Origin of the sequence: Fulvivirga sp. (assembly GCF_040218215.1) — a bacterium.
Classification (GTDB): Bacteria; Bacteroidota; Bacteroidia; order Cytophagales; family Cyclobacteriaceae; genus Fulvivirga.
This window is the reverse complement of record NZ_JAVJQL010000022.1, coordinates 1-57,671: the sequence shown is the minus strand read 5'-3', so window position 1 is coordinate 57,671 and position 57,671 is coordinate 1. Positions and strand designations below refer to the sequence as shown.

At 39.4% G+C, this 57,671-nt stretch carries 47 protein-coding genes (1 of these 47 running past the window's edge); 32 read left to right on the top strand and 15 right to left on the bottom strand.

Annotated features, from left to right (window positions below):
• Together RIB54_RS15490 and RIB54_RS15485 are read right to left on the bottom strand one after the other, a co-directional pair.
• Positions 1 to 1,423, bottom strand: the 5' portion of a protein-coding gene (locus RIB54_RS15490) for a DNA topoisomerase IV subunit B (RefSeq protein WP_350067968.1). It extends 479 nt beyond the left edge of the window; only the first 1,423 of its 1,902 coding nucleotides appear in the window; its start codon is at positions 1,421 to 1,423; the stop codon falls past the left edge of the window.
• Positions 1,424 to 1,592: 169 nt separating this feature from the next.
• A complete protein-coding gene (locus RIB54_RS15485) occupies positions 1,593 to 2,030 on the bottom strand; it encodes a hypothetical protein (protein WP_350067970.1) in 438 nt (145 codons plus the stop codon).
• Positions 2,031 to 2,215: 185 nt separating this feature from the next.
• Here RIB54_RS15485 and RIB54_RS15480 point away from each other — a divergent pair, with 185 nt between their 5' ends.
• The 3 genes from RIB54_RS15480 to RIB54_RS15470 are packed head-to-tail and all read left to right on the top strand — an operon-like array spanning position 2,216 to position 4,268.
• On the top strand, positions 2,216 to 3,430 hold the full coding sequence (locus RIB54_RS15480; RefSeq protein WP_350101740.1) for a sterol desaturase family protein: 1,215 nt from the start codon (positions 2,216 to 2,218) through the stop codon (positions 3,428 to 3,430).
• Complete coding sequence (locus RIB54_RS15475) at positions 3,427 to 3,801, top strand: hypothetical protein (RefSeq protein ID WP_350101739.1); 375 nt, start codon at positions 3,427 to 3,429, stop codon at positions 3,799 to 3,801. Before RIB54_RS15480 ends, RIB54_RS15475 begins: the two co-directional genes overlap by 4 nt.
• Positions 3,802 to 3,854: 53 nt before the next feature.
• Entirely contained in the window at positions 3,855 to 4,268 is a 414-nt protein-coding gene (locus RIB54_RS15470; RefSeq protein WP_350067976.1) for an arsenate reductase family protein, read from the top strand.
• A gap of 1 nt (position 4,269) precedes the next feature.
• Here RIB54_RS15470 and RIB54_RS15465 read toward each other — a convergent pair whose 3' ends face one another.
• Both RIB54_RS15465 and RIB54_RS15460 read right to left on the bottom strand, forming a co-directional pair.
• Positions 4,270 to 4,659 carry a hypothetical protein gene (locus RIB54_RS15465; protein ID WP_350101738.1) on the bottom strand — a complete coding sequence of 130 codons (390 nt, stop codon included), beginning with the start codon at positions 4,657 to 4,659 and terminating at the stop codon, positions 4,270 to 4,272.
• Entirely contained in the window at positions 4,659 to 5,483 is an 825-nt protein-coding gene (locus RIB54_RS15460; RefSeq protein ID WP_350101737.1) for a CvfB family protein, read from the bottom strand. The genes RIB54_RS15465 and RIB54_RS15460 overlap by 1 nt, the downstream gene beginning before the upstream one ends.
• Before the next feature lie 88 nt (positions 5,484 to 5,571).
• On the opposite strand from RIB54_RS15460, the gene RIB54_RS15455 reads away from it, so the two are divergent.
• The 3 genes from RIB54_RS15455 (at position 5,572) to RIB54_RS15445 (ending at position 8,989) form a co-directional block, all read left to right on the top strand.
• Positions 5,572 to 6,462, top strand: coding sequence for a 3-hydroxybutyryl-CoA dehydrogenase (locus RIB54_RS15455; RefSeq protein WP_350068317.1), 891 nt, complete (start codon positions 5,572 to 5,574; stop codon positions 6,460 to 6,462).
• Positions 6,463 to 6,621: 159 nt separating this feature from the next.
• Positions 6,622 to 7,254, top strand: a complete 633-nt coding sequence (locus tag RIB54_RS15450; protein ID WP_350101736.1) for a TlpA family protein disulfide reductase — start codon at positions 6,622 to 6,624, stop codon at positions 7,252 to 7,254.
• Between the two features lie 4 nt (positions 7,255 to 7,258).
• Positions 7,259 to 8,989 (top strand): GAF and PAS domain-containing protein, encoded by a 1,731-nt coding sequence (locus RIB54_RS15445; protein WP_350101735.1) that lies wholly within the window; start codon positions 7,259 to 7,261, stop codon positions 8,987 to 8,989.
• On the opposite strand, the gene RIB54_RS15440 is transcribed toward RIB54_RS15445, so the two are convergent.
• The 4 genes from RIB54_RS15440 to RIB54_RS15425 all read right to left on the bottom strand — a co-directional run bounded on the left by RIB54_RS15440 (position 8,990) and on the right by RIB54_RS15425 (position 12,180).
• Positions 8,990 to 9,583: a tetratricopeptide repeat protein gene (locus RIB54_RS15440; RefSeq protein ID WP_350101734.1), complete on the bottom strand. Its 594-nt coding sequence runs from the start codon at positions 9,581 to 9,583 to the stop codon at positions 8,990 to 8,992.
• A gap of 100 nt (positions 9,584 to 9,683) precedes the next feature.
• The gene (locus RIB54_RS15435) at positions 9,684 to 10,430 is read right to left on the bottom strand and encodes an alpha/beta hydrolase (protein ID WP_350101733.1); all 747 of its coding nucleotides are present in this window, start codon (positions 10,428 to 10,430) and stop codon (positions 9,684 to 9,686) included.
• Positions 10,431 to 10,502: 72 nt separating this feature from the next.
• Positions 10,503 to 11,321 carry a DUF3108 domain-containing protein gene (locus tag RIB54_RS15430; protein ID WP_350101732.1) on the bottom strand — a complete coding sequence of 273 codons (819 nt, stop codon included), beginning with the start codon at positions 11,319 to 11,321 and terminating at the stop codon, positions 10,503 to 10,505.
• Positions 11,322 to 11,367: 46 nt separating this feature from the next.
• On the bottom strand, positions 11,368 to 12,180 hold the full coding sequence (locus RIB54_RS15425; RefSeq protein WP_350101731.1) for a 2,3,4,5-tetrahydropyridine-2,6-dicarboxylate N-succinyltransferase: 813 nt from the start codon (positions 12,178 to 12,180) through the stop codon (positions 11,368 to 11,370).
• A gap of 35 nt (positions 12,181 to 12,215) precedes the next feature.
• Here RIB54_RS15425 and RIB54_RS15420 point away from each other — a divergent pair, with 35 nt between their 5' ends.
• The 6 genes from RIB54_RS15420 to RIB54_RS15395 all read left to right on the top strand — a co-directional run bounded on the left by RIB54_RS15420 (position 12,216) and on the right by RIB54_RS15395 (position 18,125).
• Complete coding sequence (locus tag RIB54_RS15420) at positions 12,216 to 13,319, top strand: glycosyltransferase family protein (RefSeq protein ID WP_350101730.1); 1,104 nt, start codon at positions 12,216 to 12,218, stop codon at positions 13,317 to 13,319.
• A gap of 266 nt (positions 13,320 to 13,585) precedes the next feature.
• Complete coding sequence (locus RIB54_RS15415) at positions 13,586 to 14,242, top strand: metal-dependent transcriptional regulator (RefSeq protein WP_350064737.1); 657 nt, start codon at positions 13,586 to 13,588, stop codon at positions 14,240 to 14,242.
• Positions 14,227 to 15,147 carry a metal ABC transporter solute-binding protein, Zn/Mn family gene (locus RIB54_RS15410; protein WP_350101729.1) on the top strand — a complete coding sequence of 307 codons (921 nt, stop codon included), beginning with the start codon at positions 14,227 to 14,229 and terminating at the stop codon, positions 15,145 to 15,147. The genes RIB54_RS15415 and RIB54_RS15410 overlap by 16 nt, the downstream gene beginning before the upstream one ends.
• 8 nt (positions 15,148 to 15,155) lie before the next feature.
• Positions 15,156 to 15,959 carry a metal ABC transporter ATP-binding protein gene (locus RIB54_RS15405; RefSeq protein WP_350101728.1) on the top strand — a complete coding sequence of 268 codons (804 nt, stop codon included), beginning with the start codon at positions 15,156 to 15,158 and terminating at the stop codon, positions 15,957 to 15,959.
• Entirely contained in the window at positions 15,959 to 17,248 is a 1,290-nt protein-coding gene (locus RIB54_RS15400; protein ID WP_350101727.1) for a metal ABC transporter permease, read from the top strand. Before RIB54_RS15405 ends, RIB54_RS15400 begins: the two co-directional genes overlap by 1 nt.
• Positions 17,241 to 18,125 (top strand): metal ABC transporter permease, encoded by an 885-nt coding sequence (locus tag RIB54_RS15395; protein ID WP_350101726.1) that lies wholly within the window; start codon positions 17,241 to 17,243, stop codon positions 18,123 to 18,125. Before RIB54_RS15400 ends, RIB54_RS15395 begins: the two co-directional genes overlap by 8 nt.
• A 30-nt stretch (positions 18,126 to 18,155) precedes the next feature.
• Here the strand turns inward: RIB54_RS15395 and RIB54_RS15390 are convergent, their stop codons facing one another.
• Positions 18,156 to 19,961: an OmpA family protein gene (locus RIB54_RS15390; RefSeq protein ID WP_350101725.1), complete on the bottom strand. Its 1,806-nt coding sequence runs from the start codon at positions 19,959 to 19,961 to the stop codon at positions 18,156 to 18,158.
• Between the two features lie 134 nt (positions 19,962 to 20,095).
• Here RIB54_RS15390 and RIB54_RS15385 point away from each other — a divergent pair, with 134 nt between their 5' ends.
• Positions 20,096 to 21,559, top strand: a complete 1,464-nt coding sequence (locus tag RIB54_RS15385) for a GAF domain-containing protein (RefSeq protein WP_350101724.1) — start codon at positions 20,096 to 20,098, stop codon at positions 21,557 to 21,559.
• On the opposite strand, the gene RIB54_RS15380 is transcribed toward RIB54_RS15385, so the two are convergent.
• The 3 genes from RIB54_RS15380 to RIB54_RS15370 form a co-directional block, all read right to left on the bottom strand.
• Positions 21,549 to 22,211, bottom strand: a complete 663-nt coding sequence (locus tag RIB54_RS15380) for a hypothetical protein (RefSeq protein ID WP_350064723.1) — start codon at positions 22,209 to 22,211, stop codon at positions 21,549 to 21,551. The genes RIB54_RS15385 and RIB54_RS15380 overlap by 11 nt on opposite strands.
• A 98-nt stretch (positions 22,212 to 22,309) precedes the next feature.
• Positions 22,310 to 23,191, bottom strand: coding sequence for a LytTR family DNA-binding domain-containing protein (locus tag RIB54_RS15375; RefSeq protein WP_350101723.1), 882 nt, complete (start codon positions 23,189 to 23,191; stop codon positions 22,310 to 22,312).
• A gap of 269 nt (positions 23,192 to 23,460) precedes the next feature.
• A complete protein-coding gene (locus RIB54_RS15370) occupies positions 23,461 to 26,805 on the bottom strand; it encodes a T9SS type A sorting domain-containing protein (protein WP_350064720.1) in 3,345 nt (1,114 codons plus the stop codon).
• A gap of 321 nt (positions 26,806 to 27,126) precedes the next feature.
• Here RIB54_RS15370 and mnmE point away from each other — a divergent pair, with 321 nt between their 5' ends.
• The 16 genes from mnmE to RIB54_RS15290 all read left to right on the top strand — a co-directional run bounded on the left by mnmE (position 27,127) and on the right by RIB54_RS15290 (position 53,746).
• Positions 27,127 to 28,530, top strand: a complete 1,404-nt coding sequence (gene mnmE / locus RIB54_RS15365) for a tRNA uridine-5-carboxymethylaminomethyl(34) synthesis GTPase MnmE (protein ID WP_350101722.1) — start codon at positions 27,127 to 27,129, stop codon at positions 28,528 to 28,530.
• Positions 28,531 to 28,748: 218 nt separating this feature from the next.
• Positions 28,749 to 29,093, top strand: coding sequence for a helix-turn-helix domain-containing protein (locus RIB54_RS15360; protein ID WP_350101721.1), 345 nt, complete (start codon positions 28,749 to 28,751; stop codon positions 29,091 to 29,093).
• Positions 29,090 to 30,184 (top strand): phage integrase SAM-like domain-containing protein, encoded by a 1,095-nt coding sequence (locus RIB54_RS15355; protein ID WP_350101720.1) that lies wholly within the window; start codon positions 29,090 to 29,092, stop codon positions 30,182 to 30,184. Before RIB54_RS15360 ends, RIB54_RS15355 begins: the two co-directional genes overlap by 4 nt.
• Positions 30,181 to 31,188 carry a hypothetical protein gene (locus RIB54_RS15350; RefSeq protein ID WP_350101719.1) on the top strand — a complete coding sequence of 336 codons (1,008 nt, stop codon included), beginning with the start codon at positions 30,181 to 30,183 and terminating at the stop codon, positions 31,186 to 31,188. The genes RIB54_RS15355 and RIB54_RS15350 overlap by 4 nt, the downstream gene beginning before the upstream one ends.
• Positions 31,189 to 31,419: 231 nt before the next feature.
• Complete coding sequence (locus RIB54_RS15345) at positions 31,420 to 31,719, top strand: helix-turn-helix domain-containing protein (RefSeq protein ID WP_350101718.1); 300 nt, start codon at positions 31,420 to 31,422, stop codon at positions 31,717 to 31,719.
• The gene (locus tag RIB54_RS15340; protein WP_350101717.1) at positions 31,716 to 32,018 is read left to right on the top strand and encodes a helix-turn-helix domain-containing protein; all 303 of its coding nucleotides are present in this window, start codon (positions 31,716 to 31,718) and stop codon (positions 32,016 to 32,018) included. Before RIB54_RS15345 ends, RIB54_RS15340 begins: the two co-directional genes overlap by 4 nt.
• Positions 32,005 to 32,925 (top strand): BT4734/BF3469 family protein, encoded by a 921-nt coding sequence (locus tag RIB54_RS15335; protein WP_350101716.1) that lies wholly within the window; start codon positions 32,005 to 32,007, stop codon positions 32,923 to 32,925. Before RIB54_RS15340 ends, RIB54_RS15335 begins: the two co-directional genes overlap by 14 nt.
• Positions 32,925 to 34,718, top strand: a complete 1,794-nt coding sequence (locus RIB54_RS15330) for a DUF3987 domain-containing protein (RefSeq protein ID WP_350101715.1) — start codon at positions 32,925 to 32,927, stop codon at positions 34,716 to 34,718. The genes RIB54_RS15335 and RIB54_RS15330 overlap by 1 nt, the downstream gene beginning before the upstream one ends.
• A gap of 158 nt (positions 34,719 to 34,876) precedes the next feature.
• Positions 34,877 to 35,158, top strand: coding sequence for a helix-turn-helix domain-containing protein (locus RIB54_RS15325; RefSeq protein WP_350101714.1), 282 nt, complete (start codon positions 34,877 to 34,879; stop codon positions 35,156 to 35,158).
• An 11-nt stretch (positions 35,159 to 35,169) separates the two neighbouring features.
• Positions 35,170 to 37,995: a type I restriction-modification system subunit M gene (locus tag RIB54_RS15320; RefSeq protein WP_350101713.1), complete on the top strand. Its 2,826-nt coding sequence runs from the start codon at positions 35,170 to 35,172 to the stop codon at positions 37,993 to 37,995.
• Complete coding sequence (locus RIB54_RS15315) at positions 37,986 to 39,161, top strand: restriction endonuclease subunit S (RefSeq protein ID WP_350101712.1); 1,176 nt, start codon at positions 37,986 to 37,988, stop codon at positions 39,159 to 39,161. Before RIB54_RS15320 ends, RIB54_RS15315 begins: the two co-directional genes overlap by 10 nt.
• Positions 39,158 to 42,205: a type I restriction endonuclease subunit R gene (locus RIB54_RS15310; RefSeq protein ID WP_350101711.1), complete on the top strand. Its 3,048-nt coding sequence runs from the start codon at positions 39,158 to 39,160 to the stop codon at positions 42,203 to 42,205. The genes RIB54_RS15315 and RIB54_RS15310 overlap by 4 nt, the downstream gene beginning before the upstream one ends.
• Entirely contained in the window at positions 42,195 to 42,923 is a 729-nt protein-coding gene (locus RIB54_RS15305) for a M48 family metallopeptidase (protein WP_350101710.1), read from the top strand. Before RIB54_RS15310 ends, RIB54_RS15305 begins: the two co-directional genes overlap by 11 nt.
• Positions 42,924 to 42,971: 48 nt before the next feature.
• Positions 42,972 to 45,014 (top strand): Piwi domain-containing protein, encoded by a 2,043-nt coding sequence (locus RIB54_RS15300; RefSeq protein ID WP_350101709.1) that lies wholly within the window; start codon positions 42,972 to 42,974, stop codon positions 45,012 to 45,014.
• A 14-nt stretch (positions 45,015 to 45,028) separates the two neighbouring features.
• Positions 45,029 to 48,832: an AAA family ATPase gene (locus RIB54_RS15295; protein ID WP_350101708.1), complete on the top strand. Its 3,804-nt coding sequence runs from the start codon at positions 45,029 to 45,031 to the stop codon at positions 48,830 to 48,832.
• An 18-nt stretch (positions 48,833 to 48,850) separates the two neighbouring features.
• Positions 48,851 to 53,746 carry an AAA domain-containing protein gene (locus RIB54_RS15290; RefSeq protein ID WP_350101707.1) on the top strand — a complete coding sequence of 1,632 codons (4,896 nt, stop codon included), beginning with the start codon at positions 48,851 to 48,853 and terminating at the stop codon, positions 53,744 to 53,746.
• Between the two features lie 360 nt (positions 53,747 to 54,106).
• On the opposite strand, the gene RIB54_RS15285 is transcribed toward RIB54_RS15290, so the two are convergent.
• Together RIB54_RS15285 and RIB54_RS15280 are read right to left on the bottom strand one after the other, a co-directional pair.
• Positions 54,107 to 54,247 carry a hypothetical protein gene (locus RIB54_RS15285; RefSeq protein WP_350101706.1) on the bottom strand — a complete coding sequence of 47 codons (141 nt, stop codon included), beginning with the start codon at positions 54,245 to 54,247 and terminating at the stop codon, positions 54,107 to 54,109.
• A 502-nt stretch (positions 54,248 to 54,749) separates the two neighbouring features.
• Positions 54,750 to 54,998, bottom strand: a complete 249-nt coding sequence (locus RIB54_RS15280; protein ID WP_350101705.1) for a hypothetical protein — start codon at positions 54,996 to 54,998, stop codon at positions 54,750 to 54,752.
• Positions 54,999 to 55,017: 19 nt separating this feature from the next.
• Here RIB54_RS15280 and RIB54_RS15275 point away from each other — a divergent pair, with 19 nt between their 5' ends.
• Both RIB54_RS15275 and RIB54_RS15270 read left to right on the top strand, forming a co-directional pair.
• Positions 55,018 to 55,452 carry a DUF6943 family protein gene (locus RIB54_RS15275; protein ID WP_350101704.1) on the top strand — a complete coding sequence of 145 codons (435 nt, stop codon included), beginning with the start codon at positions 55,018 to 55,020 and terminating at the stop codon, positions 55,450 to 55,452.
• Positions 55,453 to 55,629: 177 nt separating this feature from the next.
• Entirely contained in the window at positions 55,630 to 56,271 is a 642-nt protein-coding gene (locus tag RIB54_RS15270; protein ID WP_350101703.1) for a DUF6266 family protein, read from the top strand.
• A gap of 305 nt (positions 56,272 to 56,576) precedes the next feature.
• Here the strand turns inward: RIB54_RS15270 and RIB54_RS15265 are convergent, their stop codons facing one another.
• Positions 56,577 to 56,891: an HNH endonuclease gene (locus RIB54_RS15265; RefSeq protein WP_350101702.1), complete on the bottom strand. Its 315-nt coding sequence runs from the start codon at positions 56,889 to 56,891 to the stop codon at positions 56,577 to 56,579.
• Between the two features lie 74 nt (positions 56,892 to 56,965).
• Between RIB54_RS15265 and RIB54_RS15260 the strand changes: the two genes are divergently transcribed.
• Positions 56,966 to 57,421, top strand: a complete 456-nt coding sequence (locus RIB54_RS15260) for a GIY-YIG nuclease family protein (RefSeq protein WP_350101701.1) — start codon at positions 56,966 to 56,968, stop codon at positions 57,419 to 57,421.
• Positions 57,422 to 57,671: the final 250 nt, after the last annotated feature.

Genomic DNA, 57,671 nt, shown 5'->3' with positions numbered 1-57,671 from the left:
AGCGCAAGCCTTCGATACCGTCTTCAATATTCAGGGCATGTTGAAGCAGGTTAAATTCTTCATTTTCATAAACCACCTTTTTAGTAAGGTTGAAGCAGTTTAAGGGCTTACCTCTCAAACTAAACACAGCCTGTGTTTGCACATCGCGTGATTTTGTGATTGATCCACTTGCAGAATCACCCTCCGTGATAAAGATCATGGTATCATCTACTCTATCACTCTTTTTATCATCATAATGCAACCTGCAGTCACGTAATTTTTTGTTGTGAAGATTTGCCTTTTTAGCCCTTTCGTTCGCCAGTTTCTTAATACCGGCTATCTCCTTGCGCTCACGCTCTGATTGCAATATTCTTTTCAATAATGCATCAGCAACCTGACCATTTCTATGCAGGTAATTGTCCAGCTCAGTTTTTAGAAAGTCATTGATAAATGTTCGCATTGTAGGGCCATCTGGCCCCACATTCTGAGATCCCAATTTTGTCTTTGTCTGAGACTCAAAAACTGGTTCCTGAACCCTAACGGCTACAGCACCCACTATACTTGCCCTGATATCTGAAGCGTCAAAATCCTTTTTATAAAAGTCCCGAACTGTTCTCACAACAGCCTCCCTGAAAGCTGCCAGGTGAGTTCCCCCCTGTGTTGTGTACTGTCCGTTAACAAATGAATAATACTCCTCTCCATATTGGTTACAATGGGAGATTGCAACTTCAATATCTTCTCCTCTCAGGTGAATAATTGGATATCTAAGAGATTCTACATCAGTTTTTCTCTCGAGCAAGTCCCTTAGTCCATTTTCAGAATGGAACTTATTTCCATTGAAGTTTATAGTAAGACCAGCGTTTAGAAATACATAATTCCAAATTAGGTCATTGAGGTAGTCTGGAATAAAGTGATAGTTTTTAAATATGGTTTCATCAGGTTCAAAAGTGGTGAGCGTGCCATTTCTGCCACTTGATTTGATGATTTTCGCGTCATTGGTTACCTCACCTCTAACAAATTCTGCTACCTTGGTTTCTCCCTCACGAAATGACTGCACCTTAAAGTAAGTTGAGAGTGCATTCACCGCCTTGGTACCAACTCCATTAAGTCCTACCGATTTTTGGAAAGCCCCGGAATCATACTTGCCTCCTGTATTAATTTTAGATACACAATCGATAACTTTTCCTAATGGAATACCACGGCCGTAATCCCTGATCTCTACTCTGTGATCGGTGATCTTCACATCGATGGTTTTACCATAACCCATCATGTGTTCATCTATACAGTTATCGATAATCTCTTTAACCAAAACATAGATACCGTCATCCTGAGCAGACCCATCTCCCAGCTTACCAATATACATACCAGGCCTCAGCCTGATGTGCTCTTTCCAGTCAAGGGATTTGATACTATCTTCGGTATACTCTACGTGATCAACAGCCATAATTAGAAATTCATTTACTTAGGTTAACGAGCGAAGAAACACGAATTTTCAGACTAATTCAAGGGAATGACGGAAATGAAAACTCGTAATTTTACTATTAAAAATAACTGTGGAAGACCTTAAATATCAGATAATTAGAAGTTTAAAGTCTAAGAAATAAAATAAAGGTTTAAGCTTTATTTTTTAAATTTAGTATAAAAAATGGCAAAGCAACCACCCACCCTACTACCAGGCCTAAAGTGATGTAGATGTAATAACCAAAATTTGAAAAATCGAAGTTCTCACCACTATTGATTAATTGAATAAAAGTTAAAGAACTCATAAAGAAGAAGTTCAATACGGCAGCAAAACTCATGAGCCACCCCACCAGAAATTCTGCCACAGGCATTTCACTTTTTCTAAACTTACGCGCTATACTATAAATAGAAAAGTTACAGATAGTGATAAAGGCGAGGCTCACGTTGAAAACCGTTTCTCTTGAAATGGCATTCTGTCCATCAAAAAGTGATAAGCTACTTCCTATCGGAATAGCCGCATAAGTATAAAGTAAAGTAGCTAGTGTAGCTAACAAAGTAAAGAACCAGAAGGCTTTGATGATTTTATTCATAGTCAACTTTAAATTGGCCGCAATTTAGGACTATAGTACGTTAGAAAAAAAGTGTTGTGAAAAGTAATTGTTATACCTCACAAATATCAACTTCTGATAAGGATTGCATAATCCTAACCTTGACCTATAACAAATGAACAATTTTAGCTAATTTTACTAATTAGTATGCATGCAGAACGCTTTATATGAACATTAACCCAATCATATTATCTATTCCCATCTACTTCCTGCTTATAGGAGTTGAGTTAGTAGTTCAGTGGATTACAAAAAAAGAACTTTACAGACTTAGTGATGCGCTTACCAACATTTCATGTGGCATCACCCAACAGCTTAGCGGTATCTTTCTAAAAGTTTTAGGGGTAGGTGCTTACGTTTTAGTTTATGAATATTTTGCATTGTTTGAAGTGCCTTCTACCTGGTATACCTTTATTATTTTATTCGTTGGTGCTGATTTCTTCTATTACTGGGCACATAGAATGAGTCATGAGATCAATCTATTTTGGGGAGGGCATGTGGTTCATCACCAAAGTGAAGATTATAATTTCTCAGTAGCACTAAGGCAGGGTTCATTTCAAATCATCTGGACATTCTTCTTTTACTTTCCGTTAGCCATTATTGGGTTTAAGCCGGTTGACTTCGTTTTTGTATCAGCGTTAGTTACGGTTTACCAATTTTGGATTCACACCGAGACCATTGGAAAAATGGGCTGGTTTGAAATCATCTTTAACACTCCTTCTCATCATAGGGTGCATCATGGTAGAAACCCTAAATATATTGATAAAAACCACGCAGGTGTATTTATTATTTGGGATAAAATGTTTGGTACTTTTCAGAAAGAAGAAGAAAAGCCAACCTATGGAATAACCAAACCTATCAATAGCTGGAACCCTGTTTGGGTAAACTTTGATCACTACTACCAGATGCTGAAACAGTTGAAAGAAATAAACGGATTTAAGAACAAAATTAAGTTCCTTTTCTATAAACCAGGCTGGTTGCCTAAAGAGTTAGGTGGCTATCAATCTGCCCCTGAAGTTGACAAATCAAATTACAAGAAATTTGACACTCCTGTGAACAGCATTTTAAGCTACTATGTGTTATTCCAGTATATAATGATATTAGGAGCTACAGCACTGTTCCTCTTTAACTATACCAAATTGGAGTTACCCTATCAGATTGCTACTGTTTTGGGCATAATCCTGACCATTGTAAATGCAGGGGCGCTACTTGAAAGAAAGTCCTGGGCTAAGCGATCTGAAATAATTAGGGTACTATTGGTTGTAGGAGTGGCTGCTTACGCCATCATCTTTTTCAATTTCAGTTATTTATTTTTAATTCCTGTTGTAGTTTATTTCCTCATTTCAATGCTTGCCATGCCATACTCTACTAAATTAGCGGTATGAAATTCATACTTGCAGCACTTACAGTCTGCATGCTCTTTACAGCATGTAATAAATCAATTGATATAAAAAACTTTGATGAATTGGCATGGCAAGATGACAAAGGAGCTTGCAAAAATACACGCATTAATATGCTGGAAGCTCTAGAAAGCGGCAAAGAGCAGCTAAAAGGCCTTAATCAGGATGAGATTGTAGCTGTATTAGGCAGGCCTGATGAAAACGAACTTTACAAGCGCAGCCAGAAGTTTTTTATCTACCATATTACTCCTAAAACTTGTGATGGTCAGGAGTTTAAGCAATACACTTATCTAAGTATAAGATTCAACGCAACAGGCTTGGCCAAAGAGGTAATCGTTTACGAAACGAAATTCTAATTTAAAATTTCATATTTTTTGTCTATCTTATTGTTTCAATCAAACAATGAAACATGAGTAGCATACAATTCCACCCCAATGAGTTATTGTTGATTTACAATGACCCTAATACCACCACTGGGAAACAGACAAGGGCTTATGCCAAGTCAGTGTCCAACAATGTTAATGAAGTAAATATTTCAAATGACAATTTTACTACAACACTGTGGAAAGAGGTGATTAATATGCTAAATCTTCATCCTTTGGAGATTATGGACAGGTCATGTGCTGATTATAAAGAGAAGATTGAGGGCAATAATTTCACAATGACTGGCATGCTTGAGGTATTGGCTCATAATCCAACATTATTAAAAGCACCAATTGCCGTATATCAGAACAAGGCTGTATTCTGCCTAAAGCCAACGGACTTATTAAAATTTGAGAGTAACTCTGCAAGCAAAGTACCCCCACATTTAAGAAGGGAATAATTTACCGGGCTTGGTCTGGGCCGAATATTTGAAGTCCAACAAAAATTGAGTCCTGCTGCCGAAGCAATTGATAGACATAATTATGTTTAGAAATAGGCGAAGCAACAAATTGCTCGAACTGCGCCTGTTCCTTATTGTCAACAAAAACAATAAACCTATTTAATCCCGGCTCTGTAACCTTAAGCTTTTGTTGCTCACCATCCTTAAACACAACGGTAGAATCTGTACTCAACTCACCAACTCTCTTAATTTGAATGCTTTGCATCAAAATGCCCTTGGGCCTTACTATTACCTCGTCCCTAAAGATGTAGTTACGAATATCTTGCTTAAAACTGTAAGCGATTATTAGTACCAAACTCACAAATCCTAAAAGCCATGCTACTACTTTCATCACTTAAGTTCAATACCATTCTCTTTAATTTCAATGAGTTGCTGTTTGTATAGCCCACCAATAGCTTTTTTAAAGGCCTTTTTACTCATTTTTGTTTTAAGAATGATTTCCTCGGGAGAAGACTTGTCATGTAGACCTATAAAACCATCATTGTTCTTCAGAAGTTTAAGTATTTTCTCCCCGTTAATATCTATAGCCTCTACCCCAACCTGACCTAACCTTAAGTCAATTTTACCATCCTCCCTTAATTTTTTAACATAGCCCCTAAGTTTATCTCCTATCCTTACAGGTTGAAAAACCTCATTTTTATAAAGTAGCCCTGAGTACTCTTGGTCGACCACAGCAGAAAAGCCGAGCTCTGTCTCACCATAAACCAGTATTTCTACTTCCTGCCCTTCTTCTAACTTGGTATAATCGTTATCTAAAAAGGCATTGATTTTTCCAACACCAATCAGTCGATCTGTTTTGTAATCAAGGCAAATCCTAACAACATGAATTTCCCCTATGCGATAAGGCTGAGGCTGTTCCTTTGTGGGCACAAGTAAGTCCTTTTCCAAACCCCAATCCATATAAGCCCCATGTGGTGCGCTATCCCTTACCTCAAGTGCCACAAAGTCATTCAATTTGCCATAGGGCTGTAAAGTTGTGGCTATTAACCTGTCTTCAGAATCTTTATATAAAAATACATTTATGGTATTACCTATTTTAACTTCCTCAGGAAGGTATTTTGTAGGTAGTAATATTTCACCTCTTTCTGAGGCCAAATAGACACCAAAGTCTACTTCCTTTACAATTTCCAGTTCGTGAAATTCACCTATTTGCATGGCTGCAATTTAGCAACAAATACTGTCTCGGGGGGTATTTTTTTTTATATTTGCCAGCCTATTCTAACGTTTGAAAAACACGATTTTAATGAAAAACATAGCAGTAATTGGTTCAGGAACTATGGGTAATGGTATTGCTCATGTGTTTGCACAAAAGGGATATAATGTATCTTTAATTGATATATCAGCTCCAGCTTTAGAAAAAGCCATGGCCACCATTAGCAAAAACCTCGATAGACAGGTCAGCAAGGAGGTTATCAGTGAAGCTGATAAAACAAATACACTAAATAACATCAAGACACATACAGTACTGGCAGATGGAGTAAAAGGTGTTGACTTGGTTGTAGAAGCGGCTACTGAGAACATTGATCTTAAGTTGAAAATTTTTAAAGATCTGGATGCCACCTGCGATGCCAATACCATCTTAGCTACTAATACCTCTTCTATTTCTATTACTAAGATTGCAGCTGTAACTAACAGAGCTGATAAAGTGATAGGCATGCACTTTATGAACCCAGTACCAGTAATGAAGTTGGTAGAGGTTATCAGAGGTTATAATACAAGCGATGCAATTACGTCTCAAATAATGGATATGTCTAAAAACTTAGGCAAGGTGCCTGTTGAAGTAAACGACTACCCCGGCTTTATTGCTAACAGAATTTTAATGCCAATGATCAACGAGGCCATATACTCACTGTATGAAGGCGTTGCTGGAGTTGAAGAAATTGATACGGTGATGAAATTGGGAATGGCTCACCCGATGGGTCCATTGCAACTGGCAGATTTTATAGGTCTGGATGTTTGTTTGTCCATACTTAATGTTCTGCATGACGGCTTTGGAAATCCTAAATATGCTCCTTGCCCGCTGCTGGTAAACATGGTAGAAGCAGGTCATAAAGGTGTAAAATCAGGAAGTGGTTTTTATTCCTGGGGACACGGTACTAAAGACTTAATAGTGGCCGATCGATTTAATAAATAATTTAAAAAAGCAACCTGCGATTTTATATTACTTTACCAAGCAAAATCTATACTTTAATGATATTAAAATAATTATGGTATTATACTGATTTTCAGATATTTAGTTGAACAATTTGCCCATTAATTGTATTATAGTAGATACTATTAATGATGCAATATTTTGAAAATAAAGATTCTAACATTCTCTGTCCTATCAACAGTAATAATTCTTTTGATAGGACTTATTTTTTGGAAACAGGAATACAAATTTACTTTACCTACCCCAAAGCCTCGCAATTATGTAGAGGTACATCAGGGTGACCGCGTTGACATACAGTATTCAGCAGCCCAACCCACCTACTATCATTTTTATAATTACGACTGTCCTTGTTCCAGATTTAATATCAAGGAGTTTCAGTCACTGGTTAATAAGTATAAAAATGAAGTTAAATTCTATGCTGTTATCGAAACTGAAGATATTTCTTCTGATGATGTTAATGACTTTCTTGAGAAATACGACCTGGGAATTGAAGTTATTAAAGATTCCGAAGGTCATCTTGCTCAAGCTCTGGGTGTTTATAGCACTCCACAAGCCGTCTTAATCAAAGACCATAAAGTATATTATAAAGGCAACTATAATAAAGCAAGATTTTGCCTTTCGAAAAACACCAAGTTTGCGGCTCAGGCATTGGAGGCCATGGTCAAGGGAGAAAAAGTACCGGACTTCCCAATGGTAGCTGAAATAGCCTATGGCTGTGAACTCCCGTCAAACACCAATAAATCAAACACCTTTTTTTCATTTTTAGATCTATAATTTAATGGCTACTAAAGCACAACTAAAACCCTTTTTCTTAAAAATTTATGAAAAGTCAGACGGAATTATTGAAAGACTTTTATTTGCCTATTTTGCTTTTGGCATAGGCATATCATTCATTTATGACACCTATGCTGTTGGCATTGGTGTAGGCATGTTGAGTTTGATACTGTACTTTACTTCCAAGCAGTTATTCAAGGGTACGACCGTCAATCAGTATGTGGCAAGTCTTGTGGCAGGGATTTTCATGGCGCAGTTCATTTACCAGATGCATGGTCTATTCGAGATGCACTTTACAGCGTTTATTGCCATTATAGCCTTAATAACCTATCAGAACAAATACGCTTTTATACCTCAGTTGCTATTTGTAGTTATACACCATAGCTCATTCGCTTATATTCAATATTTGGGTTATATCAATGAGAACGAATCTTATAAGCAAATCTATTTTACTCAACTCGAGTTTATGGACTTTCAAACCTTCCTGTTCCATGCAGGCCTCTATGCTGTAGGTGTAGTTTTGGCGGCAATTTACACGCACAATTTAGAAAGAAATACCATTGAGAATGCTGAGAACATTATTAAGCTTCAGACAGCGGAAGAAAGAATGAATCAAAACATTGAATTTGCAAAAAGGATTTCTGAAGGGGAATTTAACTATGAATACGCCCTGGAAGAGGGCGACCAAATGGGTTCAGCATTGGTTTCAATGAACAGTAACCTGAAGGAAAGCTCAGTTCGTGAAAAGCAAGAAAGTTTTAAAAATGTTGGTTTAACGGAAATTGGTGACATCATAAGAAACCACAGTGAAAACCTAAATGAATTGACCTATCAAATAGTCTCCTATCTTGTTACTTACATGAAACTGAACCAAGGTGGTGTCTTTATTTTAAATGATGATGATGAAGATAATAAATTCCTTGAACTGAAGGGCTGTTATGCCTATGAGCGAAAGAAATTTTTAGAAAAACGAATTGGCATAGGCGAAGGACTGATTGGCCAATGTTATTTGGAAAGAAGCGTAATTTATCTGAAGGATGTACCAAAAGATTATGTAAGGATCACTTCAGGACTTGGAGATGCACCTCCCTCTAACCTAATAATTGTACCAATAAAAAATGAAGATACTATTGAAGGTGTAATGGAGTTGGCATCATTCAAATTATTAGAACAGTATGAAATTGACTTTCTAACAAGAGCTTGTGAGAATATAGCTACGACTATTGCTTCTGCAAAAATTAATGCCCGAACAAAATTGCTCTATGAAGAATCTCAGCAGCAAACTGAAGAAATGAGAGCTCAGGAAGAAGAGATGCGGCAAAACATGGAAGAGCTTTCTGCCACGCAAGAGGAAATGGAAAGAACTTCTTTGAAATTCAAATCCAAATATGAAGCTATCAATGGAAGTGGTGTTGGGTCAATTGAGTTTGATCTTTATGGAAACATAGTTGAAGCTAACGATGCCTTTTGCGAATTAATGATGTATGAAAAAGACGAAGTAATAGGCAAGCATCACAGAATTTTTGTTGACAAGGAATATGCTCAAAGTGAGTCCTACAGACTTTTCTGGAATGAATTAGGCCAGGGAAAACTTCACAAAGGTGAATTTACCAGATACAACAAGAAGGGAAAAAGCGTAATTCTTCTTGGGGCATATTCAGTATTAAAAAACGAACATGATGTGCCGGTTGGCGTAATCAAATTTGCAATGGACATTACAAAATTGAAGGCCTGACTATCTGCAATATTTCTTAATCAACTCATCGGCCTTTTCAACACCTAAAGTCTGAGCCATTCGAAAGTCCGAGCAGGCACGGCTTGTCTGCTTGGTGTATACTCTCAGTGCCCCTCTTGATAAATATGCCTCTGCATATTCCTTATCTACACTGATGGCCGCATTATAATCGCTCAGCGCCTCTGGCAGTTGCCCTAATTTTTGATGCGCCTTACCTTTTAATGTAAAAGCGTACGCATTTGTTTCATCAAGCTTAAGCACTTTTTCTGCAAAGAAAATAGTATTCTCATAGTCATTAAGGCGATCATAATAATCTGCCATAATACTCAAATGGGCATTTACATTTAATGGATCTTCCTTGATCACTCTGTTAAAGTCTTTCAAAGCAAGTTCATACTCACCTAACTCCTCATAGGCCCTGCCTCTATTATAGATCGTTTTAATATCCCTTGGTTCTGTGTTCAGATAAATGGTGTAAGCTTCAACAGCCTTTTCATGCTCACCCTGACTGTAGAATTTATCTCCATTCTTAGAGTTCTCATTACTACAAGAAATAATAGTCAGTGCAAAAAATAAAATGAAAATGTACTTCATGTTGGTTTTTATAATAAAAAATAAGCTGTATCAAATACCGTAATTACTACGAAGTGCTTGATACAGCCCTGTATAACGCAAAGTTAAAGAATAAATTATTTCAAATTGATGCAAGAAAGGATTTTAACGCATTCCAATAGCCGACAGAATCCGAATATTGTGACCAAAGTGCTTTAGAACCGTGATTTCCTACAGTTTCTGGAAGGTAGTAAGATTTGTTGTCTGAAGTAATAGAAACGTAAATGCCCCACCAGTTGCCCTTCTCTGACTTAGCAGAAGTGATAAATGTATGTTGATCAATATGACCAGCTACAGAGGTAATATAATCCCTAGGTTTACCCTGAGTCACAAAGTATTCTCCAGGAGAAAAAGCTATGACGGCATCAACACTGTCATTCATGTCAGCTGCCAGCTTTAACGCCAAAGCTGAAGAGTAAGAACTTCCCCAAATGATAAGTTTGCCTGAAGCAAAATTCTTTTTAGCATAATTAATAGCTGCACGCATGTCGGCTAAAGCATCAACATATTGTGTTGATTTCATGGCCTTAACAGCATTCAGTTTGGTTTGATTCGTCACATTGTTAACAGCACCACCAGATCTTAAATCAACAGACAAACAATTATACCCAAGGGTATTGAGCTCTGGCGCTATTTCATTATACTCACCTCTACTCCAGTTGGCTTGATGAAACAGAACAATAAATGGTGCCGTTTCAGGATGAATCATATACAAGTCAGCTGTAATGGTCACACCATCCTCTGATTGGAATTTAATAAGCCTCTCACCATCTTGAGCCATCAAAAAAGGAGACATTAGCACAACAGCAGATAGAATAAGAAGTTTCATAGTATGAATATAACACAAAAAAATAGGACAAGCGAGCTTGTCCTATTTTCTATCTGTTAATTTTTTATTTTCCTATTTTATTTTGCTGGTAACATCATGCTGAGTATTCTTATAGTCGGTCAACTCAACGCTGACATTCCCTATAAACATCTTAGCCTGAATTTTCAAAGGCATTCTGTTTTCATCATCGGTCACCCAGGCTATAACAGAGTCTTCACCATCAAACAACTCATTATCAGGAACTACCGGAGCTAACCTGATTGCATTGAATTTACCAGCTTTAGTCTTTACCTTTTCCCTGCCTCTATAAATCATCTCCAAATCATAAAAGGTGTCTTCAAAAAATCCATTGATTATGAACTTATCCCCTTTCTTCATTTTTGAAAAGTCAATGGTTCTAAGGTATAGCGCCCCAGCCATCATATCCCTTACCTCTCCTTGTGAAACATAAACTTTAGGTTCTTTGAATTTTCCGGTCTTCTTGTCAGCTACTTTTGTCTCTATCAAATTTACTCTATGATCAAACCGCACCACTTCATCCTTCTTATACTTCCCTTCCCTGATATTTCTATAAGATATGTGCGGTACTAGGGCCGCTGAATCAACGTAAGCCCCCCAGTGATCATTTACATTGGCCACCCAGTCTACCATTCCACTGGTTCTACCAAAAATGTCAATCTTATAGCATTCGCGATGATTTACTTTGTAAAACTTATCATCAATAATCATTTCGGCCTCACCAATAGTGAATATCCCAAAATTGACACTAAACTCCAGCCGCTCACCACGACCAAAATTGTCATATTCTAACACCCTGTAAGAGGGTTCATCACCAAATGTAAAGGCTGATAAACCAAAGCCAATTGAAATAAGTAGTAATAGCTGTTTCATGATAACTATCTTTTATACTACTAACGCATACAAAGTAAATGCCAAACTATACTGCTACATTATTTTCACGCAGTGCTTCGTTCAATGACGTCTTCTTATCTGTACTTTCCTTGCGTTTACCTATGATCAGTGCGCAAGGAACATTGTATTCGCCAGCAGGAAACTTCTTAACGTAAGAACCCGGTATTACAACAGATCGTTCCGGTACGTAGCCTCTGGTTTCAACTGGCTTATCACCAGAAACATCAATAATTTTTGAGCTTGCAGTTAAAACAACATTAGCTCCAAGCACCGCCTCTTTTCCTATTCTAACTCCTTCTACCACAATACATCTCGAACCAATGAACGCATTGTCTTCAATTATAACAGGTGCAGCTTGTACGGGCTCTAAAACACCGCCAATACCAACACCGCCACTTAGGTGTACATTCTTTCCAATCTGGGCACAGCTACCTACTGTAGCCCACGTGTCTACCATGGTATTCTCATCTACATAAGCTCCTATATTTACATATGATGGCATAAGCACCACCCCTTTATTGATAAAAGAGCCGTACCTGGCCACAGCATGTGGCACCACGCGAACCCCTAGTTTTTCATAATTAGTTTTCAGTCTAATTTTATCATGGAATTCAAAAGGACCCACCTCTATGGTTTTCATCTGACGTAATGGAAAATAAAGGATTACAGCCTTCTTAATCCACTCATTCACCTTCCAGCCTAAAGCATCGGGTTCAGCAACTCTTCGATTCCCTTGATCAAGGTCATCAACAATCGTTTTGATCGCAATCTGTACTTCCTTATCCTTCAACAAGGTTCTGTCATCCCAAGCTTTTTCTACTAATTCCTTTAATTCCATCTACGATTCGTGATTTATCTTTATTATTACTTTATATGGAACTACCAAAACTTGTCATAGCATCTGTTTTAAAACCCGTTACGGATACAAGAATGTATGAGAAAATTGGATGTTCGATAGGCCAAACAAAGAAATATGAAGTTAATATCATAGGTTTTTATAGAAAAAATCTGCCAGATGATTTAAATATTAAATTTCACCCGATCTTCAATTTCCCTAGGTTAAATTTTAGCAGAGTTTTCTGTGGCATTAAGTACTTTTTCAAACTGATGGAATTAAAGCCCAGATGTATTATCTGCTCCACCCATGAACTCTTAATTCCATCGGTGATTTATGCCTCATTCGGATCAGTTAAAATCATCTATGATGTTCAGGAAAACTATTTTAGAAACATCCTTTATACCGATGCCTTCCCATATGGCATAAGGTACCCTATCGCCTTGTGGGTTCGGTTTAAAGAGTATCTCACCAGGCCTTTTGTTTACAAGTATTTACTTGCAGAGAAATGCTACAAGGATGAGCTGCTTTTCACTCGGAACAAAAATATTATTATCGAAAACAAAGCGGTCATTAAAGAGTCAGATTACAAACAAGAGGTTAGTCGAAATCTCAATATAATACAATTAATATATACCGGAACAATTGCCTCAACAACAGGAATTTTTGAGTGTATCAACTTGGCTAAATCACTGCATAATATTGACTCATCCATAAAGCTCAAAATCGTAGGTTATTGTCCGCAAAAGCATACGCTTATTGAGCTTCAAAAGTCAATTGAAAATTACGATTATATTGAATTGATTGGGGGCTCAGATTTAGTTGAACATGAGACCATAATTCATCATATTAAGGCCGCTGATTTTGGACTAATTTACTATCCTCCAAATGAGGCTAATGACTCATCTATTCCTACCAAACTCTACGAATATCTGGCGCACCAATTACCTATAATTCTTGACAGTAAAAAAATATTCACAAGCATAACACAGCCATATCCGGCTTCGATAAATATTGACTACAGCAACTACAATCCTGGTAAAATTATCAATTCCATGAGAAGCCAAAATTTTTACCAAACAGTACCAAAAAGTGAGGTATTATGGGCATCGGAAGAGTTAAAATTACTTTCTATTTTATAGTTATAATTATTTATTAATCAGCTAGTTATAATCTATTATTAATCTATTCACTTTAATATTGATTTTAGCTCGAAATACTTGATTTGATCTATCAACTTCCAACATTATAACCAATTACTTCAAATTTTTCTCTTTTAGGCAAGTCTAAAAATTTAGAATTCAGGCTCTAAATCCGTTCAATTGTTTATAAAAAGACTATTCCTTATTATTTTTAATATATAATGAAAAATATTTTTAGATATATCTAAATAATGTATATTTGACCTATGTTAAGCTTTGCAGAGGAAAATTATCTAAAAACCATTTATCATTTATCGGAGGAAACCGAGGGCGCGGTAACAACAAATGCCATTGCCGACAGTCTTAACACGAAGGCTGCCTCAGTGACTGATATGATCAAAAAACTTTCTAATAAAGGGGTGCTCTCCTACCAGAAATATAGGGGTGTTCATGTATCTGAATCAGGTAAAAAAGCTGCCCTTCAAGTGATCAGAAAACACCGGCTTTGGGAGACCTTTTTGGTAGATAAATTAAAATTCAATTGGGATGAAGTTCATGAGGTAGCCGAGCAGTTAGAACACATCAATTCCACCCTGCTAATAAAGCGTCTGGATGAGTTCCTGGCCTACCCAAAATATGACCCTCATGGCGACCCGATTCCTGATGAAAATGGTGAATATAAATCGAAGCCACAGGTAGCGCTAAATCATGTAAAAGCAGACACTACCGGAATCATCGTTTCTGTGAAAGATACAAGTAATGCATTTCTAAAATACTTGGATAAAATCGGCATTTACCTGGGTGCTAAAATCAAAATTTTGGAGAAGGTAGAGTTTGATGGCTCACTGGAAATACAAATAGACTCTAAGAAAACAGTTTTCATTTCAAAGGAGGTTTCAGAAAATATATGGATATCAGAATAGCAGGTTTAGCTCTTTTAATAAGTATCATTTTTTCAGGGTGCAACTCTAACAGCGAGTCTTCTGACAGTGGAAGGATTACTATTATCACTACCACTGGAATGATTGAAGATGCAGTAAAGAATGTGGTGGGTGACAAGGCCAATGTGCAGGCCTTAATGGGGCCGGGCGTAGATCCACATTTATACAAAGCCACACAGGGGGACCTACAAAAACTGACTGGTTCAGATATTATATTTTATAACGGACTTCACCTTGAAGGTAAAATGGGCGAAGTGTTTGAAAAGTTAGCTTTTCAGAAACCTGTAGTAGCTGTGGCCAATAGCATCTCTCCTACGCGATTGAGAAAGGTTCCTGAATTTAATAACAACTATGATCCGCACATATGGTTCGATGTAGAGCTATGGCAGGAAGCTGTTAAAGAGATTAATCTCTTCATGCAAAAATATGATTCTACTAATGCAGCTTTTTATCAGCAAAATGCGAATTCATATCTTAAAACACTTGATTCGCTGCATGCCTTTGTACAACAGCAAATAAGCACCATACCTGAAACCCAAAGAGTGCTGATTACAGCTCATGATGCCTTTGGCTATTTTGGAGAAGCTTATGACATTAAAGTAATGGGTTTGCAAGGTATATCTACCCTATCAGAATATGGGCTGAGGGATGTTGCCAACCTTGTAGACTTCATAAAAACAAATAAGATAAAAGCGGTTTTTGTAGAAACCTCAGTTTCTAACAAAGCCATTAACGCTGTAGTTGAGGGCTGTCACCAAAGTGGCTATAATGTTTTTATTGGTGGCAACCTGTACTCTGACGCCATGGGTGACAAGGGATCTGAAGAGGGCACCTATGTTGGAATGGTGCGAGCTAATGTCAAAACAATTGTTAGCGCTTTAAAATAGTAATTAAGATGATCAGTCAAGTAGAAAATCCAATTGTAGAAATCCATGACCTAACGGTGTCTTATGACAAAAAACCTGTTTTATGGGACGTAGATTTATCACTACCTAAAGGTCATTTAATTGGTATAATAGGGCCTAATGGTGCTGGAAAGTCAACACTCATTAAGGCTGTTATGGGATTAATCCCCAACAGCAGCGGCTACATTAAACTTTTCGATCAGGACCTTGACAAGGTTAGAGGCAGGATCAGCTACGTACCTCAGCGTGAGACTGTGGACTGGGATTTTCCTGCGTCAGTGATAGATGTGGTTTTGATGGGAAGATACGGCAAGCTCGGGTTGTTTAAAAGACCAAGAAAGGCGGATCGTGAAGTGGCTATGGACAGTCTGAGAAAGGTGGACATGGAGGCTTTTAAAGACCGTCAGATCTCTCAGCTTTCTGGAGGGCAGCAGCAGCGCGTATTTTTAGCCAGGGCGCTGGCTCAACAGGCAGATTTATATTTTATGGATGAGCCATTTGCCGGTGTGGATGCAGCTACAGAAAAAACGATTATCAAACTGCTAAGGGAAATGACTGAACGTGGAAATACGGTCATTGTGGTTCATCATGACCTGCAATCTGTTCCTCAGTATTTTGATTGGGTAATTATGCTGAATATGAGATTGGTAGCATCCGGGTCTACGGAAAGCACCTTCACCTCTGAAGTATTGCAAGAAACCTATGGTGGTAAACTCACCTTGCTATCTGAAGTAGGAAATCTTTTAAAACAAGGTCGTTTTCCTAGTCGTGAGCAAACAGAAGTAAAGAATTGATGGAAACCTTTCTCGACTTTTTCTCTTTCAGCGACCCTAATGTCAGGTATGTTGTGTTAGGTTCAATCCTAATTACAGCCAGCTCTGCTATTGTTGGCTCTTTTACTTTTCTGAAAAAGAAAGCACTGGTTGGGGATGCAGTTGCCCATGCCGTACTACCGGGCGTTTGTCTTTCATTCATTTTATACGGTGAGAAAAATCCTTTAGTGTTGATCATCGGTGCTTTTACAACCGGATGGTTGGCGCTGACACTCATAGACTTTATTACTTCAAAGTCTAAAATCAAAGAAGATACTGCCATTGGCCTGATACTATCCGTATTCTTCGGTATTGGCATTTTTCTACTTACTATCATTCAAAAGTCCGGGAATGCTGCACAGAGTGGCCTCGACCAGTTTCTTTTTGGAAAAGCGGCCTCCCTGGTAGGCTCAGACCTTATTACTTTTGGAATGGTTGCAGTACTTTTACTCGTTGCCGTTTACCTTTTCTTCAAAGAGTTTACACTCATCTCTTTTGACAAAGATTTTGCCGCTTCCGTTGGGTTGCCAATTAGAGCTATGGAGTTAGTTCTAACCACCCTTACAGTATTGGCAGTAGTGATTGGGATACAAGCTGTAGGCGTGGTTCTAATGGCAGCTATGCTGATAACCCCGGCAGCAGCAGCCAGATTCTGGACTGAAAACATTAAGGTTATGATCTGGCTTGCTGCCATTTTCGGTGCTTTTAGTGGTATTTCCGGTGCTTATATTTCTTACATAGCTCCTTCTATGCCTACCGGCCCATGGATAGTAATTGTAATATCAACTATTGCCTTCTTCTCCTTCTTTTTTGCCCCTGGCCGAGGTATAATTCAAAGATTGATTACCCAAAAGAGAATAAAAAAACACATAGTAGATGAAAACATACTAAAAGCATTGTATCAACTTGGTGAAGAAGAGAAAAACTTCTATGACAAAAGAACCATTGAAACGATCCTCTCTAAAAGAACTTTAAGAAGGGATTTACTAATAAAAAGTTTGAGAAGATTAAAGCGCGAAGGTTATTTAAAAAATGACAATGGACTTTGGTTTTTCAATACTGCAGGCAAGAATAAAGGTCAGCGTGTTGTTAAACTACATCGCCTTTGGGAAGTGTATTTGACTCAATATTTGCGTATTGCACCTGATCATGTTCATGATGATGCCGACACAATAGAGCATGTTTTAACACCAGAACTTGAAGCAAGACTTGAGAAGTTATTGAACTATCCGAGTACTGATCCTCATAAATCAGAAATTCCATATGAGTAACGATTTGCAAATTATATTGGCAGGTTCATTTGTAGCCACTGCTTGTGGTTTATTAGGGTGCTATCTCATTTTAAGAAAAATGGCGATGGTCGGAGATGCCATCTCCCATGCCGTGCTGCCGGGCATTGTTTTAGCATTCCTGTTTACAGGCTCCCGGGACTCAGTCACCATGGTTATAGGTGCTGGCATCATTGGCGTTTTAACGACTTTTCTCATTGAATTTTTTCATAAGAAAGGAAAACTGCAGACCGATGCTTCCATAGGTGTCACTTTCACATGGCTCTTTGCCATAGGAGTGATATTAATTTCCGTATTTGCAGGTAAAGTGGATTTGGATCAGGATTGCGTACTCTATGGGGAGATTGCCTATGTACCAATCGACCTTTGGATTACCAATGCAGGCGTAGTTATGGGGCCAAGGGTTTTGTATATATCAGGTACTGTACTTTTAATCATTTTAATATTTATTACCGTAGGCTACAAAGAATTATTCCTGACCACATTTGATCCTGCTTATGCCACTGCTGTGGGCATTTCAACGGTTTTGTGGCACTACCTGCTAATGGGAGCCGTATCAATAACCACAGTAGCTTCGTTTGAATCTGTAGGTGCTATTTTAGTTGTAGCATTACTTATAGCGCCCCCGGCTACCGCATATTTACTCACTGAAAATCTATTCAAAATGATGGTTTTAACCACAATAATTGGAGTGCTTGTTTCTATTACCGGATATTATCTCGCTGTGGCAACGGATGGTTCTATAGCTGGTGCAATGGCAACCATGGCAGGTCTGTTTTTTGGCCTGGCTTTTCTATTCTCTCCTACTGAAGGTTATTTGGTAAAGAAACTCAGGAAAGGAATAGTGGTAAGTAAGTAAGTAAGTAAGTAAGTAAGTAATCACCAATGATCAATTGGGTCGTTTCTTTTTGAGCTTGGAAACAATCCTAACATCTGCCCTTCTATGCTCCTCCGCATCACCTTCTTCATCAGTTATAGATCCAAATCCGCGAGCAACTATCCTGCTCTCATCCACTCCCTGGTCTACCAGGTAATTAAGCACGATTAAAGCCCTTTTATTGGAAAGTTCAAGGTTATAACGAGGATTACCATCTTTACTGGCATATCCTGCAATATCAATGTTCAGAAAGCTGTACTTATATATCATTTGAACAATACTGTCTAGTTCAGCCTTATGCTTATCTCCAATGGCACTCTGATCATTATTAAAGAAAATGCGGTGGGTTTCATCCATCAACTTTATCTCGTGCTCATCATATTCAGGTTCATTATCGTTTAGGGCAACCTTCTCGGCACCAGACTTCGTAGCTGTGCCTGAATTACTTTCAGGCGGACCGGACTTACTATAATTGGCGGCTATTAAAGCCTTCTGATCTAAATTGTCACCATGATATTTAACCATGAATATATCACTAAAGCCCAACCCTCCTTCTCTTACTGAAGCATAATACCCTGTTCTTTGATCAGGCGAAATGTTAAAGGATATTTCATCATCAGGCGTGTTTACCGGATAGCCAAGGTTCTCAGGTATAGACCACTCTCCTGATAAACTATCGTATACAGACTTAAAAATATCATAACCCCCATATCCTTTATGACCCGTACTGCTGAAATACAATGTCTTACCATCATAGGCTAAAAACGGGCTATCTTCATCACCCGGAGTATTGATTACAGGTCCAAGGCTTTTAGACTTGTACCAGTCCTTGCCTTTATCATCTTTAATGCAATAATAGATATCTATACCTCCTTCGCTACCGGGCCTGCTACTGGTATAAAAAACCATATCTGGTGAAGAGGTTTCCGCAATAGAATTTTCACTGTATATGGTCGAATTGATTTTATTGGTCAAAAATTCCGGTTCTGACCAGCTTTGACCATCAAAATCAGAAAAGTAGATATCACCAGCACCAGTATCCTTATATAAATACAAGCGGTTTCCATCTGGTGACAAGGCAATATTGGCATCATGATATTCTGTATTAATTGGAGGCCCAATGTTCTTAGCAGGACTCCATTTACCGCCTGACTTTTTTGAAATAAATACGTCCTCAAAATAGAAATTATCTTTGTCCACATCAGGGCTTGTATTGTCTTCTTGCCTTCTGGAAGTGAAAATCATTACATCTCCGTTGTAATTAAGAACGGGAGCGTAATCTGGCCATACTGAGTTAATTTCTTCGCCTATGGGTACTATGGAATACTGTGAAGGCTTGTTGATAATATCTTTTCCGTTGTTACATTCCAAAATTCTACGAGATACTACCTGAGGCATTACTCTATCAGTACCCCTATAACTCCTATCACCTAAAACCTTTTTCTTATATCTCTCATAGTAGCTTAGCGCATTGTCGAAATCGAGCCCATAGTGATAGGCCCTGCCAATATGATAAAGCAGGTCGAAGCGGTAATTGGGCTTTTGTTCCAATATCCTAAGCAAATAAGGCAAGGCCTGATCTTTGTTGATGGTTTCGAGATATAGGCTTCCAGCCATCCAATTGGCCCTAAGGTTTGTTGGATCAAGGTCTGCTGCCTGAATATATAGTTCTTTGGCAATCTCTATCGCCTCCTTTTGTTGTTTGTAAATCTGATCGGCTTGTTCGAGATACACATTTGCCAACGTCACCGGATCATCCTGTGACAACGCCAAATGACAGCTCATCATGATGGCAAAAGATAATAAGAGCTTTTTCACAATAGATTAAAAAATAAAGCTTGTACAGTCAAAAATTAAACCTTAATATAAATACTAAATTTATCTATATCAAATTGTTGTAACTTTAGTAAAGCAGCATTAGAAGCTACTGCGCCACTTAAACACCAAATGGAGTGAACAAAAACAAGGTGATACCCAACTTAAAAGAGGAGAAGGTGCGCAGCTCTTACCTGACCAACGCCATATCAATAGCTCTTTTTGTATTAACGGTTATTGTAGGTTTCGCCTACTTTTTTTCCGAATCTTCACAGTCATTAAAGCTAACTATCTGGCTTGTGTCGCCATTGTTTATAGTGCCTTATTTCCTAAATAGGGTTAAATGCACCAACATTAGCCGATTATGGCTTGCTACAATATTTCCAATAGCAATTACCTTCATCTCGGTTCATTCCAAATCAGCGATAATGGGTGTAGACTTAATAAACCCTGTTAATTATTTCGATATACGAATTGTACTGCTAAATGCTGCCATTATTCCTTTTGTGCTTTATTCGATAGCCGAATGGAAACAATTATTAGCAGCATTAGCTCCGGCAGCTATATGCTTACTCCTTTTTGATCCCATACATGACTTTTTCAATGTTGGTTATTATCAGTCTGGACTGACCAGCCACGACTATTATTTTTCAGCCAATCTGTTTACAGTTATCACTTTTGTTTTTCTTACCATCATAATGCTGTTTCTCAAGGTACAGGTGTTAAAAAGTGACATCAGGTACAGTACTGAAAATGATAAAATCACAACTTACCTGCATGAGCTTGTAAAACTTAGCAACTCGCACAGCATCAACAATGGAAAAGTTGAAGATGCCAAACAGGAAATTATCCGCTCAGCAGAGGTGTGCCTAGGTGTTTCCAGGGTTAGCATCTGGAAATTTAATAATGACAGGGAATCCATTATTTGTGAATATCTACTTGAAAACAATGAGATCTCAACGCCCCGTACCGAGCTCTTTGCCACTGACTATCCAAGTTATTTTGTGGAACTTAAGCACCAGCAGTTAATTATTGCCACGGATGCCGCCACCCATGCCGCCACTTATGAATTTGCAGATTCGTACCTCAAGCCATTATCCATTTTTTCTATGATGGATGCCCCCTTTTTAAGCAAAGGAAAATTGGGAGGTGTGATATGTTGTGAACATAAAAATGAATTTAAACAATGGGGAGCCGCAGAAAGCTTACTGCTAAAAGCCCTCGGTGATTTTTTATCCTACACAATTATAGTAGATGATAGGTTGCGCCAAAACCAGTTGCTTACAGAGAAAAACCAGGAGGTCTCCAGGGTAAATGAAAACCTTGAGGCTATCGTAAATAAAAGAACGGAAGAACTGGAAGAAAAAAACAGGCAACTCACCGAGTACGCCTATATTAACTCTCACGTGTTGCGAGCACCTGTGGCACGTATCAGTGGTTTATATAACCTGTTTAAAATAGAGACTGGAGACATGATGAATGGTAGCGCAATATTCGGATATATGGAAAATTCGATATCCGAATTAGAAACCATTACAGTGGAGATCAACAGGGCCATTGAAGAAAATAGCACACTGGATCGTAATAAATTTATGAACTAGCAAATTTCATTCTATAAAGGCGTTTCCAATAGCTTATTAAAGGAACGCCAAGTATAGCCGGTGCCACCCAAAGTATCCAATGGTTAAACGCTGTCATTCTACCCATGGTGACGGCAAAGGCCGTGGCCGCTGCTATATAGCTCCCCATCATACCATCAATATGATACATGTACCAGTAGAAAGCGTTTGTTGGCCTCTTCATAAAAAGCTTAAGACCTCCGATACCTGCGTTAATTGTAAATACGCCAAAGAAAACAGATAGCCAACCAAGAACATCCTCTTGGCCTACTGTCAACAGGTAGATGCCATATCCGCCAAATGACAGGCCTGCAACAACAGTAAAAATACCAGCAAACCAATCATAGGGTTTAGGTTTTTGATCTTTATGCAGTTTTTTCAATTTCAATATCCTCACACCGCTAAAGCACCCATAATAGCTTAAGAAGCTGATCATAAATAAGAAAGGGATAAACTTAATGGAGGAAAGCACCACAGCAGTGATGAATACATAAGTCATGGCGTAGAAATACACCTTACCTGCTTTACGGTGAACCTGCCCTCCCTTTTTAGTTGTCATTGCCATAGGCCCTGTGATTAGAGATACTACACCTGCCATCACATGGGAAATTGCTAATACTTTGAGTGGTTCCATTTTATATTGATTAGTTGATAGGTCAAATGAAAGCCCTTAACCCGACATCAAAAAATCAAAGGTGCAGAATGGAAGAAGATGGTATGAATGGGAAGGATTTATGCCGTTTTCTGCTCTATAGCAGACAAAACACTGCCGGCAAGGTTTCTGGAAACTGGAACTTTCAGCTCGGTATTAGCCAGGGTAAGTTCATAGCCACGGGCATTACCATCCACGCTCCTCACCTTTTCGAGATTAACAATATAGCTACGGTGACAGCGTACAAAAACCGTTGGCATTTCTTCCAACACATTCTTAATCCTATTTCGAAGCAATTGCTTTTTGACAGTTTCTGTATCTGAAATAATGAGCTCAAGATAATTTCCGTCCGACTTAACAAAGAGCAGCTGTGAAGTTGGAACCTGATATTCCACTTCTCCATTTTCATTTTTAAAAACCAGCAGTTGATCCTCTTGAGCCCCTATTGGATGCTCTTTAATCTGAGAGGTCATTTTCTGAGCCTCTTGAGCATACTTTTTAAAATACTTAGCCTGATCATAATAGATGTAAAAAAACACTGGAAATATACCCACGGCCAAAGTACTGACCTGAAGATCGATAATTACTTCCCAAAACCCACCTTGGGTGTAATTCATGATGTATAAAAATGCTGCGTTTGCAATACCAATAACAACAAAATGTAAAATGGTAAACAAGAACTCCTTCCAGACTACCCAGTTTTGAGGTTCGAAAAACTTAGGAAAAAAATGAGGCACCACTATCCCAAGAAAAGCAATGCACAGAAACGCGATCACTCCAAATTCAAAACAAATCAGATAAAGTGTCCAGCCCCCAATACTGTCCAGGTTAAAAGGTCTAAAGAATGCTAAAAAAGCTGCAACAAATGTCGCAAAAACTGCAGCACGCTTTAACCTTGTTAATAGGCTTTCATCATTAGGATATGGCTTGCAGCCCCAGCTCTTTATCTTGTCAATCACCATTCAAATATAAAGCGTGTCCATCTATTCTTTCCATGTAGAAAGTAATATTCCTATTTACCAATAATAATACTTATAGAAAGTGAACTATCAGTCTGTATCACAGCAATTGGTAAGCTAATTGATACCAAAAAGCTATTTATTTAAGTCTTTCTTTTAAATATCCATTTGACATTAACTTTGATTAATGTCAAATGGATTCAATAAAACACTGATAATTAAAAAGCCTGCAAATCCATGTAAATTGCTAATACATTTCCAACAAAAGGCCATTATTCAAAAACAAGTTTCCCATATAGAGGGTCACCATTACTCTTCCTTAAAACTGCTGTGTAGATTCCGGGAAGAAGTGATCCTCGAGATATATACACTTCATTGAAAAGATTATCCTCCTTTCTAACAACTCGGCCATTCACATCAATCAATTCCAGGCTATAAAGCTCACCGTCAGGGTCAAATTTGATATTTACACCTTCATTACCTGGATTAGGATATATGCGCAGGTTTCCTGCCACTCCATATCGAGCAGTAATATTTGACCCAATCTCCCCTATTGATGCTATTCGGCCATTGCCCCCCGATAAACTCGAGTCATCAAAGCATTCTAAGTTTGCTTCAATTCTTATTTGGTAATATTGGGTTGAAGGAGAAGGCTCGACATCAGTATAGGTAAACAAATATGAGGGCACTTCTGCAAGCAACTCGAGATCAGCAGCAGAGGCTCCTCTGTATATTTCAAAACTCTTATATTCTATACCTTCATAACCATCCCAAATCAAATTAATTTGTCCGAGATTACCCTCATTTACGGTCAGGTGCATTGTTTTATGACCGCTGCTATAAGCTGATTCGCTGCAAGCATCTTCAGCTGTTATTACATATCTATAGCCACGAACCGTACTGTTTGCGTCTTCATCGAGAAATTCCGTTACTTCCGGTTCCACTGAGCCAATAAGTTCATAACTATCTATTTCATTTGTTTCTCTATAAATGTTGATGGATTGCAGGTTATCTATACCTTCAGATGACCAAAATAACATATTGCCAGCTCCTCCTTCATTCAAGGTGACATAGCAAATTGAGGGTGACGGGGGTTTGGGCATATCGACTGATAAATCATCTATTGTAAAAATGCAGCCATTTTTATCCATAACCTGTATTACATCATTCACTTCATTCAAATCAACAAGTACTGAACTTTCATAGCCCTGTTTAATGATTGAAAAGTTTCCTGCATAATCAGGAAGGACTAAATTATTATCTGATGTAGCTGCGATCGGCACATAGGTATTGATGTTATAAAAGAAGTTATTTTTGTTTTCTATAGAAGTTAATGTTCCATCATTGTCAAACTGCATCAAAACATGATCAAAATCTACAGGTCCTAAACTTTCTCCAGGCAAAAGGTTAAGTTCATCTACCATGGCACTCAGGTGAATTTTGCCATTATTCACTGCCAATTGATGACTCCAGGAAAATGATAACCCTTCTTTCCATGAATATGGACGTGACCATGTCAAACTGCCATCGGCACTATTAAACATGGCCAAAACATCTGCTCCCTCCGTCAAACTTGTACCTTCAAAAGTGGGGCTTCCCCCGGGCACCTTGGCCGTTATTATTATATGTCCTTGCTCATCGCCAATAATATCCATACCTACATCATCACCCGTACTTGATCCAGGTGATATCGCCCATACGGCTGAGCCATGGGTATCATATTTTGCTACATATAAATCCTGAAGTGTTGGGCTTACTAGTTTAATACCATTAAAATCAATGTCAACTACGAACCCTCCTGTCAGGTATATATCACCATTATGACTGACAAACATATCCTCATTTAATTCCGTATTTTTTCCAACAATATCCCTTGTCCATTGCAAGGCACCTAATTCGTTATACTTCTTTAATACCAAATCAGAAGGCCCCTGTCCAATATTTGAATTGTTGTTTTTCTTTCCAACCACATAAACATTACCCTGATCGTCAGCCCCTACATTATGCATACCTCGCTCATAACCTACAGCAGGATTCCATGTAATGCCCTGATTAAAAGCACGTACCCATTGTAAAATTCCTTCGGTATTGAAATGGAATAAATAATCACCCACTCCCACCGTCTGATCGTCATAAGTAAGTGTTGCATTAGTATGCACCTGCACTAATAATGTGCTGTTACCATTTTCATCAACAGCCAAATCTCGTACTTCACTTTCGAAATTATATTCACCTGAAGGCCCAGTCACGGTATGAAATCCCCACAGAAAAGAGCCATCCGCAGCAAGTTTAACCAAGTAGTCGCCCGTTTTGCCGTCCTCACCAACACTACCGGCCCCAAAGTTGAGTACATCGCCATACATCCCCGCTACAAAAACGTTGTCATATTTATCTGTTTCTATAGTTCGTGCAAAATTATATTCGCGCCCTTCATCAAACGACTGATTGGTTATGTTTTCCCATATATTGTTATTACTTCCTGTTCCAATAGGTTCAAAATCTCCACCATCAATACTTAGCGCATAGGGTGCAACTCCACCTGCAATTACTACATTAACTTCTTCAGATGAACAGTTATTAGGAATTAGCGTTGCCTGCAGATTCAAAGATTCCTCAACTTTAATGTTGGCAAATGCTTGCTGACCATTACCATCAGTCACCACCAAACTATAAGTGCCTCCTGACAGGGCTGAAATATCTTCTGTCGATGCGCCATTACTCCAGCTATAAATGAAGGGTGGAGTTCCTACATTAGTGGTGACTTCAATACTGCCATCAGCAGCACCAGCACAACTGACGTGTTTAACAACATAACTCAGCGCATTACCAATTTCGAACGTTACTGTATCAGAGAAATAAACAAATCCTGCATTGTCTGTAACTTGCGCAAGCAATTTATTTGTACCCGAAGCTACTGCCGCATCAAAGGGGCCATAAGGCATCATATTTTGAACCATTTCAGTACCCATAGAAATTAAATACAGTTTATATTCATCAGCAACAATACCATCATGCATGACTAATTGACTTTCACCAACTACATTTTCCTTTTTGGCATTATCGAATTTTTGATTGCCAAACCACTGCAAAGAATCATCAGTGTTTGTAAATGACATGTCCTTAACTCCAAAGAAGTTGTTGTTGCTGTTGGGAAATGATATATAGTTTATTTGCCCACTCCCACCGAAGTCAGCAACAGGAATTTTGACCAACCACCAACCAGCGCCAAAATATTCAGCAGCGCCCATATAATCAGATATCCTTACAAAAGCATTTTCATTGAGTTGAAATTTAACATTACTCCAATCGGTGCCCCCAAAATCTTTAAGTATGAGCTCCAAATTAGAGAAAGCAGATATGTCAACAGGGTCTGAAGCATATACCGCATTTTCGTCATATGCCATTCTTACATCAGCATAGCGAGTGGTATTGCGTACCTCTAAATAGTCAAGTACTGCAGCTCCATCCACCGTTATATGTGCTTCTACAGTTGATGGGTGAACTTCTAATGGATTAGCAACATTTAAATGTACCGCAACAGGATCTTGTGCGTTGAGTGTTGTGCAGATACAGATTAGACAGATACTGTATCTGATAATTAAAGCCAGCCTTTTCATGATAGTGTTTCGTGGTTTTAGTGAATATTCTTTTGTTTAACACAACTTAACTCATGATTTGAACAATTTTAAATCATAAAGAACAGCGCAAAAGCCTTTACCACAATACCATTTGAACTATAGACCTAAAATTAATCTCAGCATCGAATCTTAGAAGCAAGTATAAAAAACTACCGATGCGTGATATATAAATATACACCTTTTTCTATAATTAAAGATCAATTAAATAGCGAAATACTATAATTTCAATTAAAATTATCATAATTCTTCCTGAAAACGAATTTCATGTAGATTTGCAGTACGTACTAAAATAAAATCACATTGAGTACACCGCAAATAGGATCAACAGACGACACCATTGTAGCCCTTTCTACCGCTCCGGGAGTTGGTGCTATTGGTGTAATACGCCTTTCCGGAAATGATGCCATTACCATTACTAATAAAGTATTTAAAGGTAAAGACCTTACCAAACAGGAGTCGCACACCATACATTTTGGTACGATTAGGAATGCAGACCTGCCTGACGGCAAGGCAGGTAAAGTTATAGATGAAGTATTGGTTTCGTTGTTCATTGCCCCTAAGTCCTTCACCAAGGAGAATGTAGTAGAAATCTCCTGTCATGGTTCGCCATTCATATTGAAGCAGGTGATCAAAGTATTATTGCAAAGTGGAGCCCGATTGGCAAAAGCTGGTGAGTTTACTCAGCGTGCTTTTCTAAACGGTCAGTTTGACCTGGCACAAGCTGAGGCAGTTGCCGATTTGATCAATGCAGACTCTGAAGCTTCCCATGAAGCCGCTTTAAAGCAAATGCGCGGTGGCTTCTCTGAGCAGATTAAAACCCTGCGCGAAGAGCTGATTCACTTTGCTTCCATGGTAGAACTTGAACTCGATTTTGGAGAAGAGGATGTGGAGTTTGCCGATCGTGATGACCTTAAGAAGCTTATTAACGACCTGCAGGCCGTGATAGTAAAGTTGATTTCCAGTTTTGACCTGGGCAATGTGATTAAGAATGGTGTGCCTACCGTAATAGCTGGTAAACCGAATGCGGGTAAGTCTACCTTACTCAATGCTTTGCTTAATGAGGAAAAGGCCATTGTTTCTGACATAGCCGGTACTACCCGTGATTTTATTGAAGATGAAATCAACCTTGGTGGTATCAACTTCAGGTTTATTGACACGGCCGGGCTGCGTGAAACTACAGACATAATTGAAGCCATGGGAGTAAAACGCACGCAAGAGCAGATGCAAAAGGCCTCATTGATCATTTATATGGTGGACATGGCCAATGATGAGCTGGTGGATATGCACCGCGAGATCAACAAACTTGAGAATTTGGGCATTCCTTTTATAGTAGTGGGCAACAAGTTGGACAAGGCCAAAGCAGATATAAAAGCTGCTATTGAAAAGATCAAAGGTTCTGTATTGATCTCTGCTTATACTAAAGACAATTTGGAGCTATTGAAAGACCGCATTTTAGAAGTGGTGAACCTTGACAACTTCAAAACTGGCGATACGGTAGTAACTAACATCAGGCACTATGACAACTTGCTCAAAACCAGGGATGCGCTGCAGGATGTACTGAACGGACTGGGCATGAACGTAACCGGTGACTTTTTGGCGATGGACATCCGCCAGGCTTTGCATTATTTAGGTGAAATCACTGGTGAGATTACAACCGATGACCTTTTGGCAAATATTTTTTCAAAGTTTTGTATCGGAAAGTAATTACTTTTCTTTTTATTAGCTAAATGCTTCTTTTAGTGCATTTTAAGCCGTTTTATCTTCCTTTACTTGTTGCTAATTTTCCTTTATTTTCCGTATATTTGTTGCTAATCAGTTGCTACTAGAAACAAATTTGTTGGTAGCAACAGATTTTTAGAGTAAAGGAGAGATCATGCTACATAGAGCTACAACCAGCTACATGTGGCAACATCAAGCAACAAATGAGCAGCAATATCAGAATCGAAAAGACTTGCATGTATTGCGGTGAGTTCTTCATCGCCAAGACTACTGTGACCAAGTATTGCTCGGATAACTGCGCTAAACGTGCCTACAAGAAACGTAAGCGACAGGAAAAGCTCCAGACCGTTGATACCTCCTCCTCTTCAACTTCAGTTAACGGCATTCAATCAAAAGACTTTCTAAGTATTCAGGACGCTTGTAAGCTATTAGGTACAAGTCGCTGGACAATCTATCGCATGATAGATAGAAAGCAATTGACTGCCGCTAAACTTGGCAGACGCACCATAATAAGGAGAACGGAAATCGATAAACTGTTTCAGGCATGAAAGTAACACTAAGACAAAGGAACCAAGGTGGCAAGACCAGCCTCTACCTTGATTACTACAACAAGGGCAAACGCAAGACGGAATACCTCCAGCTTTACCTTGACCCATCAGCAAAGACCAAAGAGCAAAAGGAAGTCAATAAAAAGACATTGCAGCTGGCAGAGACCATCAGAGCACAGCGACAGATTGAAATTCAAAACGGCACTTATGGCTTCCGTGACAATGAGAAACTAAAAGGCAGTTTCACTGCCTACTTAGAATTACTTGCCAACAAGAGACAAGACAGTGCGGGTAATTACGGAAATTGGGATAGTATGATAAAGCATTTCAAGAAGTTCATGCCACAGGACATTGCCTTTGAGTTTGTTGATCGTCAGCTTGTCCAGGACTTCAAAGAATACCTCGACAAGAAAGCAATCACTCACGGCACAAATAAGCTATCGCAAAACTCTAAATACTCTTACTTCAACAAGTTTAGAGCTGCACTAAAGCAAGCAGTGAAGGACGGCATCATTCCACACTATCCTGCGGAAGGTGTGGATGCCTTCAAGCAAGGAGATCCGGAAAGAGAGTTCCTCACACTTGAAGAGCTGCAAGCTGCAGCCAATACCGAATGCGAAAACGAACAACTCAAAACTGCATTCATATTCTCATGCCTTACTGGCTTGCGCTGGTCTGACATTCAAAAACTTGTATGGTCCGAAGTACAGCATTCTAATGACAGGGGTTACTACATCCGTTTCAGACAGAAGAAAACCAAAGGGGCTGAAACCTTACCGATTTCTGATCAAGCCTTCGGCTTGCTCGGTGAAAGGGATGATAAAGACGAAAGAGTATTCAAAGGATTGAAATACTCAGCTTGGCACAACTTGAAATTGCAACAGTGGATGATGAAGGCAGGCATCTCCAAGACCATCACTTTTCATTGCGCCCGTCACACCTACGCTACGTTACAGCTTACAGCAGGAACGGACATTTACACGGTCTCTAAGCTCTTAGGGCATAAGGAATTGAAAACTACTCAAGTCTATGCCAAGATCATTGATGACAAGAAGAAAGAAGCTGCCAGTAAAATTAAACTCGACCTATGAATCCAGTCCTAACAGTATTCCACGAAATAATATCAGGAGGCTTGAAACCTTGGGTACAAGGTGAAACTTCAGACGCCAAGTATAACCTGCTAGCTTCGGAGACAACCAAGCCAACTCCCTTATTTGAAAACCGATATGATTTTAAGTTCTTGAGTCCTTACAACTCAAAAACGAATTATTATCATAACCTCATTGAAGGTGCTTCTGTGAACTTCTTAAATGAGCTTACCGAGCTTTTCAACCAAAGTAGGTCTGAAAACATCCGCACGAACCTTATTTATAACAGCTTGAAAAAAGAGCTATGGCCACTATTAATAAGGATTTCCAAAGTCATTGCCAGTGAGAAGTTTGATGCTCGATATATTGACATTAAGAATTTCATAAAGAGCGATTCAGAAATCAAGGATGGCACCTATGTGTTTCATGCATTGAAAGCCTATTCGATCTGGCTCTACCTGGAAATTCAACAACTCGGTAAATCATACCTACAATCTGATGTACTAAGTCCCGATGAAATATTTTTTCAGGTATTTGAAGAACAATCGCCCGGCTTCTATGCTTACCACGCAAATTCTAAAATAGCAACACCATCACCTGAAATAAAGAGTACTGGAAAGGAAGATCAAAAAGAAGAAGCCTATTCTTTCAAACTTCACAATTACGTTCGGGAGCATTCAAAGCTCAAGCTTGTTTATGACAGCCTCAAACTAAATGGGTTCATTGACAAAGCAACCAAGACAACCCAGTTTAAGAAGATATTCTCTGGAGAATATATCGATGAACCAGTGATCTGGACTGGCACTAAAACCGATTTGGCCTTTTTTGTAAAAAGACTTCATAATGATCTTCACTTAGTCGCTGGCATTGCACCAGATCATTGGAAAGTAACTGCCAAGTGTTTTGTACAGTCTGATGGTACGTATTGGCCGTTCACTGCGTTCAGGCAACTTAAAACATCTGCAAGAGCTGAGGAGATAAACACTGCATTGGATAACCTTTCGTAGCACACCACGCACCACACCAACTACTTTTCTTTCGTTTTTCTTTGGTTCTTAGTTAGCCAAAGAATAGCGATGTGCGATTCTTATTGCCTACACGACACACGACACTCCACACCACACCTCCTATAATCGTCCTAATAGCGCCTAAAGCCGCCATAATTTCACATCATCTTCGATAATCGAGGATGACATTTGCGCAGATGTCCATTACCAATTTCATAATAGAAAAACGTCATGGACGAGATTTTAAAACGATTAAAAATCATTGAAGAACATGTATTAGAACAAAATCTAATCTTGAAAGAAGTCCTCAATTTTAATGAGGCAGCTAAGTATCTGGAGCTTTCGCATTCACATTTGTACAAGCTCACCAGTGCCGGGAGCATTCCATTCTATAAACCCAACGGCAAAAAACTCTACTTCAACAGAGCAGAGTTAAATGAATGGTTATTGCGTAACCGAAACAGTACCAATGACGAGGTAGAGCAGCAAGCAGCTGATTACCTTATTAAAAAAGGGAGGGTCAAGCTATGAGCGAGCTAATAGACATGATCCTCCGACTTTCGGACGACATTAAAATTGTGAAAGCCTATTTGCAGCACTTAGGCAAAAACAAAGTGGATCAATTCAGAGAAAACTGGATTGACGGACAGGATGTAATGCAAGCATTACATATCAGTAAAAGAACCTTGCAATCCCTTCGGGATAGCGGGGTTCTTCCCTACTCACGCATCAATGGGAAATTCTACTACAAGGTTGAAGACATTGAGACGCTACTAGAAAGCAACTATTCAGGAAAAAAGTCAGAAAGGAGGAGTCATGGAAATCACTAAAAAAGACCTCCTTGATAAAACGCACTACGGCCTGAAAATCTATGCATTCATTCTCAAGGAATTTTACCCTAATGAAACCGTGGTTTCGCTTTCAGGGCGAAAATGTAAGCCCGCCAAGAATCCATTCACCAATCATTCTGTGACATTGATGCTTGAAGAAGTTGATCAGGTATTTCTCTTTCAAGATTCGCAAGACGAATCTTTCAAAGGTGATCCTTTTGACTTTGCCGCCAAATACTTCAACGTATCAGGTGATGAGCTGCTGAACTTACTTAATAAAGAAATGCACCTCAACATTGGCGTGAACCCATGGCACAAGGAGAATGATTTGAAAATTGAGGTAGTAACTGAAGAACCTAGACCAAAGCTCATACTTCCTAAATTCAGTTACTTCAAAGCGCCTGTCACCAATACAGTTCCAGAGAAAGAGGTCTCCATCATTGATGTTTACCACCTCATTAAATATGAGTTTAAGGAACAAACCGAAACGCTTAGAAACATTTCTGAAAAGAAAGAAGCAAGAGCATACAAGGCAGCAAACTTTGATTATGTCACCTTTTCGGGAGTATTCACGAAACGTAGTGATGCTGAATTGGTAAAGCACTCCGGCTATCTGGCCATAGACTTTGATCATGTGTCTGATCTTCCAGGTCTATCGGACAATCTGTTGAATGACGAGTACTTCGATACAGAAATCCTTTTCACTTCGCCATCTGGCGATGGCTTGAAGTGGATTATAGCCATAGATATTACCGAGAACTCACATAGAGACTGGTTTATGGCCATAAAACGATACATCAAGGAAACATATCAATTAGAGGTGGATAATGCAGGCAAGGACGTTTCCCGTGCCTGTTTCCTCCCTCACTACAGCAATATTTATTTACATCCTAAATACCACAACTGATGACAAAGAAGACATTCAATGTGCAGGAGTGGTTAGCAACTCCAGAGCAACAACATACAGAGACAAAACGAGCCGATTCATACAGCAGCACAAATACTCCGGATAAATACACCGAAGTATTGGGGCTTATTGAAGCTATAGAGTTATCCCGTGCTGATCTTACATCCTCTTACGAGGATTGGAGAAACATTGGATTCGCTTTAGCGGATGAATTTGGCGAGAACGGAAGAGAGCTATTTCATAGAGTAAGTAGTTTTTACCCTGACTATTCACAAACCATTTGCAACAAGCAATTTGACAATTGTCTTAAAGCCAATGGATCAGGAGTAAATGTTAACACGCTGTTCTATTTAGCAAAACAAGCAGGTATCAGCATTTCAAAAACGGAATCATTTCAGCCTCGTGCCTCCACTTCAAAAGCTGAGTTGCCAGTGGCCGATGAAGTGAAGAAGCTGCCCACGCTACCGGACTCGATATTTCCTCAACTTCCTGATTTCCTGAAAAAAATCGTTGAAGTATCGGAAACCAATGAAGAACGTGATTTGCTCCTACTTGGATCAATGGTAACATTAAGTGCTGCCTTTCCAAAACTTTACGGTATCTATCACAACAAGAAGGTTTTTGCAAACCTCTTTCTATTTGTTTCTGCTCAAGCCTCTGCTGGTAAGGGAAGGCTAAACCATTGTAGGAAATTGGTGAAACCAATTCACGACAGTTTGAAGGAACAAAGCAAGATAGCCAGGCAGCAGTATGAGCTGGATATGGCAGAATACCATGCCAATAAGAAAAAGCAGCCCGATCTGGAAAAGCCTGATGAACCACCCTTTAAGTTACTATTCATTCCTGCCAATAGTAGTGCTGCTGGAGCCTTTCAACTCTTGAATGAAAATGAAGGACGAGGATTGATATTTGAGACAGAGGGCGACACATTGGCCAATACCTTTAAAAGTGATTTTGGAAACTACTCAGACGGTTTCAGAAAGTCCTTTCATCACGAAACGATCACTTACTATCGTAAGACAGATCGTGAATTGGTTGATCTGGACAGCCCTTGCCTCTCCACAGTCTTATCTGGCACACCAAGTCAGGTGTTAAATCTTATTCCTAGTGCTGAAGACGGCTTATTCAGCCGATTCATGTTTTACTACATGAATATGCAACACGGATGGCTCAATGTTTTTGCTTCCAATACCCCCACTGGATTAGATGACTATTTCTATGAATTAGGTAAGGAGTTCTATGGTCTTTATCAGGCGTTGCAAGCATCGCCCGATATGCAATTCGTTTTAACCAAAGATCAGGAGGCAGCATTCAATCAATTCTTTTCCAAGTGCTTTCAGCACTATTTCAATTTGAAGGGAGAAGAATACATTGGCACCATCAGGCGTTTGGGCTTGATTACTTTTCGTGTCACCATGATTCTCTCAGCCATTCGATTAATGGATAGCGGTGAAATACCCACCAAAATAATTTGTGAGGAACAGGATTTCAAAACTGCTTTATCCATTGCTGAAACTTTGATAGTCCATGCAAGTCACATCTTCAATCAATTACCGAACGGTGAAACGCCTATGCGGAAATTGAATAAACGTGAACGCTTCTATGAAACGCTTCCAGATGAGTTCAATAGACAAACCTATGTGGACATAGCTCAGCAAATTGGTGTCAAGGACAAAACGGCACAGGGCTACATTACCAATTTTGTGAAAGGTGGGCTATTGCATCGTGATGAAAAAGATGCCTATACCAAACCGAACACACAATCTCGCAATGATACTCCAACAGGAGATTGAGGATTGCTAGGATTTGTCGGAAACCAGGGATAAATATCCTTGGTTTCCTGCATTTCCTTAGCTCCTGAAATTCCTCAATTTCAGTAAGTGTTATTTTCTTGTTTTTTCCTTTCTTATTCTTATCTTTAGACAATATTTGTCAAGTCAATCAATAGCAAATGAATTACCTGGGTACAAGGCTAAGAGAATTGAGAGAAGAACAAGGTTTATTGCTAAGGCAATTGGCCGCACAGCTCGAAATAGATACCGCTTTGTTAAGCAAGATTGAGCGTGGTGACAGACGGGCACAGCGTGAGCTGGTTCCTAATATTTCGAGCATACTCAAAGTCAAGGAAGATGAATTGATAGTGCTTTGGTTGGCTGACAAATTAGAAGATGTAATTGAAAACGAGCCTTTGGCTGACAAAGCACTCGATTTTATAAAAAAGGAAACGAAATAAATCGCAATTGAATGGCAGTAAAAAAATCGCAGTTATACAGCGCACTTTGGGAAGGATGTAATGCTTTGCGGGCATCCGGGGGCATGGATTATGCCCAATTCAAGGACTATGTGCTTACCATGCTGTTCATCAAATACGTCTCGGATAAATACGCTGGCAAGGATGGTCTGATCACAATTCCAGAAGGAGCCACATTTGAAGACATGGTAGCCCTCAAAGGGCAAAAAGATATTGGCGATAAAATCAACAAGCAGATCATTCGTCCCATCTTTCGAGAAAATGGATTAGAAGGCTCTGTGGAGTTGGTCGACTTCAATGATGACGACAAGCTCGGAAGCGATAAAGAAAAGGTTGACCTCCTCGATGGACTCATAAGAATATTCGAAAACCCATCACTCAACTTCAAAAACAACCGTGCAGAAGATGATGACATCCTTGGGGATGCCTACGAATTTTTAATGCGACACTTCGCCTCTGAATCAGGGAAAAGCAAAGGCAACTTCTACACACCTGCCGAGGTGTCCAGAGTACTGGCAAAAATCATTGAGATCGAGAAAGCAGAAACCTCTGACTTCTCAGTCTATGACCCTACTTGTGGTTCAGCCTCTTTGCTCCTGAAGGTCGCTATGGAAGCAGACCGCCACCTTTCGCTCTACGGTCAGGAAAAGGAAAATTCTGTAAAGAGTCTCGCAGTGATGAACATGTGGATGCATGGCTATGAAGATGCCATTATCAAAAAAGGAAACACCATTGCACGACCGGATCATAAAGAGAAAAACGGTTCGCTGAAACGCTTTGACCGTGTAGTAGCCAATCCACCATTTTCAGTAAAGAACTGGAGTCAGGGAATCACTCCATTAGATGATGAGTTCAAACGATTCATTCACTACGGAGTGCCACCAGATAAAAACGGGGATTATGCTTTCTTGCTGCACATCATTGCTTCGCTAAAAGGAACAGGCAAGGCAGCAGTCATCTTGCCGCATGGCGTGCTCTTCCGAGGAAATGCCGAGGCTGACATTCGTCAAAACCTCATCGAAAGAAAATACATTAAAGGCATCATTGGCTTGCCTCCCAACATGTTTTACGGCACGGGTATTCCTGCCTGCATCATTGTCATTGACAAAGAAAACACCGATACCCGAAAGGGCATCTTTATGATTGATGCCAGCAAAGGCTACCTGAAAGACGGCAACAAAAACCGCCTGAGAGAGCAGGACATTCACAAGATTGTAGATGTATTCAATGCCGAGCGCAAAGTAGATAAATACGCCCGTTTTGTGCCTATTGAGGAGATTATTGGTAATGAGTATAACCTCAATTTACCCCGCTACATCGACACACAGGAAGATGAGGATATTCAGGATTTGGATGCACACATCAATGGCGGCATACCAAGCCGTGATGTAGAAGGCATGAATACCTATTGGGAAGTTTACCCAAGTCTCAGAAATGAATTATTTGAAGAAACCAGACCCGGCTACAATGCCCTAAAGACAGACAGTTTAGCCATCAAAGAGGCCATCTTTAGCCATCAAGAGTTTAAGGCATACCGCACAGAGATGGACAAGCTATTTGCAAGCTGGAAAGCTGAAAATACGCCCACGCTCAAAGGCATCCATGAAGATACCTCTCCTAAAAAACTCATTCACGAGATTGCTGAAAACCTACTCAACGAATACACGGGCAAAGCCCTTGTAGATCGCTATGACATGTACCAGCACTTGATGGACTATTGGCTGGACATCATGAAAGATGATACTTACATGATCATTGAAGATGGTTGGGTGGCCAAGCTCCACATTGTGAAGCAGACCAAAAAGGAAACCATTTACGATTGTGACCTGGTGCCTAAATACTTGGTCGTAAACCGCTACTTCCCTGAAGACCTCAAAGCCATTCAGGCACAAGAAGCAGACAAGGAAAGTAAAGAGAATGACTTCACCACCCTACTGGAAGACAATACAGGTGAAGAAGCCATTTTTGAAGAAATAGAAAATGGGAAAATCTCTAAAGCCGACCTCAACGAAAAGCTGGAAGAATACCAGGATCTGGCATTTGCAGCCCACTTCAATGTACCTTACTTAGACTATCAGTCTTCTGTGGAGGCTCTGGAACAATGCATCACCGACATACGGGAAATGCTGGAAGGTGACCTATGGGGTACCTTCTTCGAGAAACTCACCAATGCCAAAGGCAAGTTGGTGAAGGGCAACATTCAGGATCGGGTGCTCGACCTTAAAAAGCAAATTGAAGTTTCTGATTTACCTCCACAATATAAAGCCAAGGCAGAGGGTATATCCAAAACCTTTGAAAGGGCGGATTGGGAAACAGGTGTACAACATGCCTGGTTTGAAGAATTGGATGTGCATTACCGATACCTTTCCTTATTGATTAATCAAACCAGCTTGCGAAAAGAAGTCAAACAGCATAGAGAGGCACTACTCGTAAAGCTCAAAGGCATCATGGCTACAGCGAGTGACTACATTCCTGAAATCAAAACCATTGAAAGGCTGATCGCTTTGCAGGAAGAAATCAGCCAACTGGCTACCAAGATTAAAGAAGCGTACAAGGCACTGGAAGAAAAGACTATTCGCAAATACGGAGAGCTGACGGAAGAAGAAGTACAAACCTTGGTGGTGGATGACAAATGGATGACTACCCTGAGTACCAACATACAGGCGGAGATCGATGAAATCTCACAACGCCTTACAGGCAGGATTAAAGAACTGGCAGAGCGCTACGAAAGCACCTTGGGGGCTTTAGGTGAATCGGTTACCGATTATGAAACCAAGGTCAATAACCATCTACTAAATATGGGCGTGGAATGGAACTGAAAGAGGCCACATATAAAAGCACTGAAATTGGATTGATCCCTGAGGACTGGTCTGATGTGCGTATAGGGGAAATCCTAAAAATTAAACATGGGAAAAGTCAAAAAGAGGTTGAAAGCTCCAATGGTGCATATCCAATTTATGGAACAGGTGGATTAATGGGTTATGCCACAGATTTTCTTTATGATAAAGAATCCGTTCTAATTGGCAGAAAAGGCACTATTGACAAACCAAGGTATTTAGATACTCCATTCTGGACAGTTGATACTTTGTTTTATAGTGAAATCAAAGAAGGAGTAGTGGCAAAGCTTATTTACTACAATTTCCTAATGATTGATTGGTATTCGCACAATGAAGCATCAGGGGTTCCAAGTTTAAATGGTTCTAAAATTGAAAAAATAAGAATCCCTCTTCCCCCAACTCAAGAAGAACAACAAGCCATTGCCAATGCCCTTAGTGATGTAGATACCCTCGTCTCCAAACTGGATAAACTCATTGCCAAAAAGAAAGCCATCAAGCAAGGAGCCATGCAGCGCCTACTCAAGTCTCCCGCACAAGGTGGCCAGCGTTTACCCGACTTTGAGGGAGAATGGAAAGAAGTCAAGCTAGGCGATATTGGTGACTGCATTATAGGGCTTACTTACAGTCCAAGTAACGTTAAAGATAGCGGCACCTTAGTCCTCAGGTCTTCTAATATCCAGAACATGAGACTCGCTTTAGAAGATAATGTTTATGTACAAATGGACATTCCCCAAAAGCTAATAACCCAAGTAGGCGATATTCTTATTTGCGTTCGAAATGGGAGCAGAAATTTGATCGGAAAGTGTATTCGAATTGATGAGAGAGTAGCTGGACAATCATTTGGGGCTTTCATGTCAATTTATCGAACTAAGTATTCAGAATACATTTCTCAAGCATTCCAAAGTGAAATTATTCAAAAGCAAATAGAAGCCAATCTTGGTGCTACAATCAACCAGATTACTAATAAGACACTCAACTCTTTTGTGATTTCTATTCCAACGGATGAAAAGGAAATTAAGGCTATTGGCTCTATTCTTTCTGACATGGATAAAGAAATTGAGAAACTTGAAGCTAATAAATCAAAATACCTCCACATCAAGCAGGGCATGATGCAGGAGCTTTTAACAGGAAAAACCCGATTAGTATGAGCAAAGAAATCGGCAAAAAAGAACGACCAACCCAAAACCGAATAGTCAAACTATTCAAGGAAGAATTGGGCTATACCTACTTAGGTGATTGGCAGGAAGAAACTCGCACACTTCCCATTGAGGAAGATCGCTTGTTTCGTTTTCTCACTGACAAACAAGGCTACTCAACCATACTGGCTAAGAAGGCCATTGAAAAACTGGTGCTTACCGCCTCAGACCTTTCCGAAGGACTCTACAACTCCAACAAGAAAATATACCGCTTACTGCGCTATGGCGTTACCGTCAAAGAGGAAATAGGCAAACTCAATGAGACTGTTTGGCTCATCAACTGGACAGAGCGAGAAATGAATGACTTTGCCATTGCCGAAGAAGTAACGGTAAGAGGCAAGAACACCAAGCGACCTGATATTGTCATCTATGTGAATGGCATTGCTTTAGGCGTATTGGAATTAAAGCGCAGTAAAGTAGGTATTGAAGAAGGCATCCGTCAAAACCTCGATAACCAAAAGCCTGAGTTTATCCAGAAGTTTTACTCTTCCATGCAGTTTGTAATGGCGGGTAATGATACCGAAGGCTTGCGCTACGGAACCATAGAAACACCCGAAAAGTATTATCTGGCATGGAAGGAAGATTGCGACAAAGAATTTGACTATTCAGTAGATCGCCAGCTCTATCTGCTTTGCAACAAAGAGCGTTTCCTTACCATCATTCATGACTTTGTGGTGTTTGACAAAGGCACCAAAAAGCTTTCTCGCCCCAATCAGTTCTTTGGTATTACAGCAGCGCAGCAACATGTGCGAGACAAGGCAGGCGGTATCTTGTGGCATACACAAGGCAGTGGCAAAAGCCTTATGATGGTAATGCTCGCCAAGTGGATTCATGAAAACGTAACCGACAGTCGTGTCCTCATCATTACCGACCGTGACGAGCTGGACAAACAGATTGAAGGCAAGTTCATTGATAATGAAGAAAAGATATACCGTACCAAAAGTGGCAAAGACCTGCTTGACAAACTCAATGTAAAAGACCATTGGCTGATCTGTAGCCTTGTGCACAAGTTTGGCCGTCAGGCAGAGGCATCCGATGAAGACTTTGATAAATACATTGAAGAACTAAAGAAAAGCCTCTCCAACGATTTCAAAGCCAAAGGCGACATTTATGTCTTTGTAGATGAATGTCACCGCACCCAATCAGGCAAGCTCCATGAAGCCATGAATCTCATCCTACCGGATGCCTTATTTATCGGTTTTACGGGTACGCCCTTACTTAAAAAAGATAAGCAGAAAAGCATTGAAGTTTTTGGTCCATACATTGGCAATCCATACAAGTTTGATGAGGCGGTAGAAGATGGTGTGGTATTGGACTTATTGTATGAAGCCCGTGATGTAGAGCAATTCATCACTGACCAGCAAAGCATAGATGATTGGTTTGATGCCGAAACCAAAGGCATGAATGATCTGGCTAAGATCGAACTCAAAAAGAAATGGGGAACCATGCAGAAAGTGCTCGGTTCCAAATCGAGGTTAGAAAAAATCGTTTTTGATATAGTCAAAGACTTCAAGATCAAGCCCCGTCTGTCCAGTGGTGAAGGAAATGCCATGTTGGTATCGGGTAGCATCTACCAGGCATGTAAGTACTATGAACTATTCCAAAATTCAGGATTTAAGGAATGTGCCATCATTACCTCTTATGAACCATCGGTAAAGGACATCAAAGGAGAAGAAACGGGTGAAGGCGCACCTACTGATAAACTCATGCAATATGAGGTGTATCAGAAAATGCTCAATGGCAAAAGTCCAGAGGAGTTTGAGGAGGAAGTAAAGGCCACCTTCATCAAAGAGCCAGCCCGACTAAAACTCTTGATCGTTGTAGATAAGCTCCTAACAGGCTTTGACGCACCATCGGCCACTTACCTCTACATCGACAAAAACATGCAGGATCATGGCTTATTTCAAGCCATTTGTAGGGTAAACCGTATAGATACAGATGATAAAGATTATGGTTATGTAGTGGATTACAAGGACTTGTTTGACAGCCTCAAGAAATCAATTAAAGACTACACCTCAACAGCATTTGACGACTTTGATTTGGATGATGTCAATGGGCTGTTATCTGACCGATATGAGAAAAGTAGAGAGCGGTTAGATGATGCCTTAGATGCAGTTCGAGCCTTATGTGAGCCCGTACACCCAAAAGACGAACCGAATTTCATTCGCTTCTTCTGTGGCAATACAGAAAACAAAGACGACCTGAAAGACACAGAGCAAAAGCGCTTAACGCTTTATAAACTCACCGTTTCGCTTATTCGTGCCTATGCCAACCTTGCCAACGAAATGCACAAGGCAGGTTACTCCAAAGTAGAAGCCGATAAGATCAAGCAGGAAGTAGACTTCTATGCCAACCTAAGAGAAACCATCAAAGTAGCTAGTGGTGACAAGGTAGATTTGAAACGCTTCGAGCCGGGCATGCGCCAATTAATGGACATGTATTTGGCAGCCAATCCTAGCCGTAAAATATCAGACTTTGAAAATGAAAGTTTGGTGGATCTGATTGTAAAAGTGAGTGAGCCGGAAGAACCATATGGCAACAAAGGCAAAAAGAAAGAAGAAGCCATTGCAGAAACCATAGAGAACAACATCCGAAAGGTCATCATTGAAGAACAACCCACTAACCCAAAATTCTTTGAGAAGATGTCCGAATTGCTGGATGAACTGATAGAGCAGCGTAAGCGTGAGGCAATGGCTTATGAAGCCTACCTTAAAAAGATCAAAGAACTGGCTGGCAAGATTGACAACCCATCCACAACTAATGATTATCCTACTACACTCACCACCAAAGCAAAAAGAGCCCTTTTTGACAATTTGGACAATGATGTGGTAATGGCATTAGCCTTGGATAATCTAATCCAAAGTAGCAAGTTGGATGATTGGCGTGATGGTGGAATACGAGAGAAGAAGCTAATGCTTGCCGTGAAAAGCCTGATCAAAGACCAGGCAAAAACAGATGAACTGATGAAAATAATCAAGGCACAAGATGAGTACTAGCACCGAGCAATTACATATCGCCAACCTTGATATTGATGTGATACGAAAAGACATCAAGAACATGCACCTTGCGGTGTACCCACCTACCGGAAGGATTCGCCTGGCGGCTCCCTCCCGTACAGATGATGAAGTCATTCGTTTGTTTGCCATTTCCAAACTCTCATGGATCAAACGCCACATCAAAAACTTCAAAGCGCAAGCTAGAGAAACACCAAGAGACTTTGTGTCTGGTGAGAGTCACTACTTTGAAGGCAGACGCTACCTCATCAATGTGATTGAGCATGAAGGACGTAATAAGGTTGAACTCAAAAATCACAAGGAGATCAATCTGTATGTGAAACCAGATAGCACTCCTGCGCAAAGAGCTAAAGTGTTTAAAGAATGGTATCGAAAAGAACTCAAAGCACAGATTCCTGAAATCATAGAGAAATGGGAAAAAGTATTGGGTGTTAAAGCCAATGAATGGGGCGTAAAGCACATGCGTACGAAATGGGGCACTTGCAACACCGATGAGAAAAGAATTTGGATCAATCTTGAATTAGCTAAGAAACCGAAGAATTGCCTGGAGTACATCATTGTGCATGAGTTGGTGCATCTACTAGAAAGAAGCCACAACGACCACTTCATCGCTTTGATGAACAAGTATATGCCCAAGTGGAGGGCACACCGAGATGAATTAAATAGACTTCCTGTATCACATACAGATTGGGGGTATTGAATAAAAATCTATGATGTATAAAATGAATATATAAAAAGCGAGAACACAATGCCGAATCTGTCTTTCAACATATTGACCTTTGATCATCCTGAACCCAACAAGGACTTCTTCTTTGTCACTGAAAAGCAAGAAGGCTTTTTTCCGTTGCGCAATTTCAGGCTTCCTGCAAACGTCTCTGAGATTTTAGGCATTGATGATTTGGAAAAGGAAGTGCCACTTTACACCAATTTTTTAGAAGATGTTGAATCTGACCTGAAGCTCACTGTTTCGCTTGAAGATTCACCAGAGTTTGCCCTTCACTATTACCGAACTCGAATATTCGACTTCTTTATTCAGGAGAAACTAATTGCCAAATTCAACTACATCAATGACATAGAAGTATGGTTGGAAGCTAAAGATGTCACTGATAACGAGACTACCTACTTTCATAAAATTGGTTTGCGGGTACAGTTTGCCAGAGTTTCGGACAAGCCTGAATTGCTCGTCTATTACATTGGCAAATCCAGAATAGTAAATGAAAGCCTTGCCACTCTGGAGAACGAGATTTCAACGACCAACTACAAGAAAGTACTTTATAAGAATCGTGTCTATAGCTACCAAAAAGGCTTACCCGATTATGTCTTGGATGATATGGAGGCAGCTTTCCCAATGGTGAATTACGATCTGATCAATACACTAGAGTTGGAATCTGGATTTGAAAAGGTAGAAAACAGGTACATCCATATCCACAAGTACATCAAAGGGTTCTACATCAAATACCTGAGTACCGAGAAATTCAGAAAGATTATTCCTATCAATGAAGAAGGCTTTTTAAAGGTCAAAGAAGTTCAGCTAGATCACACCAGCCCGGAAAGCAATCTGCTTCAATTTGGAAATGGCGTAGGTGTAGTTCCGAAAAAAGAAATCTGGCGTAAAAAAGCCTTTTTTGGCCAGCCACATAAGAATTTGCATTTCATCTTCATTTACCACAAAGATTCAACAGCTGCCTTTGACAAAGCACTCTCTTATTTCAGTGGAAATGAAGATTTCAAAGGCATTAAAGGCTTTATCAAAGTGCCATTTTACCATGATAAAGTAAACAGTATAATCTATGAAAATCAGGAAAATCCATTGCCGGAAATAGTAGAAAAGCTACGGCCTTTCAAACCTACTGAAAACCTAAAGTATGTAGCTATCTACATCAGTCCGATTACAAAAGAGGAAAAATCAAAGGCATTAAAAGAGATCTATTTCAAGGTCAAGCAACTACTCCTTGAAAGTCAGATAACTTCTCAGGTAATTGAGGAGGAAACCATTTTTCAAAAGGACTTCAAGTGGTCAATGACCAATATTGGATTGGCACTACTGGCCAAATTGGACGGCATTCCCTGGAAATTAAAACCAGAGATGGAAGATGAAATGATTTTTGGAGTGGGCGCATTCATCAATCAAGAGATTGGCGTCCGATTTCTCGGCAACACCTTTTGCTTCTCAAATGATGGGCTATTTAAAGAATTTGAGTGCTATGCTGAGAATGAATTATTCCTATTGGCTGGAAAAATCGAAATGGGTATTCTCAATTTCAAGAAGAGGCATCAAAACAAGAACCCTAAGCGACTGATCATTCATTTCTATAAGACGATGAGTGATAAAGAGCTAAAGCCTATTCTGAAGGCATTGGAAAAGCTTAAAACTCCTATCCCTGTCTTTGTAGTAACCATCAACAAAACGGAATCAGAAGACTATCTGGTCTTTGATGAAAGCTATAGTGACCTGATGCCTGAAAGCGGCACAATCATCAATATAGGTCGTAGTGAGTATTTGCTTTGCAATAACTCCAAGTACAATCTGGAAGACAAAGTAGCTTTGGATGGTTATCACCTTCCGGTAAAGCTCAAGCTATCTTGCTCTAAACCTGAGTTACTTACTGATGAAGTGGCAACAGAGTTAATAGACCAGGTCTATCAATTCAGCAGGATGTACTGGAAAGCTCTAAAGCAGCAAAATCTTCCCGTAACAATCAAATATCCCGAAATGGTGGCACGAATAGCCCCACACTTTGATGGCGGAATAATCCCACTATATGGACGTAAAAACCTTTGGTTTCTCTGAATTAATCAATTGCTATGGAAAAGACACTGCCCGTAAAACACCTATCAGCCCGAGTGCCTTGGCACGACAATAAATGGAACGGCACTTTTTGCTGTAATGTGCTAGACAACTCATTTTGCAGAATACTTCCTCGCATTGATGGTACAAAAGATGAAGCCAATGAAGAAGATGGAGAGCAAATCACCGATGATAATCCACCACCATGTATTGCTGAGAAAGGCACTTTTCTTTCTCCAAACGAATACACCCGTGATCTAAACCATGCTTGGAAAGATATTAACCCAATGTACAAGGAGTTTTTACCGGGCACATATCACCATAAGCCGTTCTCATTCAATGCAGTTCCTTTTCTATGGATGTTAAAGGCAAAGGGCAATCTTGATCCAAAAGAGCTAGAAAGAGACCGCAGCTTGTACCCCCATAAATCTACCAAAGCTGAATTATACGAACTAGATTATAAGCCTGAACTGGAGGAAGAAATAGATAGGAATCTTGGATTTAGTGGCAATACTTGGGTACAGCACGCACACAATCAAAAAGTACTTTTAGATGCATTCTTCCAATGCTTAAAGAAGGACAGCTCGTTGATTTTTTTTTACAGTAAACATACTCCGCTTTCCGAACCTAACGAACGCATCATTATAGGCGTAGCAAAAGTGCGCTCACATATTGGCCCCATTCTGGAATATAATTATCCGCAAGGCTACAAAGGACATAAAGGACATCCTTGGGATCGGTGCATAGAGCATACATTGACAACCAACAATGGCGAAGGTTTTCTCCTGCCATACCATGATTTGATTGAATACTCCCAAGAGCACGAAATAGACCTAACAGATTTCAAAGTAGTAGCTCCAAGTTTTGATCAATTTTCATTTGCCTCTGAATTAGTTGAACATGACACTGCTATTGACTCTCTGCTAAACATGGCAGAAGTCTTAAAGAAATCAGAGATCATACTTGAAAAGAGCTACCGTAAAGAATTGGCATGGATTGATGACGAAATAAGTAAAGTTTGGGATATGCGAGGAGCATTTCCTGGTATGGGTGCCGTGCTGAGTGCGTTAAAAATAGAATCTTCAAATTCGATTGCATGGGAAATTGAGAAATACATTCAGGATACTGATGGAGACTTATATCAAACCAATCCTTGGTTGATTTTTGAAGATAGTGTTGCAAACCCAAAAAGCCACATCAAAGAACGAGGTGAATCACTTTTCACAGCAACCATTAAGTCAATCTGGAAAACAACCCCCAAGAAGAAAAAAAGATTACTAGAATTACTGAGCAGAATCCAGTTAAACAATGATCAGGCAGCTGCTATATTGGAACACCAACAAGATTGGATTGGCACTACAGATGAAATTTTACAAAACCCCTATTTGCTCTATGAAAAGACTCGCTACAATTTCAAGGGACTTTTAAGCTTTAAACAGCTGGACAAAGCGTTGATGCCTCCGGCTAAAATCAAAGATGCTTTTCCAATTGAAGATCCTAGTAACATTGAATCTCAATTAGATGAAAGAAGGTTAAGAGCTTCCTTAATCTGGGTACTTGAAGAATCAGCAGAACAGGGTCATTCACTTTTGACAGTTGACGATGCTTTAGTTCGCTTGGAAGAAAAGTCATTGGACACTCCATTACCCATATCAAAAGATACACTCGATGCAATCTCTGAAGATGATTTCTATCAAACAGAACTTCTGTTCATTACGGAAGCTCAAATGTCATTTATTAAACTGCAAAGACTGGAAGAAATAAAGACAGTCATCAAACGGAAAATCAACAAAGAGCGAATTATTGGCCGTACTCATGATATTGAACATGATTGGCTGACATTAGTAAATGAATACCCGGACTTACCTCAGTTAGATAGTGATAGTCCAGAGTATGAATCAGAATTACTCGCAAGAAAAGAAAAAGCCGAAGCACTTAGAGTCTTATCCAATTACAGGTTTTCTGTGCTAATCGGCCCTGCTGGTTCTGGAAAGACCACCTTGCTGAAAATCTTTGAAAACGTACCTGAGATCAAAAGAGGAGGTGTTCTCAAACTGGCACCTACGGGTAAGGCTAGAGTTAAATTGGGTCATGACGCATTTACAATTGCTCAGTTCCTCTACCCTGAGCGATACGATTCTTATTACGGAATTTACTGGCTAAATCCTGATGCTCAAAAAGCATCCACGGCAAAGACGATAATCATTGATGAATCGTCAATGCTCACAGAAGAACAATTAGCAGCCGTATTTGACGCACTTGGTCCGGTTGATAGAATCATTTTAGTGGGTGACTACAGACAATTACCTCCAATTGGTACAGGAAGACCTTTCGTTGATATTGTGGATTTGTTCAAACCTGAATCATTCCCAGATCATCCTATTAAAGTTGGTGATGCGTATGCAGAACTGTGTCAAATATCAAGACAATCAAATGACAGCAGTGACCCTCGTCTTGATGTGCAGTTAAGTAAGTGCTTTGGGGATGAAGTAGCAAAAGAAGATATAGACCTTTTCCATGAACTTTCTTCTGGCGCTATTCAGAACAACCATATCAGACTTGAAAAATGGTACGAGAGTAAGGACTTCAAAGAACTATTTGAACAAGTACTAAAAGAAGAATTGGGTATTGAAGGAGAAGATGCCATTAAAGCCTTCAACAGAACCCTTGGGGCAGTTGATAGTGGTGACTTTCAATATTTCAACAATGGCTATTCTGAAAAGCAAATTGAAAATTGGCAGATTATTTCACCCGTCAATGGCTTTGGTTATGGAGTTAAGGAAGTCAATAAGTTTATCCAAACCAGCTATCGAAAGAACTTCATAGACCTTGCCCATAAAAAAGGGAAAAAGCGAATAGCAAAACCCAAAGGTGCAGACAACATGGTCTATGGCGATAAGGTAATTAACCTGAATAATTCCAGATGGGAAGACTGGCAATGGATCAACCCATCAGATAAGAAAGGGTCAGCATTAAACTACATCGCAAATGGTGAAATTGGTGTTATTACAGGAAAATTCAGAGGCAATACTGACAATAGCAAAGGAGAACCACAAATAGAAATTGCATTTTCTACACAACCCGGTTACAGCTATGTCTATTGGCCTAACCAGTTTGGTGATGACTCATTAAAGAGCTACAAATTTGATTTAGCTTATGCCATCACTGTGCATAAAGCTCAAGGCAGTGGTTTTAAAAAGGTGTTTTTTGTCCTTCCATCGAAAGGTGCCATTCTCTCAAGGGAATTGCTTTACACGGCATTAACACGGCAAGAAGACAAGATTATCATACTTCACCAAGGAGAGTTTAGGGACTTCATTCGACTAGCAAGTACAGATGCTTCTGCAACCGCCAGAAGGTTTACCGATCTCTTTTTCCTCCCTGATGTAAAGCAGATAGATAAGAAATTCTATGATGCCCGATACATCAATGTTTCTGAAAGAGGTGAAAGAATGATTTCTAAAAACGAAGTAATCATTGCCAATTGCTTGAACAAATACAAGGATAGAATCTCCTATGCCTATGAAGACAAGCTAACGCTTGAAGGTAGTGGAAGAACCATCAAACCAGACTTTACCATTGAGAATCTTGATACAGGTAGAATCTTCTATTGGGAGCACCTTGGCATGTTGACAAAAGAGGAATACAGGGAAAAGTGGAACAAGAAACTACAAGGCTACTTGGATGACGGTTTTGTGTTGCACACAAAAGCCTCGTTCAATGATGACAAAGTGCTGATCCTAACCGAGGAAAACCCAAATGGTGGTATTGACAGCCAATATTTTGATCAATTAGTAAGAGAAGTGATTTTAGAAGAGTAACATAAAACTGAGTCTTAAATGACAGATAGAAACAGTATTAATAGAACAGAATCACTTTCGAAAGACGAACAAATGTGGTTTGAAAAATTGACCGCTAAGCGCACTAATGCTGTCAATGTATTACGTGATGAAGGTCTGATTAATGTCTTCGTGAGCCACATTGTTGATACTTATAGAGAATCCGCACATTTTTTATATGAGTTAATTCAAAACGCTGACGATGTTCAGGCCACTAAGGCTCGGTTTCAATTAAAGGATGATGGAATACTTTTTGTCCATAATGGCAAAATAAAATTCTCAATTACTGATCCTGATGTCGAAAGAAAAGCTGGGGTAACTCCAGGTCACATCAACGCAATCACCACATTTTCCCTATCCACGAAGAAAGAAGAAATTGAAAATAAGATCGGGAAATTTGGCATTGGCTTTAAGTCAGTTTTCCAGTATACAAATACTCCGTTTATTTATAACCCACCTTTTAATTTCAAAATTGAGGAGTTTATGATCCCTCAAGCAATTGAAAGTAATTCAAGCCTTTTAAAAGAAGGTGAATCTACAGCCTTTTGGCTTCCATTTAATAAAACCGACAAACTTGCTGAAGAAGCAATTAGAGAAATCTCAGACAAAATTGACAACTTCAATAACCCACTCCTGTTTCTACGAAATCTCACTTCTATTGAAATTAGTAGCAATGGGAGACAAAGAATATTTTCAAAGAATATCAAGGAAATTGACTCATTAGGCTTATCTAATATAAAGGTTAAAATAGTAGAATTAGATAAAGACAAAATCATTCGATTTGATAGAAGTGTATCTGTAACTGACAAAGAAGATAATAGCCATAACCTGCCAATTAACATAGCATTCGTAATTGACAAAAAAGGGAATATCTCAAGTGAAGAAAAGCACGAACATTACTTTCAAAATGCTTGGTGTTTTTTTCCTACTTATCAAAACACCAAGCTCAATTACATCATAAATGCTCCATTTATCCTAACACCAAATAGAGAAGCTTTAAAGGAAACAAGAAACGAAAACAAACAGCTACTCTTTGCATTGAGTGAGCTTGCTGAAACTGCTATCCAAGCCTTGAAAGCATTAGGGTACGTGAATGAACACTTTTTTACATCTCTTCCCATTCCAAATAATATACCAGCAGATTTCAGGATAATCGCACAAAAACTAATAAGCAAACTTCAAGCTGGTGAGTTTATCCCTTCACACGAAGGAGATCATATTGCAGTAGCCAATGCCTTTGTTTGTACCGAAACACTCCTTGCCGATTTATTATCATACAATGATTACACACCTCTCAGAAAGCTAACAGGTAAGCCTCAAGCACGTATTGTTTTTCGTGAACGTAAATTATTTGATGACCCAAGTCTCTTTGTATTCTTCTATCAGAATCTAAGTGCAACAAAGTCAGATTTACAATCGACTTGGCTCGGTGGTCAGTTCAACAAGTCTTTCCTTGAAGAAATGCCGGAAGAATTTGACATTCAATTCTTTCGCTACTTGAATGATAGATCGTCTTCCATTTTAGCAAAGAACCAACCTCTCTGGAAAAAGCAATTCATACCTGTTGAAAATGGTGATGATAACTATTTATTAGTTGCTCCTAATGATTCAAACGGCAATTCACAAGTTTTTATTGGAGGAAGAAAGGTCTCTGGCCGTTACACTGTGGCTGAATATTTATCAAAGGATCAAGAAATCAAAGATTTCCTCACACATATCCTCCACTTTAGGACACCAGATAATTTTGATGATTTCTTTTTTACCCTCGATAAATATAAGGAGCCAGATTCCCTAAATAGAGATGAAGTGTTCCAAGACATTTCTGAGATAATAAAATATTTCTTTGAAGAGAGCCAGCAACGGAAAGAGAAGCTTATTCAAAAACTGAAGAACCTTTCTTTCATTCCTACAATAACTGATGATGGTTCTTTAGATTTCTCCAATCCTTTTAAATCCCTTGTATACTTCCCTTCAAATGAACTCAAAGAGTACTTTTCGAAATCAAAAGAGCCAAAATCGTGGATAGATCTTGCCTTTAACAAAGGTCTATATACAAACGAGAAAATAAAGGATTTCTGCTCCCAGATAGACATTGAGATGAAACCATACTATTTCAATGACAAAGAAGAATTAGATGGACTTTCTGATTTTTTGGAAGACATTACCCTTTCTCAATCTGTTTACTTGAGTGATGTCTTATTCAGCAAATCAAGTGTAATAGATTTCACCAAAGACTTATCATTACTTAAAGAATCTGAATGGTTATTCAATTCCTCAGCCGTTAAAAGTCTACCTGCCACCATTTCATCAGGGGACTTACATGAAAAATATTCCACACTCTTCAATTCGATCCATATCTCTTTAGGTGCATTAGTTGACAAGAACGAGGAACGTTACTCAAAATTAAGCGATGTTGAGAAGAGCCTACTTGAGAGCTTGGCACCTGCATTAGAAAATTTATCGCCTGATGAAATCAAGGAAGCTTTAGCTGAGTTTTTGAAAAAGAAGAACAGTCAACAGAGTGCAAATCAAGAGTCAATCGAAAGTCAAAAAGATGGTAATGAAAGCTCTCCTGAAGGTCTAATCAATTCTTGGACAAGCGAGCCATTATCAAACATTAAAAACCGGTCAAACATTGATGAAAAGGATGGAAATACGTTTCCTAAAATTCCTAAATCCTCTGAATTTTGGAATGACGAATATTCAAATGTTGACAATGCACCAGATAATCCGGGCGGATTTGTGTCAGCTCCAGTAATTGGAAATAAATACAAGGAAGACCAGGAAAAAAGAAAAAGAGGCCAATTAGAAAAGGAGTTGGAATTAGAGTCAAAAAGAAATCAGTTAATTGAATTGGCCCATAAACTTGAACCCTATTCATTCGGATGGTTCAAGGCGTTATTAGAACTAGAAGACAATTTTACAGCAGAGGATCGTGTAAAAAAGAATCCTGTAAGGGTCGTATTTACAAAAGCTGAACTTGATGAAGATCACTTATTGGTATTAAGTGAAACACCCTTTATTCCTGCAAATATTGAAGACATTGGCGAAATTTCAATCCAACTTTTCTTTGATGATGAAAAAAGAACAATCAAAGGAGAAGTGGTCAGCCCTAAAAAAAGAACTTTAAAAATCAAGCTAAGTTCCCCTGAATCAGTTTCATCTATTGATCTCACAAAAGTTTCTCGTGCAATTGTTGAAGCATCTAGCCCAGACTTTATCTTGGAGAAGCTAAAAATTGCTTTCTCTCGATTACCATTTGAAGATACTGATAACTTAAAGAAGCCCAGTACCCTTCCCTCTGAGATCAAGTTTGTTTTTGGCCCTCCTGGCACAGGCAAGACTACATATCTTAGTTGGCTTATCGGTGGAAAAAATCCTACTCCGTTACTCTTTAATGGAACACCCATAACTCCATTAATAGAGGACGAATCAAAAAGAAATAAGGTATTAGTACTTACTCCAACCAATAAGGCAGCCGATGTTCTAGTTGAAAGAATATTAAAGAATTACGATAACACCAATGAATACCCGGACTGGCTTATCCGCTTTGGTCAAACATTAAGTTTAGAAAATGAACCTCTATTCGTTGGAGATAGAACACTTCAACCATGGGCATATGACCAATGCGCAATGGTCACCACAATTGCTCGCTTTCCATATGATAGATTTAAAATTGAGAGAAAAGACTTAGATGCTGACGAATGGTTTATTAAAGACTTCAACTGGGATTACATAATTTTTGATGAAGCCTCTATGATTCATCAATCAGCAATTCTATATACAATTCTATATGCTTACCAAATAAATCCTAATGTGAAATTCTTTATTGGTGGTGATCCTTTTCAAATTCCTCCAATTATACAGTTTGAGTTTCCTCATTGGAGCTTTTTGCCAGAACCTGCATTCGATAATCAGGGCAAGCCAATCACCGATGAACAAGGGACTCAAATTGAATGGAAGCAAGATGGCGGTAACATTTATGCATTCACTGGATTGATGTCTGACGATAGTTTTAAAAGTCCAAAACCTGAACCACATAAGTTCGAAATTCACAATTTGACAACTCAGTTCAGAAGTTTACCAGCTATTGGCTCTCTATTTAGCAATTACAGATACAATGGTTATCTCCAGCATCACAGAAATGAGGGGAACATTTCATTAACTCCAATTCTTGCCGAAAAACCAATTACTATCAAAGGATTAGACTTGAAGGCAATAAATATTATCCGCTTTCCAGTAAAAAGATATGAGGGTATATATAGATCCCGAGCTGTAAAGGGAAGTCCATATCAACTCTACTCGGCACTATTCACGGTTGAACTTATCAAATACATACAAGCAAATTGCTCGATTAATAATAATGTTCCTTATCGAATCGGTGTTATTAGCCCTTATGCAATCCAAAACAATATTGTCACCAAACTACTTGAAAAAATTAGTTCAGGGCCTTTGGAAATTATTACTGGAACTGTACATGGCTTTCAGGGTGATGAGTGTGATTTAGTCATAGTTATTTTGAATCCACCTCGCAATATTACTAGGAGTCCTCGTAGCTTTCTTAACAAGAAAAATATTTTGAATGTTGCCATAAGTAGAGCACGTGACAAAATGATTTTATTAACACCACATGATTCTGACAATGAAGTCAATGTTAATGATCTCCACCAAATCAAATGGATAGAACATCTATCAGGAACGCACAAAGATTGTAAAGATCACGTGCAGGGTTTTCTGGCCACAGATATTGAAAAGGCATTATGGAATAGCAGCACATACATTGAAGACAATTCCTTCCCTACAACTCATCAGAATGTAAACATATACAGAGATGCAGCTAAACGATATGAAATAAGATTTGATGAAAATGCCATCGATATTCAAGTAAGAGATTAAAAGAAATGATCATAGAACACCCTCCCACTCCCATGTGCTTCCAGTAGGTTCATTGCATTCGTTCGTACCTCACTCTTTTCATTCACCCACTTCCTGCACCACACAGCAAGAGCATTCCTTCATTCCTTTCCGTTGCACTCCAATCCATTCAGTCACGCACTTGCTTTTCCCAACGCACACCCCAACGCAGGTAAAGCGGTGTTCGTCAATCGTTCCGTTTTGTTCCGCAAAAACATATCTACAAGGGTGCAATAAACTCCCTTCGGTCGCCCTTGCATATACCGTTCACTTTCCAGTTGGTTTGCGCTCCAGTAGGTGCTCACCACCTGCCGTTCACTTGTTTTGCTTCACACACTTCTCTCAATCCTCACTTGCAGCTTTTTCATCCCCCCAAACCCCTTTATAGGTGTTCGCTATACTCACGATGCTTTTTATTGGGGGTCTGTCGCTGCATGTTGTTTTGCTCGCCTGCGGGTCGCTGCGGGCTGATCGGGCTGTCATGCTTTTTGCAGTTAGTCCAGTGCCTCCAGTAGCTTCATTTCAGTCTCTCGTGCCTCTTTCCTTTCATTCAGCCACTTTCAGCACCCCACACAAGAGTAGCTCATTCACTTCACTACACGAGCCGACACAGTTCCATTCCGCAATCCGTCTGTCATGCCTTCAATTAGTATTTACTGGATTGATTAAGATGTCGAATACTCCAACCCAAATAACAGACAGTAATTGCTCCATTCCACCCCTACAATCGTTTCGTTCCGTTCAATCGCTACCCTTGCCTTTCCCTACCCTAAAGCAAAAAATCACGCCAGCCCTGCCGTAAACGGTAGCTGTCTGCCGCCCTCATTCTTCGGGCTTTTGCAGCCACCACCCTTGCTCCACTCGCAGGCGGCTCGCATAAATGGCTACGCCTTAGTTTACCTGCGTTCACCCACGACTAGAATCCACATTCCAACACAGATTGACGATTGATTACTAATTGGTATAAAGTCCTTTTAAAAGACAGTTAAAAATACAGACCAATCAAAATAAAGAGAGCAGCAAAGTTAGGTGGGTTCGCACATGCCCACCGCACAACCGGATTGTCAAGGTCAAGCCCTACGGGTTTTGAAAAAAATCTCCACCCTACGGGTAGTATTTTTCCCAAAAACCTTGTCAACCGTGCCACACCCACCTTTTCAAGAGCTTTCTCTTTTCTTTTTTTCCCTTTTTTCTTTTCTCTTTTGAAAATGTCTGTGCGAAGCGCAGCGAGCATAATTCTAATGGCTTGCTATATGAAATCGTTTCGCTTGAAAACACACAGACCAGGAACCACCTACACCAAACCCCATTTCTTTATCCTGAATAAAGGATTGAACAGTGGAAAACCCCTTTGCACACCTTGCCCGAATTGCTTTGTATGTCTTTTGGAAAATGACGCAGATAGAGAGTTTCTGTATTGGCTTTGCTTCGGATTGTGGAGATCAAAATCCTTTCACTACTTTCTCCGTGGATCTGTAATCCCATTCATTACCATTCACGAAATGAGAAAACACCTGATTGAATCAGAATTGAAAGCCAGTAACAAAGTCCAGGCATTTGAAAAGGCAATTCAGGCACTCAGGTTATTAGAAATCCATGAAGAAAAAATCAAGGTCTCATTAAAGATGGTAGATACTGCAAGAAGAACAATTGTCTGCCAACTTCTTAATGACACAGGTGCAGGTTAAACTCCTGACATGCCAGTTTGTAACTACTTGATAAGCAAAAAGAAGCGTTCCAAAGCAACAGCACCAAGACCAACAACCTTGCACACTTCTTGGAGTATTTTAGATGCGAAAGGATAAAGCCGTATTGAGTCCGTGCCAAGTCCAAGCATTTGTTTAACTCCATAAAATCTAAAAAAGATGGGAAAAATTTCACAAGGTGTATTAGGCGGCTTCTCCGGCAAGGTCGGAAATGTCGTAGGTGGAACTTGGAAAGGCATTGACTATATGAGAATCAAGCCTGCCAATGTTGCCAACCCGAGAACAGAAGGTCAAGTTGACCAGCGTTCCAAATTCTCAACAGTCCTAAGGTTCTTGCAACCAATGACTGACTTCCTGAGAGTAGGTTACAAGTTGTATGCTAACAAGATGACGCAGTTCAATGCGGCCATGTCTTACAACCTGAACAACGCAATCACAGGAGCGTATCCAAACTTCATGATTGACTATGCAAGTGCATTGGTCACTCGTGGAAATCTCACAGGTGTAACAAACGGAGCGGCTTCTTCTCCAAGTGCAGCCAGTGTAGAAGTAACCTGGACTGACAATTCAGGAAGTGGTAGTGCTCAACCGACAGACAAAGCTCTGATCGTTCTTTTGAACACTACTAGACAAGAAGCAGTATTCACCACAGCTGGACCAAATAGAACGGCAGGTATTGATAACATTTCCGTGCCTTCTGAGTACACAGGTGAAGACGTTGAAGTGTTCTTAGGGTTTATCTCAGAAGATGGCACTAAGGTCGCTAACAGTTCTTATTTAGGCTCTGTAACAGTTGCGTAAAGCGATTGATGTTTTCCTTAAAAACCGCTTCCTTTGTGGAGCGGTTTTTTTATGTCCGCACCTTTCCTTTTTTCCTTTGATTATGCCTTATTTAGCTAGAAATAGGTATTTTTTGTTGCTAATTTGTATCTATTGCCACCTAACTACCTGATAATCAATACAAGTTACATTTTGTATCGGGAAGTAACTTGAAGCTAATAGCTGCTAGCTCCAAGCTTCTAGCAGCTTTTGGCTTGTAGCTAATAGCTTTGTTAATCGTTTTTTGACAACTTTAGAGGAACAGACGAGTAGAATGATCGTTTGAGTTAACTATGCAGTTTCTCATGACAGGAATCACAAACAGAAACTAACCACTTAATAGGCTCTTTTCCAATATTCCTTTTGGCATACTTCTTATGATGTACTTGAGTGGCTTTTGATCCACAATAGACACACGTCCAATTATCTCGTTTTAAAACTACATACCTCTTTCTTTTCCAATCGTCTGATTGAAGGTAAACATTCCTATAATAGTTACGTCTCCTGTTTCTCTTGATAATAAAAATCAACCTATCAAATAACCATTTTAAGACGGCAACTAATGAAATTAATATTAGTAATATTAAAGACTTTGAGTCCATACACTTATAATTTCACCTGACAATAAACAATTTTTAAGTTGAAGGCACAAAAAGCTCATTTAGAAATAATAGCTATGAATAGAGACATTAAATCTTTTCTTGGATTAAAAGGTAACGAATGGAGAGAACCAGATGGTAGTATTCCTGATATCTTAAGCTTTGGTGATTATTCCTCTATACCTACAAAATCAGGAGCATATATAATAGTTGCAACAGATGGAACCAAGTTCATATACCCAAGAGGACGGTCTAGCGTTATTTATATTGGCAAAGCTAAAAACTTAAAGAGAAGACTTACTAATCATTATAAAAGTTCAAGAGGTATGAGTACAATGTCTCTTGAGCAACGTCTTGAATTATGGTATTATCAGCGTTATCAATACATCAAAGAATTTGGAGGATCACTACATTGGTATACCACAAGAGGAAGGCAAACACCAGAAAGTTTAGAACGTGAGCTTTTAGCCTATTTTTATGACAGGTATTATTCTCTTCCGGTAGGAAATGGAGCATTTCCTAAGTTTCATTAATTTGAATTTCAATCACTTATGGAGTAATACTTATCTTAGTTACTGTATTGGAAAGCAGAAAAGGTTTCATTTAACACGAAATGGTGGATCATACCGAAACTCAATAACTCGGTAGTGTAATCTAAACTCTGTCTGGTGATGTCCTAGCTCAATGATCAGCGCCCCACCAAAGGGCTAGCTGATCAAATCGAGCGGCAATCGTTCTCCAAATTTAATGGCTAATTGTTGTACTGTCAAACCCCAGTTGTGT

What these genes read in the sequence shown, in the direction of transcription:
- RIB54_RS15280 (WP_350101705.1), bottom strand. Translation starts at nt 54,998, where the DNA reads ATGCTCGCTGCGCTTCGCACAGACATTTTCAAAAGAGAAAAGAAAAAA.
- RIB54_RS15320 (WP_350101713.1), top strand. Translation starts at nt 35,170, where the DNA reads ATGGCAGTAAAAAAATCGCAGTTATACAGCGCACTTTGGGAAGGATGT.
- RIB54_RS15485 (WP_350067970.1), bottom strand. Translation starts at nt 2,030, where the DNA reads ATGAATAAAATCATCAAAGCCTTCTGGTTCTTTACTTTGTTAGCTACA.
- RIB54_RS15415 (WP_350064737.1), top strand. Translation starts at nt 13,586, where the DNA reads ATGTTAAGCTTTGCAGAGGAAAATTATCTAAAAACCATTTATCATTTA.
- RIB54_RS15265 (WP_350101702.1), bottom strand. Translation starts at nt 56,891, where the DNA reads ATGGACTCAAAGTCTTTAATATTACTAATATTAATTTCATTAGTTGCC.
- RIB54_RS15410 (WP_350101729.1), top strand. Translation starts at nt 14,227, where the DNA reads ATGGATATCAGAATAGCAGGTTTAGCTCTTTTAATAAGTATCATTTTT.
- RIB54_RS15435 (WP_350101733.1), bottom strand. Translation starts at nt 10,430, where the DNA reads ATGAAACTTCTTATTCTATCTGCTGTTGTGCTAATGTCTCCTTTTTTG.
- RIB54_RS15455 (WP_350068317.1), top strand. Translation starts at nt 5,572, where the DNA reads ATGAAAAACATAGCAGTAATTGGTTCAGGAACTATGGGTAATGGTATT.
- RIB54_RS15375 (WP_350101723.1), bottom strand. Translation starts at nt 23,191, where the DNA reads ATGGTGATTGACAAGATAAAGAGCTGGGGCTGCAAGCCATATCCTAAT.
- RIB54_RS15460 (WP_350101737.1), bottom strand. Translation starts at nt 5,483, where the DNA reads ATGCAAATAGGTGAATTTCACGAACTGGAAATTGTAAAGGAAGTAGAC.
- RIB54_RS15380 (WP_350064723.1), bottom strand. Translation starts at nt 22,211, where the DNA reads ATGGAACCACTCAAAGTATTAGCAATTTCCCATGTGATGGCAGGTGTA.
- RIB54_RS15425 (WP_350101731.1), bottom strand. Translation starts at nt 12,180, where the DNA reads ATGGAATTAAAGGAATTAGTAGAAAAAGCTTGGGATGACAGAACCTTG.
- RIB54_RS15350 (WP_350101719.1), top strand. Translation starts at nt 30,181, where the DNA reads ATGAATCCAGTCCTAACAGTATTCCACGAAATAATATCAGGAGGCTTG.
- RIB54_RS15290 (WP_350101707.1), top strand. Translation starts at nt 48,851, where the DNA reads ATGACAGATAGAAACAGTATTAATAGAACAGAATCACTTTCGAAAGAC.
- RIB54_RS15440 (WP_350101734.1), bottom strand. Translation starts at nt 9,583, where the DNA reads ATGAAGTACATTTTCATTTTATTTTTTGCACTGACTATTATTTCTTGT.
- RIB54_RS15340 (WP_350101717.1), top strand. Translation starts at nt 31,716, where the DNA reads ATGAGCGAGCTAATAGACATGATCCTCCGACTTTCGGACGACATTAAA.
- RIB54_RS15310 (WP_350101711.1), top strand. Translation starts at nt 39,158, where the DNA reads ATGAGCAAAGAAATCGGCAAAAAAGAACGACCAACCCAAAACCGAATA.
- RIB54_RS15295 (WP_350101708.1), top strand. Translation starts at nt 45,029, where the DNA reads ATGGAAAAGACACTGCCCGTAAAACACCTATCAGCCCGAGTGCCTTGG.
- RIB54_RS15275 (WP_350101704.1), top strand. Translation starts at nt 55,018, where the DNA reads ATGAAATCGTTTCGCTTGAAAACACACAGACCAGGAACCACCTACACC.
- RIB54_RS15400 (WP_350101727.1), top strand. Translation starts at nt 15,959, where the DNA reads ATGGAAACCTTTCTCGACTTTTTCTCTTTCAGCGACCCTAATGTCAGG.
- RIB54_RS15480 (WP_350101740.1), top strand. Translation starts at nt 2,216, where the DNA reads ATGAACATTAACCCAATCATATTATCTATTCCCATCTACTTCCTGCTT.
- RIB54_RS15445 (WP_350101735.1), top strand. Translation starts at nt 7,259, where the DNA reads ATGGCTACTAAAGCACAACTAAAACCCTTTTTCTTAAAAATTTATGAA.
- RIB54_RS15335 (WP_350101716.1), top strand. Translation starts at nt 32,005, where the DNA reads ATGGAAATCACTAAAAAAGACCTCCTTGATAAAACGCACTACGGCCTG.
- RIB54_RS15470 (WP_350067976.1), top strand. Translation starts at nt 3,855, where the DNA reads ATGAGTAGCATACAATTCCACCCCAATGAGTTATTGTTGATTTACAAT.
- RIB54_RS15285 (WP_350101706.1), bottom strand. Translation starts at nt 54,247, where the DNA reads ATGACAGCCCGATCAGCCCGCAGCGACCCGCAGGCGAGCAAAACAACA.
- RIB54_RS15395 (WP_350101726.1), top strand. Translation starts at nt 17,241, where the DNA reads ATGAGTAACGATTTGCAAATTATATTGGCAGGTTCATTTGTAGCCACT.
- RIB54_RS15270 (WP_350101703.1), top strand. Translation starts at nt 55,630, where the DNA reads ATGGGAAAAATTTCACAAGGTGTATTAGGCGGCTTCTCCGGCAAGGTC.
- RIB54_RS15260 (WP_350101701.1), top strand. Translation starts at nt 56,966, where the DNA reads ATGAATAGAGACATTAAATCTTTTCTTGGATTAAAAGGTAACGAATGG.
- RIB54_RS15315 (WP_350101712.1), top strand. Translation starts at nt 37,986, where the DNA reads ATGGAACTGAAAGAGGCCACATATAAAAGCACTGAAATTGGATTGATC.
- RIB54_RS15305 (WP_350101710.1), top strand. Translation starts at nt 42,195, where the DNA reads ATGAGTACTAGCACCGAGCAATTACATATCGCCAACCTTGATATTGAT.
- RIB54_RS15405 (WP_350101728.1), top strand. Translation starts at nt 15,156, where the DNA reads ATGATCAGTCAAGTAGAAAATCCAATTGTAGAAATCCATGACCTAACG.
- RIB54_RS15465 (WP_350101738.1), bottom strand. Translation starts at nt 4,659, where the DNA reads ATGAAAGTAGTAGCATGGCTTTTAGGATTTGTGAGTTTGGTACTAATA.
- RIB54_RS15355 (WP_350101720.1), top strand. Translation starts at nt 29,090, where the DNA reads ATGAAAGTAACACTAAGACAAAGGAACCAAGGTGGCAAGACCAGCCTC.
- RIB54_RS15420 (WP_350101730.1), top strand. Translation starts at nt 12,216, where the DNA reads ATGGAACTACCAAAACTTGTCATAGCATCTGTTTTAAAACCCGTTACG.
- RIB54_RS15475 (WP_350101739.1), top strand. Translation starts at nt 3,427, where the DNA reads ATGAAATTCATACTTGCAGCACTTACAGTCTGCATGCTCTTTACAGCA.
- RIB54_RS15360 (WP_350101721.1), top strand. Translation starts at nt 28,749, where the DNA reads ATGAGCAGCAATATCAGAATCGAAAAGACTTGCATGTATTGCGGTGAG.
- RIB54_RS15430 (WP_350101732.1), bottom strand. Translation starts at nt 11,321, where the DNA reads ATGAAACAGCTATTACTACTTATTTCAATTGGCTTTGGTTTATCAGCC.
- RIB54_RS15325 (WP_350101714.1), top strand. Translation starts at nt 34,877, where the DNA reads ATGAATTACCTGGGTACAAGGCTAAGAGAATTGAGAGAAGAACAAGGT.
- RIB54_RS15300 (WP_350101709.1), top strand. Translation starts at nt 42,972, where the DNA reads ATGCCGAATCTGTCTTTCAACATATTGACCTTTGATCATCCTGAACCC.
- RIB54_RS15345 (WP_350101718.1), top strand. Translation starts at nt 31,420, where the DNA reads ATGGACGAGATTTTAAAACGATTAAAAATCATTGAAGAACATGTATTA.
- RIB54_RS15370 (WP_350064720.1), bottom strand. Translation starts at nt 26,805, where the DNA reads ATGAAAAGGCTGGCTTTAATTATCAGATACAGTATCTGTCTAATCTGT.
- RIB54_RS15330 (WP_350101715.1), top strand. Translation starts at nt 32,925, where the DNA reads ATGACAAAGAAGACATTCAATGTGCAGGAGTGGTTAGCAACTCCAGAG.